The sequence below is a fragment of the Lactococcus sp. S-13 genome, from assembly GCF_004210295.1.
Lineage (GTDB): Bacteria > Bacillota > Bacilli > Lactobacillales > Streptococcaceae > Lactococcus.
The window spans coordinates 2,069,861-2,116,533 of the sequence record NZ_SDAK01000001.1 but is presented as its reverse complement, the minus strand read 5'-3'; the positions used below and the strand labels follow the sequence as shown (position 1 = coordinate 2,116,533).

Annotated in this window: 56 protein-coding genes and 3 tRNA genes; 6 read left to right on the top strand and 53 right to left on the bottom strand. The window is 40.6% G+C overall.

Features of this window, described 5'->3' with window-relative positions; genetic code table 11:
- The 27 genes from EQJ87_RS10630 to EQJ87_RS10510 form a co-directional block, all read right to left on the bottom strand.
- On the bottom strand, positions 1-241 hold a 241-nt coding region (locus tag EQJ87_RS10630; RefSeq protein ID WP_130124535.1), incomplete at its 3' end, for a DUF2829 domain-containing protein.
- A 52-nt stretch (positions 242-293) separates the two neighbouring features.
- Positions 294-1,226, bottom strand: a complete 933-nt coding sequence (locus tag EQJ87_RS10625; protein WP_130123209.1) for a phage minor head protein — start codon at positions 1,224-1,226, stop codon at positions 294-296.
- A gap of 5 nt (positions 1,227-1,231) precedes the next feature.
- Positions 1,232-2,665, bottom strand: a complete 1,434-nt coding sequence (locus EQJ87_RS10620) for a phage portal protein (RefSeq protein ID WP_130123210.1) — start codon at positions 2,663-2,665, stop codon at positions 1,232-1,234.
- Positions 2,665-3,912: a hypothetical protein gene (locus EQJ87_RS10615; protein WP_130123211.1), complete on the bottom strand. Its 1,248-nt coding sequence runs from the start codon at positions 3,910-3,912 to the stop codon at positions 2,665-2,667. The genes EQJ87_RS10620 and EQJ87_RS10615 overlap by 1 nt, the downstream gene beginning before the upstream one ends.
- Complete coding sequence (locus EQJ87_RS10610) at positions 3,905-4,312, bottom strand: hypothetical protein (RefSeq protein WP_130123212.1); 408 nt, start codon at positions 4,310-4,312, stop codon at positions 3,905-3,907. Before EQJ87_RS10610 ends, EQJ87_RS10615 begins: the two co-directional genes overlap by 8 nt.
- 78 nt (positions 4,313-4,390) lie before the next feature.
- Positions 4,391-4,672, bottom strand: coding sequence for a hypothetical protein (locus tag EQJ87_RS11595; RefSeq protein ID WP_190289024.1), 282 nt, complete (start codon positions 4,670-4,672; stop codon positions 4,391-4,393).
- A 255-nt stretch (positions 4,673-4,927) separates the two neighbouring features.
- A tRNA-Lys gene (locus EQJ87_RS10605) sits at positions 4,928-5,002 on the bottom strand.
- A gap of 127 nt (positions 5,003-5,129) precedes the next feature.
- Entirely contained in the window at positions 5,130-5,531 is a 402-nt protein-coding gene (locus EQJ87_RS10600; RefSeq protein WP_130124537.1) for a DUF722 domain-containing protein, read from the bottom strand.
- Positions 5,532-5,605: 74 nt separating this feature from the next.
- Positions 5,606-5,914: a hypothetical protein gene (locus tag EQJ87_RS10595; RefSeq protein WP_130122781.1), complete on the bottom strand. Its 309-nt coding sequence runs from the start codon at positions 5,912-5,914 to the stop codon at positions 5,606-5,608.
- 140 nt (positions 5,915-6,054) lie between these two features.
- The gene (locus EQJ87_RS11825; protein ID WP_223804531.1) at positions 6,055-6,177 is read right to left on the bottom strand and encodes a DUF1660 domain-containing protein; all 123 of its coding nucleotides are present in this window, start codon (positions 6,175-6,177) and stop codon (positions 6,055-6,057) included.
- Between the two features lie 5 nt (positions 6,178-6,182).
- Positions 6,183-6,425, bottom strand: coding sequence for a hypothetical protein (locus tag EQJ87_RS10585; RefSeq protein WP_130122779.1), 243 nt, complete (start codon positions 6,423-6,425; stop codon positions 6,183-6,185).
- The gene (locus EQJ87_RS10580; protein WP_130122778.1) at positions 6,403-6,768 is read right to left on the bottom strand and encodes a helix-turn-helix domain-containing protein; all 366 of its coding nucleotides are present in this window, start codon (positions 6,766-6,768) and stop codon (positions 6,403-6,405) included. Before EQJ87_RS10580 ends, EQJ87_RS10585 begins: the two co-directional genes overlap by 23 nt.
- 62 nt (positions 6,769-6,830) lie before the next feature.
- Positions 6,831-7,517 (bottom strand): hypothetical protein, encoded by a 687-nt coding sequence (locus EQJ87_RS10575; protein ID WP_130122777.1) that lies wholly within the window; start codon positions 7,515-7,517, stop codon positions 6,831-6,833.
- Between the two features lie 103 nt (positions 7,518-7,620).
- On the bottom strand, positions 7,621-8,532 hold the full coding sequence (locus tag EQJ87_RS10570) for an LPXTG cell wall anchor domain-containing protein (protein WP_130122776.1): 912 nt from the start codon (positions 8,530-8,532) through the stop codon (positions 7,621-7,623).
- Positions 8,533-8,727: 195 nt separating this feature from the next.
- Positions 8,728-8,982: a DUF1031 family protein gene (locus EQJ87_RS10565; protein WP_130122775.1), complete on the bottom strand. Its 255-nt coding sequence runs from the start codon at positions 8,980-8,982 to the stop codon at positions 8,728-8,730.
- Positions 8,983-9,006: 24 nt separating this feature from the next.
- Entirely contained in the window at positions 9,007-9,237 is a 231-nt protein-coding gene (locus tag EQJ87_RS10560) for a hypothetical protein (protein WP_130122774.1), read from the bottom strand.
- On the bottom strand, positions 9,221-9,436 hold the full coding sequence (locus EQJ87_RS10555; protein ID WP_190289005.1) for a DUF1125 domain-containing protein: 216 nt from the start codon (positions 9,434-9,436) through the stop codon (positions 9,221-9,223). The genes EQJ87_RS10560 and EQJ87_RS10555 overlap by 17 nt, the downstream gene beginning before the upstream one ends.
- Positions 9,433-9,639: a hypothetical protein gene (locus EQJ87_RS11590; RefSeq protein ID WP_190289004.1), complete on the bottom strand. Its 207-nt coding sequence runs from the start codon at positions 9,637-9,639 to the stop codon at positions 9,433-9,435. The genes EQJ87_RS10555 and EQJ87_RS11590 overlap by 4 nt, the downstream gene beginning before the upstream one ends.
- 132 nt (positions 9,640-9,771) lie before the next feature.
- On the bottom strand, positions 9,772-10,197 hold the full coding sequence (locus EQJ87_RS10550; protein ID WP_190289003.1) for a RusA family crossover junction endodeoxyribonuclease: 426 nt from the start codon (positions 10,195-10,197) through the stop codon (positions 9,772-9,774).
- A complete protein-coding gene (locus EQJ87_RS10545; RefSeq protein WP_130122771.1) occupies positions 10,187-10,408 on the bottom strand; it encodes a hypothetical protein in 222 nt (73 codons plus the stop codon). Before EQJ87_RS10545 ends, EQJ87_RS10550 begins: the two co-directional genes overlap by 11 nt.
- Positions 10,389-11,216, bottom strand: a complete 828-nt coding sequence (locus EQJ87_RS10540) for a conserved phage C-terminal domain-containing protein (protein WP_130122770.1) — start codon at positions 11,214-11,216, stop codon at positions 10,389-10,391. The genes EQJ87_RS10545 and EQJ87_RS10540 overlap by 20 nt, the downstream gene beginning before the upstream one ends.
- A gap of 132 nt (positions 11,217-11,348) precedes the next feature.
- Positions 11,349-11,852: a single-stranded DNA-binding protein gene (locus EQJ87_RS10535; protein WP_130122769.1), complete on the bottom strand. Its 504-nt coding sequence runs from the start codon at positions 11,850-11,852 to the stop codon at positions 11,349-11,351.
- On the bottom strand, positions 11,852-12,571 hold the full coding sequence (locus EQJ87_RS10530; protein ID WP_130122768.1) for an AAA family ATPase: 720 nt from the start codon (positions 12,569-12,571) through the stop codon (positions 11,852-11,854). The genes EQJ87_RS10535 and EQJ87_RS10530 overlap by 1 nt, the downstream gene beginning before the upstream one ends.
- An 8-nt stretch (positions 12,572-12,579) precedes the next feature.
- Positions 12,580-13,098 (bottom strand): host-nuclease inhibitor Gam family protein, encoded by a 519-nt coding sequence (locus EQJ87_RS10525; protein ID WP_130122767.1) that lies wholly within the window; start codon positions 13,096-13,098, stop codon positions 12,580-12,582.
- On the bottom strand, positions 13,091-13,828 hold the full coding sequence (locus EQJ87_RS10520; protein ID WP_130124534.1) for a polymer-forming cytoskeletal protein: 738 nt from the start codon (positions 13,826-13,828) through the stop codon (positions 13,091-13,093). The genes EQJ87_RS10525 and EQJ87_RS10520 overlap by 8 nt, the downstream gene beginning before the upstream one ends.
- Before the next feature lie 56 nt (positions 13,829-13,884).
- On the bottom strand, positions 13,885-14,148 hold the full coding sequence (locus tag EQJ87_RS10515) for a hypothetical protein (protein ID WP_130122765.1): 264 nt from the start codon (positions 14,146-14,148) through the stop codon (positions 13,885-13,887).
- A 1-nt stretch (position 14,149) separates the two neighbouring features.
- The gene (locus EQJ87_RS10510; RefSeq protein ID WP_130122764.1) at positions 14,150-14,350 is read right to left on the bottom strand and encodes a helix-turn-helix domain-containing protein; all 201 of its coding nucleotides are present in this window, start codon (positions 14,348-14,350) and stop codon (positions 14,150-14,152) included.
- A 166-nt stretch (positions 14,351-14,516) separates the two neighbouring features.
- Between EQJ87_RS10510 and EQJ87_RS10505 the strand changes: the two genes are divergently transcribed.
- On the top strand, positions 14,517-14,744 hold the full coding sequence (locus EQJ87_RS10505; protein ID WP_130122763.1) for a DUF2188 domain-containing protein: 228 nt from the start codon (positions 14,517-14,519) through the stop codon (positions 14,742-14,744).
- Here EQJ87_RS10505 and EQJ87_RS11585 read toward each other — a convergent pair.
- From EQJ87_RS11585 to EQJ87_RS10490, 4 genes are all read right to left on the bottom strand, one after another.
- Positions 14,741-14,884 (bottom strand): hypothetical protein, encoded by a 144-nt coding sequence (locus tag EQJ87_RS11585; RefSeq protein ID WP_190289001.1) that lies wholly within the window; start codon positions 14,882-14,884, stop codon positions 14,741-14,743. The two genes, EQJ87_RS10505 and EQJ87_RS11585, sit on opposite strands and share 4 nt — an antisense overlap.
- 131 nt (positions 14,885-15,015) lie before the next feature.
- On the bottom strand, positions 15,016-15,348 hold the full coding sequence (locus EQJ87_RS10500; protein WP_130124533.1) for a DUF771 domain-containing protein: 333 nt from the start codon (positions 15,346-15,348) through the stop codon (positions 15,016-15,018).
- 12 nt (positions 15,349-15,360) lie between these two features.
- Entirely contained in the window at positions 15,361-16,155 is a 795-nt protein-coding gene (locus tag EQJ87_RS10495; protein WP_130124532.1) for a phage antirepressor KilAC domain-containing protein, read from the bottom strand.
- Positions 16,156-16,166: 11 nt separating this feature from the next.
- On the bottom strand, positions 16,167-16,409 hold the full coding sequence (locus tag EQJ87_RS10490; RefSeq protein WP_015966780.1) for a helix-turn-helix domain-containing protein: 243 nt from the start codon (positions 16,407-16,409) through the stop codon (positions 16,167-16,169).
- A gap of 229 nt (positions 16,410-16,638) precedes the next feature.
- Here EQJ87_RS10490 and EQJ87_RS10485 point away from each other — a divergent pair, with 229 nt between their 5' ends.
- From EQJ87_RS10485 to EQJ87_RS10470, 4 genes are all read left to right on the top strand, one after another.
- A complete protein-coding gene (locus EQJ87_RS10485) occupies positions 16,639-17,130 on the top strand; it encodes a helix-turn-helix domain-containing protein (protein WP_130124531.1) in 492 nt (163 codons plus the stop codon).
- Positions 17,127-17,564: an ImmA/IrrE family metallo-endopeptidase gene (locus EQJ87_RS10480; RefSeq protein ID WP_130122760.1), complete on the top strand. Its 438-nt coding sequence runs from the start codon at positions 17,127-17,129 to the stop codon at positions 17,562-17,564. Before EQJ87_RS10485 ends, EQJ87_RS10480 begins: the two co-directional genes overlap by 4 nt.
- A 60-nt stretch (positions 17,565-17,624) precedes the next feature.
- Positions 17,625-18,116, top strand: a complete 492-nt coding sequence (locus EQJ87_RS10475) for a hypothetical protein (protein ID WP_130122759.1) — start codon at positions 17,625-17,627, stop codon at positions 18,114-18,116.
- 124 nt (positions 18,117-18,240) lie between these two features.
- Positions 18,241-19,374 carry a site-specific integrase gene (locus EQJ87_RS10470; RefSeq protein WP_130122758.1) on the top strand — a complete coding sequence of 378 codons (1,134 nt, stop codon included), beginning with the start codon at positions 18,241-18,243 and terminating at the stop codon, positions 19,372-19,374.
- Positions 19,375-19,454: 80 nt separating this feature from the next.
- Here EQJ87_RS10470 and EQJ87_RS10465 read toward each other — a convergent pair.
- From EQJ87_RS10465 to EQJ87_RS10430, 8 genes are all read right to left on the bottom strand, one after another.
- Positions 19,455-19,528: transfer RNA gene (locus EQJ87_RS10465), tRNA-Arg, on the bottom strand.
- Between the two features lie 75 nt (positions 19,529-19,603).
- Positions 19,604-20,995: an LCP family protein gene (locus EQJ87_RS10460; RefSeq protein WP_130124530.1), complete on the bottom strand. Its 1,392-nt coding sequence runs from the start codon at positions 20,993-20,995 to the stop codon at positions 19,604-19,606.
- Positions 20,996-21,127: 132 nt separating this feature from the next.
- Positions 21,128-21,580, bottom strand: a complete 453-nt coding sequence (gene tsaE, locus EQJ87_RS10455; protein WP_190289078.1) for a tRNA (adenosine(37)-N6)-threonylcarbamoyltransferase complex ATPase subunit type 1 TsaE — start codon at positions 21,578-21,580, stop codon at positions 21,128-21,130.
- 110 nt (positions 21,581-21,690) lie between these two features.
- Positions 21,691-22,476 carry an ATPase gene (locus EQJ87_RS10450; protein ID WP_130124529.1) on the bottom strand — a complete coding sequence of 262 codons (786 nt, stop codon included), beginning with the start codon at positions 22,474-22,476 and terminating at the stop codon, positions 21,691-21,693.
- Positions 22,477-22,660: 184 nt separating this feature from the next.
- A complete protein-coding gene (gene pgmB / locus EQJ87_RS10445; RefSeq protein WP_130124528.1) occupies positions 22,661-23,326 on the bottom strand; it encodes a beta-phosphoglucomutase in 666 nt (221 codons plus the stop codon).
- Positions 23,327-23,427: 101 nt separating this feature from the next.
- A complete protein-coding gene (locus EQJ87_RS10440) occupies positions 23,428-25,737 on the bottom strand; it encodes a glycoside hydrolase family 65 protein (protein ID WP_130124527.1) in 2,310 nt (769 codons plus the stop codon).
- Positions 25,738-25,808: 71 nt separating this feature from the next.
- On the bottom strand, positions 25,809-27,359 hold the full coding sequence (locus EQJ87_RS10435) for a PTS transporter subunit EIIC (RefSeq protein ID WP_190289077.1): 1,551 nt from the start codon (positions 27,357-27,359) through the stop codon (positions 25,809-25,811).
- A 77-nt stretch (positions 27,360-27,436) separates the two neighbouring features.
- The gene (locus tag EQJ87_RS10430) at positions 27,437-27,922 is read right to left on the bottom strand and encodes a PTS sugar transporter subunit IIA (RefSeq protein ID WP_130124525.1); all 486 of its coding nucleotides are present in this window, start codon (positions 27,920-27,922) and stop codon (positions 27,437-27,439) included.
- Positions 27,923-28,032: 110 nt separating this feature from the next.
- Here EQJ87_RS10430 and treR point away from each other — a divergent pair, with 110 nt between their 5' ends.
- Positions 28,033-28,749: a trehalose operon repressor gene (treR, locus tag EQJ87_RS10425; RefSeq protein WP_130124524.1), complete on the top strand. Its 717-nt coding sequence runs from the start codon at positions 28,033-28,035 to the stop codon at positions 28,747-28,749.
- A gap of 137 nt (positions 28,750-28,886) precedes the next feature.
- Here the strand turns inward: treR and glmM are convergent, their stop codons facing one another.
- The 14 genes from glmM to EQJ87_RS10355 form a co-directional block, all read right to left on the bottom strand.
- Positions 28,887-30,245 carry a phosphoglucosamine mutase gene (gene glmM, locus EQJ87_RS10420; protein ID WP_130124523.1) on the bottom strand — a complete coding sequence of 453 codons (1,359 nt, stop codon included), beginning with the start codon at positions 30,243-30,245 and terminating at the stop codon, positions 28,887-28,889.
- 209 nt (positions 30,246-30,454) lie between these two features.
- Positions 30,455-31,411 carry a CdaR family protein gene (locus EQJ87_RS10415; protein ID WP_130124522.1) on the bottom strand — a complete coding sequence of 319 codons (957 nt, stop codon included), beginning with the start codon at positions 31,409-31,411 and terminating at the stop codon, positions 30,455-30,457.
- Positions 31,401-32,279 carry a diadenylate cyclase CdaA gene (cdaA, locus tag EQJ87_RS10410; RefSeq protein WP_130124521.1) on the bottom strand — a complete coding sequence of 293 codons (879 nt, stop codon included), beginning with the start codon at positions 32,277-32,279 and terminating at the stop codon, positions 31,401-31,403. Before cdaA ends, EQJ87_RS10415 begins: the two co-directional genes overlap by 11 nt.
- Positions 32,280-32,452: 173 nt before the next feature.
- Positions 32,453-36,127: a pyruvate:ferredoxin (flavodoxin) oxidoreductase gene (nifJ, locus tag EQJ87_RS10405; RefSeq protein ID WP_130124520.1), complete on the bottom strand. Its 3,675-nt coding sequence runs from the start codon at positions 36,125-36,127 to the stop codon at positions 32,453-32,455.
- Between the two features lie 326 nt (positions 36,128-36,453).
- A complete protein-coding gene (locus EQJ87_RS10400; RefSeq protein ID WP_130124519.1) occupies positions 36,454-37,590 on the bottom strand; it encodes an ABC transporter ATP-binding protein in 1,137 nt (378 codons plus the stop codon).
- Positions 37,591-37,739: 149 nt separating this feature from the next.
- Positions 37,740-38,777, bottom strand: a complete 1,038-nt coding sequence (locus EQJ87_RS10395) for a diacylglycerol kinase (RefSeq protein WP_130124518.1) — start codon at positions 38,775-38,777, stop codon at positions 37,740-37,742.
- Positions 38,778-38,908: 131 nt separating this feature from the next.
- Positions 38,909-40,873, bottom strand: coding sequence for an NAD-dependent DNA ligase LigA (gene ligA / locus EQJ87_RS10390; RefSeq protein WP_130124517.1), 1,965 nt, complete (start codon positions 40,871-40,873; stop codon positions 38,909-38,911).
- Positions 40,874-40,997: 124 nt separating this feature from the next.
- Positions 40,998-41,068, bottom strand: a tRNA-Cys gene (locus EQJ87_RS10385).
- A gap of 105 nt (positions 41,069-41,173) precedes the next feature.
- A complete protein-coding gene (locus EQJ87_RS10380) occupies positions 41,174-41,506 on the bottom strand; it encodes a hypothetical protein (protein ID WP_223804530.1) in 333 nt (110 codons plus the stop codon).
- Positions 41,507-41,838: 332 nt separating this feature from the next.
- Positions 41,839-43,350 carry a 6-phospho-beta-glucosidase gene (locus EQJ87_RS10375; protein WP_130124516.1) on the bottom strand — a complete coding sequence of 504 codons (1,512 nt, stop codon included), beginning with the start codon at positions 43,348-43,350 and terminating at the stop codon, positions 41,839-41,841.
- A gap of 86 nt (positions 43,351-43,436) precedes the next feature.
- Positions 43,437-44,774: a PTS sugar transporter subunit IIC gene (locus EQJ87_RS10370; protein WP_130124515.1), complete on the bottom strand. Its 1,338-nt coding sequence runs from the start codon at positions 44,772-44,774 to the stop codon at positions 43,437-43,439.
- 322 nt (positions 44,775-45,096) lie between these two features.
- Complete coding sequence (locus tag EQJ87_RS10365) at positions 45,097-45,825, bottom strand: MurR/RpiR family transcriptional regulator (protein WP_130124514.1); 729 nt, start codon at positions 45,823-45,825, stop codon at positions 45,097-45,099.
- Between the two features lie 71 nt (positions 45,826-45,896).
- Complete coding sequence (locus EQJ87_RS10360; RefSeq protein ID WP_130124513.1) at positions 45,897-46,247, bottom strand: PTS lactose/cellobiose transporter subunit IIA; 351 nt, start codon at positions 46,245-46,247, stop codon at positions 45,897-45,899.
- Positions 46,248-46,346: 99 nt separating this feature from the next.
- Positions 46,347-46,673, bottom strand: a complete 327-nt coding sequence (locus EQJ87_RS10355) for a PTS sugar transporter subunit IIB (protein WP_130124512.1) — start codon at positions 46,671-46,673, stop codon at positions 46,347-46,349.

Genomic DNA, 46,673 nt, shown 5'->3' with positions numbered 1-46,673 from the left:
TATCTCCAATGCTTGGCACCCACATTGCGTGTGTTCCGTCAGAGTTTTTAATTTGTAAATATGGATGAACGATAAATAAATCACCTTCATTCAAATCCCATGCATCAGCAGTTTGTTTATTGCAGTTGATGCCTTGAGGATACCCCTTTTGCCTTACAACAAACATCCCACGGCCATTCCAGCCAGTGCGCAAGGCTTTTTTACCTTCTTTGATTAGCGGTAATACTTCTTCGAATTTCATTATTTTGCCCTCCCTTGAGCATAAGAAAAGCGCCTGTCTTGTGACAAACGCTCTAGTTTTTATTTTTTATTTTCACCCATTCATCATAACTCTGCCATTTTCCGACTTTCCCAGTGATATTATTTCTCCGAACCGTTGGCATAATACCGTGGACAATAGGGCGAGTGGTACATCGGCAGTTAATATCTTCACTTGGTACACCCACTTGATGTGGGCCTAATGCATCATATCCGCCAACTTGAAACATCTTATCAACTTCTCGAATCTGTCCATCAACGTGCTGATGATCCTCACGAGTGCGGCCATCCAAAGTCGCTAGCCACATCTTCTTTAGGTCAATTCCTTTATCTGTGGCTTCTTTGTAACCTTTTTGAGTAGAAATACTGCTCACTCGTCCGCTTTCGGTTCTGGCAATTCTAACAGCTCGCTTATAACTCGCTTGCGTTTCGGTTGAAATGTCTCTGGCAATATCCGCATAGTTTTTACCCATCATAAAACCACGAGAAATGGCATTATTTGAAGCTTTGGCCAACTGATTAACGCTATCTCCCAAACGTTTTGAAAGTCGCTTACCTGCGACCGGTTGCTCCATAATTGTTTCTAAATAATGAGGGTCTAAAACATCAAAGTCAAGAAGAATATTATTGCTTTGTTCCAGCTCATACCACACGCTATTATATGCATCAGTCCCTTGCTTTAAGATATGGCCTTTAATGGATTGTTGAATATTTATCCCGGGCTCTCCAACCAGTTCATTGATGACGTTAGCGACGTTTAATAATCGCTCAACTTGTAATTGGTCCGAAAAACTCATCTGGTCATAAAGCTCAAGCCAAGTTTTGAGTTGTGCTTTTAAATCCTTAAGGTATTTCCGGTAAAGATTTGACAGCTCATTACTGAGTTTTGCTAAATCTTTTTCAGAATCAGGCATTCCAGCTTTGAGCGCTTTTTTGAAGTTTTCTAATGCTTGCTTTTTTTCATCCATAGGTTTTATTCCTCTGGCGGTTCTGTACCTTGAGTCACATCTTTATAATCAGAAGTAGAAAGTTTTCCTTTCACTTCTTCCCAATCTAACTCAAACTCTTCGCAGATAAGCTGCAAGGTGTCATCATCGCCGATAACGGGAGCGGCCGCAAGTATCGCATTAACATTTGATACTTTAGTATCTGCTTTAGTCTTCTCGTTGGTTGCAAGGTCATTTTCATTCACCATCATTTCACGGGTGATTACAAACTCAACCTGATTGCTCGTGAAGGAAGTCCCGTTTTTTCGGTTGATGTCCGCAATAACTAAATCAAGCGACCACTTTAAGAAAGCTCTCAACCGAACCTCTGTCTTATTGGCTTTCATGTCTAGCCGTGTGTATCGTGACTTGATGACAACGTTCGTCACATTGCCATCACCGACTTGTGAGCTATCAAAACCGAATCCAAAACGATAAATGTTTTCACTGTCAATTTCCATCTTGGTCTTTCGACCTTCAACTGGAATATTGACAACTTTTACATCAACTCCACCATCATCTCCAACACCTACAACTTTTTTATTCCGAAGATTAACCTGAAGCTTATCTAAAGAGTCTCCGTCAAATCCTCTAACCACATAAATGGCATCAGAGAAAGACTGTAAATTATTTGATAGGTAAGAGTTCATCAAGTCGTAGTCATCAATAAGCGCTTTGATTGGTTCTAAATCTGTTCGTTCCTGTTGGTTGTTCTGATAGCGATAGAGTGGGATTGTGTTGTAAGAGCGACCGCCAATCTCCTCTCCATTCGTTCCAAGAATATGAGGCTGCGAACCGATGAATTTATAATCATCTTTTTCGGAAGCTTCGAAAGTCATGACTTGTTTATCATCATAAAGTTCGGCAGTCTTGATAGTAACCACCTTGCCGTCTTTGAGAATGTCATTAGAATAATATCTTAAAACACGCTGAACAACGTTCATATCATCGTAAATCGGAATGATTTTCAAACCATCCAGGACTTGAAACACAATAACATCTTGTGGAGTCGTCCGAGGATAGACGTATTCAAAGCCTTTTTGACTTCCATTGGTTAGTAAATCATTTAAGAAAAGTTGGAAATCCTCGTCGTAATAATCCTTTAGATATTTAACCAATTGCTCGTCATCACATTCAATCTCAACCGGATTCGATAAAAGATATTGAACTTTCTGGTCAATCAATTCATTCAAAAAAGCATTGGGAATTTTGATATTTGTAGCGTACTTGTCTTCTTTTAAATTGTTATTATCGTCAATGTAAAAGATTCGATTGTCTAAAATGTCATGCTTATAATTATAATAATCAACGCCTTCTTTGGCACGCTTCTTTTTATCATCCTTCAAATCATTAGCAATCGCTCGCTTAATTCCACTTGCGATAGTAGAAGGGTCATTGCTTAGTAAAATGTTCGTAGCCATTAAATCAACCAACCTCCTTTTTTAGTAGTTTGTCTAATTAAACTTGCTGCGCTATCGGGCGCGTCGTCGTGTTCAGCATTCTCAGTGTAGTCCAATACCTGAGCCATATAATCTGGATCAGTAGTATCTAACCATTGAATTTTTGACCACTCAGCACGCAAATAGGTAGCAATTTTAATGAATTTATTTTGTGACTCGTGATATTCTTTGACTGGGATACCACGTTTTTTAATTTCTTTAGCAAGATAACCTTTATCCCCATTGTTTTCCACATGGATTGTCCCAAGCTTCAGTTCTTTGTGGATAAGTTCAATCTCATTCAAGCAATCGTCAACGTGCTTGTCCCATTTTTTGCCAAACATCACATTATCTTTCTTGGCAGTATACACCGTCGAGTCACTCCCGCCGTAAGCCGCATCAATGTGTGCTGTTCCATTGGCTATTTTGCCAACGTCATCAATATAGGTTGGAGCGCTAAACATGGCATCTTTATCTGCAATATGTTTCAGTTCATAGTTAGCAGCAAATAAACTAGGAATCATGGCTTGCCTCAAATGCTCTAACTGTTCTTTACTAATCAATCCTGTTTCATAGCAATCATAGCGTTTGACGTTTGGCATCTTAGAGATTGCATCTTCCTTGTGCCAGGGAGTTCCTGTGTTAATGAAACGGCCACCACGATTTTTAACATTCTGCAGTTCCTGGTACTGGGTTTTTGTCCGCTCACGTTCTGCCCGGCTTACTCGGTCTTTCAGATTGACAATGTCATCGGTGATAACAATGTCCGCGTGCTTACCAGTTATGCTGGCACCAATCCCCAAAGCAAGGAGTTGAGAAGTCCCCTTGCTTGTTTTCTTGAGGTTTGTATCAATTTCTGTATTGGTAGCTTTTGTAAATTCAATACCAGATTCTACATCCCATAAGGCAATGGCAAAATCTTGGAAGATATTTGACTGCAATAACTTCTGAACCTGCACCACAATTTCCGTAACATCCGTGTCGGTCTTTCTCATGAAGATAATCGCCTGATCAGGAAACATAACCAACAGAATCGCAATTGCAATCGAAAGACAAGTAGTTTTATATGACCCGCGATGAGCCAAGAGCGTTTCATCTTCCTCAGAAAACAAAAAAGACCTGATCCATTCATTGTGGATTTCTTCCAGGTCTTCAAAACCACACTCTATGCCGAATTGAATAGGATTATCTACCACTAAATCCATATAGAAGTCGAAGTTATTATCCATTTTTCAACCTCTCTTTAATCCGTTCTTGTATCTCCTGACTCCTTTGACTAATATTTATAGTACTAGTAACTTCTTGCTTTTCGACAATTGTCACACCCCCTAAGCCCAAAATCATTTTCCAAGCATCAAGCCTGACCCTTTCATTTTCTCCATGTCGTGCTAAATCAAGAATACCTGCAGCAGCTTCTCCCATATTGTCCGCAAGATATTTTTGGACTATTTCAGCGAAACTTTCTGTTAAACTATAATCATTTATGATTTTGGTTACTGTGGTTTGAGAAAGTGAAGCAAGCTTCGCAATTTCACGAACTGTTTTTCTTTCTACATTCCGCATGATCAATACGCTTGATATAATCTTTGGGTCCGTATAATATTTACTGTTCGCTCCATTTTGCTCCATATTTCTTAACCTCCAATCATCGCAAAAAGCCGCCATTTCTGACGACTTTTTTATTTTATTCTTTAAACAACTAATATTTTATCTTTTAAGAACCGTACTTTTTCCATCTTTTGTTGTAATTTTTAGTTTATTATTCTTATAACTAATCTTTTGGATATTTCGTGTAGGTATTGAAATTCTACCCTCCATTCCTCTGGCAGAAGGGGATGAGAATACAGTCTCAGCTTTTAGATGTCCGCCACCTTCAGTTCTTGTCACAGCATGTTTTACAATTTTAAATCCATCTTTTCTAGCAGGACTTATCCCATTGCTACTAGTACTACTACTCGCTCCTTTCTCCAACAATAAAAGGCTGCCCATTGGGCAACCTGTAATAAAATAATAATAGCAAGTCAGGGAATCGAACCCTGAGCGCCTACGTTCCCGTACCGTGCTTGCTACTAGCATTAAGTATAAACTCGCCACTTGTTATTTATACGTTAGTGATAAATAACTCCAAGCCTGCTATGTTTTAAATAACCCCGTTGTGAATGTAACGACAATCACTGTACAGTCGCAAGTTACCAAGCTGTTTTTATGGATTCAAACCATGGGAATATTATTATCAACCCATTATGTGACTGAGTGAGATTCGAACTCACGCCTCTGCATTAAAAGTGCAGTGTCTTAACCCCTTGACCATGCAGCCACAACAACGAAGTATGTCCAACCGAATAAATTGTAATTTTGCGCTTTCGTTGATAACTTCATGCTACCATTATCGCACTTAAATTCGGATATAAACGGGCAAAAAACGGGTTAAAAACGGAAAGTAAAATCAGCCCAAAGTACTTCTCCATAATCCATCTCTCAGTGTTTTTTTAAATGATGCATATTGTTTTCTTGCAGCATCTTCATCTAAGAATATCCTTTGTCCAACTTTTGACCACGACAAACGATATTTAAAACGAGCGATTATAATTTCTTTTACTTTTGTTCCGTGTATCACTTCCATCAACTCATCGAGTGTTTGCTTCTGATCATTAAGTCTGCCAAGTTCCTTATCAGCCTCCTTAATCAAATAGTTGCGCTCTTGTGGTGCGGTGTTTGAACTACTCCCACCGCTTCCGATTCTTTCCTCATGTTTTTCACGAGTGATCCAGCGTTCTCTCGAATTGATTTTAACTTGAAGCATACCTGTCATGTAATCACTTAATAACATATCTAATCTATCCGCCAATTCAAAAGCCTCCTGTGGTATAATAAGATTAGATGCAATCTTGCCGAAGCCCGTTCCCAGCGGGCTTTTTTTGTTTACCATAAAATTTGAATGAATGATTTATAAGTCTTAATTCCTAAAAAATTCTCTCCATGGATTTCTCTAAATGCTATGGCAAAACCATCACCGAGCTTTTCTTTTAAAAGAGAAGTTGTTTCTTTATTCCCTAGTCTCAACCTTAAATAACTATCACACTGATCACTTACTTGAATTCTAAAACCTGTATATCCTTTTTCGGCTGAAATCCTGATATTATTTTCTAAATTTGCTTTTTTGTACCATCTCTCAAACCATTTTTCATGCGATTCTTTTTGAGATGATTTAATTTCATCAATTAATGTCATTTTATTCTCCTAATATCCAAACCACAACATTTTTAGTAATAACAGTAATGCTGAAAATAAAAGCAGACAGACCAGAATAATTAATATCCAGGCGATGATATAACCAATTGCACTACTTATCTTCTTCATTTTTCTCCACCTCAATCCATGTGTTTATCAAGCCAAATATCAAGCCATCTTACTTGCAGCCCACATCTCCTGCAATATGGGTGAATATTATACAGACAATTGAATCTTAAATCATGCCCGAACAGCTTACACATTAGTTTCATTGGTTGTCCTCCTCAAATACTGATTGCAAATATTCATCAGAATATGGACAATAATTTTCATCATCAGTCATCCGTTTTTTCAGTTGTTGCCAGTTTGAAAACTGACCAATAATTAAATCATTGTCTCCACAAATATCACAAGTATCTTCGGCTTCTTCTAATTCTTCTCCTGGAGTATCTTCTGGCATCAGATAGATTCCTCCGTCCAAATGATTTTCAATTACCCAATATTGTTTCATTCAATCCCTCCAAGTTAAGTCTATCGCCAACTAATTTAATAGCACTTTTTATAAATTCTTTCTCTGATTCATTTGCTTGAATATAAGTTTTAATAATCCAATCTAAGTCAAAATCTTGAGCGCCCTCGTATCGAACTGGCATATCAGTATAGCCAAGTAGATATTTTACATCTACATCGAAAAAATCTGCAAGAATTTGAGCTTTTTCTGCATTAGGATTAATTCCTCTTGTTTCATAGCTTGATATGGTAGATTTTTTTATTCCTATTTTTTCTGCAAGTTCTACAAGGGTTATCCCCCTTTTTTTCCGTAGTTCTTTAATTCTATTCGAAGTTGTTGCCATTGCAGTACCTCCTTTCATCATCCCCACCAGTCATTGACCAGCGATATTAGTTTGTCGGTCATTCAAGCCTCGTCAAATAAACTCATCTGTCCTTTCTTTTCTTCTATGAGTGGAATCCAGTCAGGAAATTTACTTTCAATATGTTCAATTGCCTGTTCCGTCCATTCATGAATCCCTAAAAATTCCATTGCATCTTTGCTGTGAGGGATAACATTTATCTCTGAGAAACCAATCGGATTATTAGCACTGTTTTGAATGAAATAAACTTGCTTCACGGCCATTTCCAATGCATCACCATGAATGATTACACCATTCATTCCTCGAATTGCAAAAGCATGAATCAAGAATGAAATAGCTTCATCTGATAATTCTAATGCCTGGTACCAATAGTTACTCGGCAAATAGTTAAAAAAGTCAGTATTCATTCGGTCATCTTGCCATTTTTGAATGATTAGAGTTCCTGTTCCAGCTCCAGTTAAATCAGCACCTCCAGAACCACCTACAAGCAACGCTGTGAGCTTACCAAGTGCATCTGGTGTATAATGCTGTCCTTTTGCCGAAACAGCTGAGTGAGTCATAAAATAATCTCTGAAAAAATCAACACTCATGTCATGGTGGATATTTAAGATTTTAGAGTAAAATTCTTCACGTCCTTTTTTATCAAAAACAAGCTCTTGAATTTGATTTGTGAAATTCATATGTTCATCAACATTGAGCATGTCATAGAATTGCTGCTCAGTAATTGTCATCTATCCCCTCCAGTATTTTTAGTAATTTATGGAACCTTATAATATTATTCTTGAAAGAAGTCATTGGAGCTTTGTTTCTATAGCGTACTTATCCAATTTCATATTATTTAAACTCCTTTGTGTGTTTGTTTTCTTTTCGTGCGATGAAAGCCCCAACGCTTGCAAGGAGCATGATAACCACTCCTACAATAGTTGCGATGTTTGATAAGCTATCATCTGTACCAGTTGTTGGTAGTATTGCTGTGGCTAATCGTGGGGTCTGTGTTAGCGTTTGAGTTGGCTTTGGTGTGATAGGTTGGCTCGTTGTTTTAATGCTATCAGCTTGCTTTTGTGGGGTTTGCGGGGCAATACTAACAATTGTTTCAATTTGTTCGACTGGTTTTGCGTCCTTTGTTGGCTCGCTTACCGTTTTAATTGGTGCTGTTTCGGTTGGAACTTTAATTGGTTCAACTTTTTCAGTGTCTTTAATTGTTGTGGTTGGGAAAGTTTCAGGTTTTTGAGTTGTTTCAGTTGCTCCTTGCGTAATGTTAGACTTGTTCGGACGGTCTTCAATAACAGTAACCGGGAAAGTTTCGGCTGTTTGAGTTGGTAGAGGTGTATTATCCTGTGGATAAGTTTTAACTGGCACGTTTTCTACCTGTTGTAAAGGTTGGTTAGGTGTTTTAGTTGGCTCTTGTGGTGTTTCAGGCACTTGTGGCGTTTGATAAATTGGTTGCGGTGTTTCCTGTTTCGGTGTCGGCACTCCTTGAACTGGCGCTTGTGGTGTCGATTGTCGCTGTGGCGCTTGCTGACTTGGCACGGCTGGAGGTACAATGTCAGGCGCAAGAATAACCTCGCCTATGCCGTCCATATATACGTGATTGCCGTCAATGCGTGCGATTGAGCCGTCAGCAAGCGTAATCGTGTGACCGTCATTGCTTGTGACTTGCACGCCATTGATCGTGTCCGCTCCTGCGCTTGTTCCGCTTGCGGCTGCGATCGCTGCCACTGTTAAGAGTGTGATTGTTTTTTTCATTTTCTATCTTTCTTTTTGCTGATTTTTAAAGTCATAACTTAATGCTGCGCCGTCGTATCGTAAGCGTATATAAATTTCCTCGATCTCAACGTTTTCGTCTAAGTTGTTGCTGATTGCTGCTAAAGCTATGGGAACAATATGCCCGTAATCTTTGCGCTGTTCGGTTGGTGGTGGCGTCGCTCATTCTCCGTCCTCTCAATCCAAAACGATAATCGTTTCTTTCAATTTCCGCTCCAGTAATTTAAAAAGATGTGGGTAACTCATGGGCCTGCCCTGATTGTAAAGCGAACAAATATCTCGGTAAATTTGTACCTGCTGCTGCTTCGAGTTCCTAACGCCTTTTGTATCGCCTGGAACGTCAATCCAGACAGAGTTTCTCCGACCTGATAAATAACCCTGCTTTACATTCTCATAAAGCGCCAGAAGCGTTAGCGTGTCAAATGCTGCCATATTCAACCTCGTTTCAATCAATTTTTATTTTTTTGCGGTTTCCTTATATCTCCAACTAACTAGAAATCTGTGAACAGTATAGCCGTTAACTTGAATTGGTGCTGAGGCTCCAAGTACGTCATAATTAAGCACTGGTCCTTTTATCAAAGCTTTTGGTGCTCGGCCGATGTAGTTTTGATAATGGTCAGTTGATTGCACTGTGATAGCTAGCCAGTCCGTGTCTGGAATATGCCTGATCTCAGTTTTCAGTTTCATTTTTTACATCCTCTAAAATAGCTTCAAATTCGTTGTTCCTTTTAGCGGTTAGAGTAATTATTTTTCTCCATAAGAACCCAGCGTTGAAAATATCAGTACTATTTCCATGCTCGAAAATAATAAGCTCATTATTTTCTTTATCCACAAAAGTAATTACTGCTGGGTCTTCAATCGTTTTTAGTAAATCTTGTACTGTCATCTGTCCCAATCCCCCTTTGTAATTTCGGTTGCTAAAATACAGATATCTCCATCTTCGATCCATGGGTCTTTTATCCACTCTGCTTTAGCTTCTTCTAGTGAATCGAAACTGTCTTGTGTATAAACTGAAATTCGTTTAGGTTCTGAAAACACTAGGCAGCCTTGTTGAGTAACCCAGTGATACCCTTTAAATTTATATTTCATTCTATTTCTCCAAAAATAATAGGGCTGTCGGTGCTATCCCTCATATTTTAGCTTCTAAGCGCCTTTAGCTTGTTCGTGATAAATTATCCATGAAACAGTTTAAGCGCTCAATGTAACCGTAATTTTCATGAATTAAAGCCACTCTACTTCTTCAACTTCAATTTCAATCCGTGGTCGCAAGCTGTAACGCTTCTTTGCGTAAATATCACTGATTTGGTTGTCGTCTGGCCATGCGTGCTTGTTTAGCGCATCAAGTACAGATTTCTGCAAATTATCAATGTCCGGCTTTTTAACTACTGGAATTCTTTCTGCTTCAAGCGCTGCTTGATTCTTTTTTACTTTTACTAGCGCTATCGGTGGCTCAAGATAAAATCCCAATTTAACAAATAGTGGCCTTCCTGAAACTTCCTGTTTCAATTTCAGTAATTTCCACTTGAATAAGAGCTGAGCTTTCCAAGCCATGTATTCCTTGGGCATATAAGCTTTTGTAAATCCGCCTCTACTACTAAATCTAGGCCTTGGGCTTGCCATCGGATTCATTGCTATTTCAAATTTCACTCGCTTCTCCATAAATCATTATTTCGGTTGCTGCCTCGTTATCGATTTTCTTAACCGATGCGATAAAAGTTACCGGGTTCATCACAATTTCTTTTTCGTGAGCCCACTTGACATATCTGACAAACTGCTGATAAGTGACCCCTGGAACGAAACTCATGTAATGCTTCGAAAGTTCTTTATCAAAAGCGCTCTCAGGTATTTTCCAAGCCATTAAGCAATGCCTCCACTTCCTCATCTGTCATATACTTTCGATCCTTGAGCGTTTTGGCTTCTGACCACTCTGGAGCAGCTTTGACAGTTTTATTATTTCCGCTTTTGATCTGCGTCTGATTAAGATAGCTGTCAAACTTATTAGAGAATAGCGTTTTTGGCTGCAAATAATTTTCAGCAGGGACTCCATTAAAGTTCTTACCAGACCAATTGATCACCATATTGTCAATTACCGCTTTGAAGTCATTCAACTTATAGCCTTCATTCCATCTTGTTCTGATAAGCTTTTTATTTGCCTCAACATTCCTAAAGCTACGACTTGTTTTTTTATTTAGATAATCTAAAATTTCAGAATAAGGAATAACATCGTCAGATTTATCTGACATAGTATTATTACTCTTACCTAACCTATCCTTACCTAACCTATCCTTACCTGTGGATACCGTTGGTATGACGTCTGGTATACCAACTTTTGAATAAGTTCCGTTTTCTGCTATCACAAGCTGCTTTTTTTCCTCTAAATACTGCGTTTCGTTATATCTATCATTTCTGATGTAATTATGAATCTTCCAATCTTTGATTACGACAACTCCACTCTCAAATGGAATGATAAACTGCTTGACAATAAGTATTTTTAAGTCATCATCAGTAGCTCCGCTAATCAATTTAATTGTTTTAGGATTACCAACGAAACCATCATCATCAGCACTCATATTTAGGTAAAAATAGAGTAATTTTGCTGTTGGTGACATTTCCATAAAGAAATCTGTTTCAACTATTTTTTTACTAAACATTCTTCTTTGTGCCACAATCACTCCTTTCTATAAAATTTATTTTCAAGTTTTTAATTTCAAAATTTAAAGCTGGCTATGAGTGGTTATGCTATTGCATCTACTCATTGACTTTACGGCTCGTTCCGCCACCCTCCAGCAATAACTTAGTTAGAATGGTAGTTGGTCGTCTGAAATTTCCATTGGTGACCCACCAAATTGGTCATTCGCTTTTTGCTGTGTTTGTTGACCTCCACCGAAAGAAGCAAATTCTGGTCGTGACAAGAAAGTTTTAATCTCAGTACCTGTCGCAGCTTTCTCATCTCCGTTTTTATCAATATATGTTCCAGTTCGTTCTTTTACTAAAATAAATACACGTTTATTTTTCAAGAAGTTAAGTGTTTGTTCGTTGTGTCCATAATCAATCGGCGCAATGGTTTGGTTGTTATCTTCAATACTTACAAGGATTCTTTGCAAGTTACCGTCTGACCAAGGTTTACCAAACAAAAACCAATTATTTGCAGTTTCTCCATTATTACCTTCAATATCAAACTTGAACATTGGATCGCCATTTTTAGATTTTTGATTTTTAACATCAGTAATTGTTGCAAGATGCGCTCCTACTGTGAATTGTTGTCCTGAAAGTGCACTCATTTCGTTTCTGTTAAATTTCATTATTTTTGTTCTCCGTTTTCTGTGTTTTCTTGTTTTGATTGTTGACCAAACTTAAACAAGTCTTCGATTTTACATGCTATACGATCATCTAAGCGATTCTTTGCATAGACACCGTCACTTCCTTCAAGTATTGCCCCTCTTCCGTGTGTTGCTGGGTTAACTTGGATTCTTCCTACAACATCAGTAAGCCCAAGCAATTGATTTAAAACTTGATTGCGGACATCAGGGATATATTCTGTCAGCTTGGTTCCGTCCTCTAAATCAACATCTCTTTTAGATTCCCATGCTGTAGCATAAATATTGATTGGCAGAGAATATATTTTTGAAATAAGTCTTAAGAAATAGTTTGTATAATCTCCATAGTCTTGAATTTCATTTCGAATTCCATTCTTACTATTCAGCCCTCGAGCAACAAACCAATCTTTCTCAAATGCCGTGAGATTATCAATTACTAGGGTATTGTAGCCATTAATCAAGTTCTTTGACTCGTTGAGGAATTCCTTCATTGATTGAATCGGCTCTTCTCTATTAAATGAAATGACATCTACATTTTTTAAGCCTGCAAGGACACGACTTGAGCCGTCTAAATCAAGAACCAAAGTTTTTCCAGATAACCCTTTAATTGCACTTGTCTTTCCAAGTCCTGGCTTCCCGTATAATAGTACTTTCCAATTTTCAGTTCGATTAATATCAGTTGCTTTAGTTATTTTTATAGTCATAAATCACCTCAAACTTTCACTGTAAATTCTTCTGTTTTATCAAACTTGAAACCCTCTACGATTTCGCCATCTTCCGACATAAGCTGACCGCCATCTTTTACAAAAGCTTTGAGTGCCTTTTTATCGACACTCTCAATCGTTTTAGTCTTAACAGAGATGAATCTGTTGAGCCCTTTTTCTTTAAGCTCTGAGAGCAAATTGTCGTCATATGAAACATTTTCCTTTTTTGAAAATCGAACACTACCATTGATTGTTTTCTTGGGATTCTTTGTCTCAAGAGTTAAATAATACTGCTCAGCCAATCCTTTGAAATAGTCCATTTCCTTCTGTTCTTCAGCTTGAAGTTTCAATCGACGTTGCTCAATGCCATACAATTCCGAGTTATATTTTTCTTCAAGGATTTTTCTTGATTCCTCGGCTTGGATATCGTACTCATCAAATTGAATCTTATGCTCTTTGTATTTGCCAAGCGCCCAATTCAGTTGGCTGTCATTGGTAACTTCAAAGCGTTCGTTTTTTTCAGTCATGTTTTTCACTCAATCCTTTCAACGTTTCAACGAAATTAACATAAGCCTCATAATGCTTACCGCTGCTTTCGCTGTCTTTGTAGGCTTTTTCGATTAGCTCTCTTCCTGTCCCATAGAAGCAATCGACTACCCACATATCATTTGATTTTGTCCAAGTGAAGTAACGCCCAGACGACCAGTTATTTTTAAAAACAATGTAATCAGCATCACAATAGACCCAAGCATCACCATAGACCTGAGCATTACCATAGACCCAAGCATCACCATAGACCCGAGCATCACCATAGACCTGAGCATCACCAGAGACCCAAGCATCACCATAGACCCAAGCATCACCATAGACCTGAGCATCACCATAGACCCGAGCATCACCATAGACCTGAGCATCACAATAGACCCAAGCATCACCATAGACCTGAGCATTACCATAGACCCAAGCATCACCATAGACCCGAGCATCACCATAGACCTGAGCATCACCAGAGACCCAAGCATCACCATAGACCCGAGCATCACCATAGACCTGAGCATTACCATAGACCCAAGCATCACCATAGACCCAAGCATCACCATAGACCGACAAGTTCTTGATATCCTCGATATATCCGCCAACATCTCCTTTTTCTACACTTCCAAAACTCTTGAGCGCTTTAACTCGACGCATCGTGACACCAAATCGTGTGATTGTATCATCGGTTAATTCATATTTGTTGTTTAATGTATTTTCCATTTATGTTATAATTTCCTTATCTACTAGATTTAGTCCGCATTCCAGTGCGGGCTTTTTTATTTTGTATTTGTAATAAACTCAAAGCGGTCAAGCTTATGGTCTTGTTCCCACGCTTCACGATAAGTTTCGTTCTCCATTGCACGTTGGTACCAATAGCGCACCTGGGCACAAGCTTCAGCGTGTTCTTGCGAAAATCGAGCGCCTTGTGCTACTGCTTGTTCGTAAAGTGATTTATAATCAACCTCTACCTCTTGGAGTTTATGACCAAATGGTGTGGGGATCAACCGGACTTCTCGCCCGTTTCTGATTATTGTTTGCATTTTATTTTCCTTTCTCTCTAAATTCATCTAAGCTGATGTCTAGCGCATCGGCTATTTTTATCATCGTTAACCAGCGTGGATTTTCAGAGTTTCTTTTTTTAAGTTGATGAATTTGTTGTGGACCGAGCCCTGTTATTTTTCCAAGTTGATACTCAGTCATGTTTTTTTCATCAAGTTTATTTTTTATCTTAGACCACAACATTTAGTACCCCTTTCTTATTTTTTATATAATTAAACGCTATATATAGTGTTTTAAGTTAACTAAAATAATTTGTAGCAGTATAATATAGTTAATGAAATTCAGGACAAACCCGTTAATACCAACTAACATCCTCCTGGCTTTCAAAATATTAATGAAAGGAGACTATATGCCAGGTAAAAATCAACATGTTGTCCCAGATAGTAACGGTGGTTGGAATGTTAAAGGAGCAGGAAACTCTAAAGCTACTGCAAACTTCAGAACTCAAGCCGAAGCTATTAACAAAGCAATTCAGATTTCTCAAAATCAAAACTCTGAAATGTTTATCCACGGCCGTAACGGACGAATCCGTGAACGTAACAGCTATGGCAATGATCCATTTCCGCCTAAAGGCTAATTTTTAATTTTAGGCTTAATTCTAACTCTATAACCTTGCTCTGGTTTCACTGTATCTGCAGTGATTGTCGCAATGGTTATGGAGTTTTTTTCATCTGTTTCTACAACAATTGATTCTATTTCTTCAAAATTTATGCTCATCTTTTCTATTTTCTAGCGGACAACCGCGTTAAGTCGTTTGGCTTTGATTTTAAAATTTCTTATATCGTCTTTTAATACAAGAAATTTTTTATCAAGAATTTCTCCAGTATCTGGATTTACAATAAGAAACGTCATGAAGCACTCCCTCCATTAAATTTCTGATAAAATTCATTGTTAATAAATTCCATCATCCCTTTGTATCGGAATGACCATTTGCCTGCTTCTGGCGGATAAAACACCCAACCGCCGTTTTCGATGGATAACATTTTTATCATCTCCGGTCGATTTAGCAGATTCTTTATAGTCGTCCTTGAACGATTGGATTTTTCTACAAAAACATCTAATCCTACCCAACCGTCAAAGTCTTTTTCTTTAAGCTCTTGATATTCAACTTTATCTACAAGAATCTTATCTTCTGGAATTAAAACTGAAATAGTCGCTTGTACTTCAAGTGTTTGTTCCATGTGTTTTCCTTTCTAGCTGGCTAAGTCATCTTGTTCTACAAGAGGTAAATAACCATGTTTTTTGAGTGTTTCATATAGGAACTTGCGCCCTTTTTGCTTCCATGTAGTAGTAATTGAAGTTCTCTCTTGACCTTTACTATCTACATAGTTTTGAGTTCGACTGCCAATGTAACCTTTACCCATATATCTTGAGTACAGTACCCATTGCTTATTAACTTTTCGTTGAATACGCAACTCGTTTAAAATTCGATTGAATTTCACAGCACTAAATCCATAATCTTGTGCAATCTGAGTAATTAGAATATCATCAGGGCTTTCAAGGATTAAATCAAGGTAAGTTGTTTTTTCAGTAGCTGCAGCAAGTTCTAGATTCAACTGGCTATTTTCTTTCTCAAGTCCAAGTCGTGCTTGTCGTTCCTCTTTTAGCTGTGTAGCAAGGTTAATGAGTGTATCTGGATTAAGCAGTACTTCTTCAAGCTTTGCATCCGTCATATACGCTCCGTGCTTGCGGATTGTCGGGAGTACTTCAACAGCCAGCCAATCTGTGAATTTTTCAGATACAGCATTGTTTGCTTTGAATGCAAGTTTGTAAACCATAGGTTCACTGATAAACGACCCTTTCCCCACTTCTGGGGAATTTGGCAGATAACTATTTACTCGTTCCCACTTAACATATTCTTTTCCATTTTTTACTTGAGTAATACCCATAGCCTTTGCGGCTTGTTCTGCACTAAATAAAATATTCTCTCCATCAACTTTAACGTCAAGGTTGAAAATTCCATTAGTGAAATTTTGTAATTTATTCATATTTCGCCTTTCTAACTAGCCAATTTGTCAAGTTTTTGATTAAAATTTTTCAGCACGAAAATAACATCGGTTAAATCTACTCCAATAACCTCTGCAATGTTCGCTGCTGAAACAGCATCTATTCTAGATGGGTTGATACGCCACTTATAAAATGTTGTATAGGGAACGTTAATTTTTTTTGCGATAACTTTATACTTCATTCCTGAAGAGTCTAATAACTCATCTAGTGGCTCATAAGTTTTTTTCTCTGCCATACTGGCTCCTTTCCGCCCCTATGGGGCTTTTTATTTGCCAAACTTGCTACTTACGTCGCGGTGGATACGTCGTGTACCGTCATTTAAGCCTGTTCCGTCTGCCGTACTGAATGCTCCATGTTTGTTCGCTTGTTTGACTTTATGAGTTAATTATAACCTTAACTGTCCAATTTGTCAAGTTAAAACTTTCCAAATTGACAAGTTTTGTTGTTTGTACTATAATTAGTGTATGAAAAAAATACGACTACCTGAAATGATAGATTATTTCAGAAAAGAGAATAGTTGGACGATGAAAGAGTTTGGCGAAAAGCTAGGAAAATCTGAGTCAGCTATTTCGAAATGGATAAAAGGGGTTAGAAGTCCCATGGTTGAAGATTTTGATAAAATGGTCAATCTATTCAATACTGATCCTGAGACATTAATGTATGGTGCTTCTGACCTTTCTACAACTCTATCCGAAATAAATAAAATTAGTTCACAACTTGAAGAACCAAGACAAAAAGTAGTCTTAGATACTGCAAAAATTCAATTAAAAGAACAAGATGAGCAAAATAAAGTTAAACAAATAGAAGATTATCGTCTAAGCGATGAATATCTTGAAGAACAAATAAGTAAAGCCAGCGCCTATGGCGGCGGTCAGCTTAACGACAATGATAAAGAATTCTTCAAACGTTTGTTGAAAAATACTCTTAAAGAGAAAATTGATAAAGGCGATTTATGAGTAAACTTAGAGAGCTTTCTCGAGAGCTTGGTGCTGAAATTATATATTTTATTCCATCAGAAAATGAAGTTGTATTAATTGATGATATTAAGGGATTGTATCTTCCTGAATATAATATTATCTATATCAGAGATGATTTGACGATAATAGAACAAGAAAACGTTATTCTTCATGAATTAGGCCACTGTTATTGTGGACACACTCATTATAATTGCCATTCTAAAATGTTTGGGAGTAAGCAAGAGGCGCAAGCAGACAGATTCATGGTAGTTCACAGATTCAATGAATGGCTTTCTAAATGGGATTTTGCACCAGAACCAAATGAAATTAATATCAGTCAGTTCATGGATGCGTATGAACTCAATAATAAACTTAAGTGGATATGCGAATCAGTTATTGAAGAGTATACTGCTGAATATCATGAAGTTATTTAAATAAAAAATACGAGCAACATCTTGAACCTCGTTAAAAGCTAGGTTAGGAAATATAAACTTATGAAAAATGGAAAAACTCCTAAAGCTAAAAAACCAATTTATAAAAGAATTTGGTTCTGGATTGTTGTAGTAATCGTAGTAGCTGTTATAGGTAGCGCAATTGGAGGAGGCGGAAAAGACAAAGATAAAGATTCATCAGATTCTAAGTCTACTGCAACATCTAAATCTTCTAGCCAAGCCAAAACTTCTTCTAGTTCTTCTGAAAAACCAAAATCAGGATGGACACAAGAAATTTATGATTCTGTGGTATCTGCAAAAACTAACTTTAACGATGATGGAACCATAGCTTATTCTGGCGGTACTCCTTTTGCTGAAATTGAAGCAAAAGTTGGTAAACCAGATACTACTTCAGAATCAAGTGTTGGAGATCAAACAACTGTACTAGCAAATTGGACTTCTATCTCATGGACTAAAGGTGAGACTCAAAGTATCACTATCCAATATGATAAAGCTACAGGACAAATAACAAGCAAATCTAAATTTAATTCATAATAAATAAAAAGCCGCCCAAGTTTGGCGACGAGGGGCGACTTTAAACTAGATATATAATAAAACATTCCAATCAGGAAGGTTTTTATTATACCATTTTAACAGAAATGAGGTATAAAAATCAACAATGGCAAGATATATTAAACGAGGTAAAGTCTGGCAATACGAAATATCTTACAAAGATACTGACGGCAAATATAAAAAACTTAGAAAGAGCGGTTTTCCCAAAAAGGCCGATGCGATTTCAGAAGCTGGTGAAATTGAAGCAAATCTAGCCAAGGGGTTTTACACTGTCAGTCAAGATATTTTACTCACTGACCATTTCAAGCAATGGATAGAAATATTTAAAAAAGGGAAAGTATCGGACGGAACATACCGAAAATATCTTTACACATTATCTGTTCTAAAAAAGCACTTCTCAACAGCAACTATTAAAACAATGAATCGTGTGAAATATCAAGAGATGTTAAATGAATTTGCTAAGGTACATTCCGATTCATCTGTAAAACAAATCAATGTTCATGTAAGAGCAAGTTTAGAAAATTTACTTGATGATTTTATTATAAAAAATGATTTTACAAAAGGAGCTATTTCTAAAGGAGGAAAAGGTTCAAAAAGCGCTGAATTAAAATATTTAGATTTTAAAGATTTCACAAAATTGATTGCGTTAGCTAAACAAAAAATAGATCCTATTTACTCTTCGCCGTTTTTGATATATATTGCTGCCATGACGGGCATGAGATTCAGTGAGCTTTTAGGCTTGACATGGGATAATGTTGATTTTGAAAAAGGTCAGATAAATGTGAAAAGAACTTGGGATGTTTACAAGAATAACTTTGCTCCAACTAAGAACGACCAGTCAGTGCGATTTTTAGCCGTTGACAGCTCTACTTTGCAAATCATGGCAAATTATAAGGAGCAACAAGAAAAACTCTTGAGACAGCTCGAAATCGAGCGAGAACACCCCTTTGTATTTTATAATGCAAAGAATGGCTTAATCACAAATAACGCTGCCAACAAACAACTAAAACAACTATGTGAAAAATTGGGATTTGAAAAAACAATTACTTGCCATGGTTTAAGGCATACACACGCTTCTACAATGCTTTATAAAGGGATAAATATTCTATATGTTTCTAAAAGGCTAGGACATAGCAGCTTGAACGTGACAATGTCCGTATATTCTCATATCTTAAAAGAACTCGAGGAAAAAGATAACGAAAATATAAAGAAAATATTTAATGAAATAAACAAAAAGTGATTTGGCACAAATTTGGCACAAGTCGATAAAAAAGCAACAAAAAAACCTTGCTACGAAGGCAAGGTTAGGTTTGGCACCTATGATCCGAGGGGGATTCGAACCCTCGACCGTTCGCTTAGAAGGCGAATGCTCTATCCAGCTGAGCTATCGGACCATGTGTTTCTGTCAGGACTAAACTTTTTAAGTACCTAACAGAAACCAGTTTATCATATTCTTATTCTTTTTTCAATCATTGGCCTGTGTAGCCATAGGTATTACTGTCTGTGCTTGGTGCATTGTAGGTTGAATTACTGTCTGAATAAGTACTGTCCGTACCTCCGTAACTGCTCTCATTCGAATTACTATAAGTAGAGGTCGCATCAGAACTATCAGAGGCTGTTGAATTGCTTGAGTCCTGCGTGGTGTCAGCTGCTGAATCAGCATCAGAAACCGAGCCTCCACTTGTTGAAACGTACTTGTTAGAATTAGTCGAATCAAGCGTAACAAGAGTGCCTGAGGTGTCAATACCATAAACGGTTGATTTACCTTTAGTCGTTACTGTGGCTGAAGGCATATAGTAAAATGGTGTCGAATACGATCCAAACTGTGTTTCGTAGGTGATTAAACTCTCTGGCAATGTGGTGATAGTGTCTTCGCCAAGTGATTTACGCATTGCATTTTGCATGGCCAAATAAAGTTTTTCAGGCATAAATTGGTAAGAAACGCCATTCACCATATCTCCAACACCTTGATATTGAATGGAAACAACCTTATCAAAACAATCTTTGTAACCTAGAAAAGAGGTAATCGTTGAGGTACTAATGGGAATATTTGTACGGAAATCTTTGGACGCTTCAGTCAAAAATTTGTTATAGCGTGTGATATTGTCTAGCGCTAGAATTTTTTTCATCAAAGCAGCAATGACTTCACGCTGGTGTGCGGCCCGTCCATAGTCACCATTTGGCAAATGGTGGCGGTCACGCGTGTAAACCAAGGCTTGATCCCCATTGATGTGCTGTTTTCCTGGTGGCACTTTCGCTGTATAAGAAGGTTCTGTGTCAGAAATATAAAGGGTTTGACCTGTGGTATTGTTAATGTCAATCCCGCCAACATTGTTGACCATATTGACCAAACCGTCAAAATTGACGGTGACAAAGCTGTCAATCTTAATCCCTGTCTGGCCTTCAATTGTTTTCATGGCATAACTCACGGCATTTTCTAAACCGTCTGCGGATTTACCTGAATTGTAGCCTAAAGGATAAGCGGCGTTCATTTTTTCTGTGGAAACGACATTTCCATCACTGTCCAAAATGTTCGTCATTGTGTCACGTTCGAGTGAAACCATGGTTGTCGTTTTTGTTTCAGGGTTGAGTGTCATCAGAATTTGTGAATCAGAATTTCCGTTCCACGAATCAGCTGTTCCGCGATCTGCGCCGCCAGTATCAACACCCATAAGCAAAATCGTCAAAGGTTTTGTTTGCTGAATAACTTGTTTTGTCTCTTTATTTCCGGCGTTAGTAAAAGTCGTTTTTAGAGCCGATGTGGTGCTGTTTAAAACGGTCATGGTATAACCGCCCACGGCAATCACCGATACTAAAATAATGCTTCCTAACATAAGGATTATTTTTTTCCAAAGCTTCATATTAGCATTATATCAAAATTCTGACTTTTCACAACATAAAAAGCCAATTTGAACACTTTTTAGTGTGACTTTTTTGCTGACGTAAATTTTTTTACTTTTCGTCAGTATTTTCTCTGAGTTTTTACTGACGGATTAGGCCAAGGATTGGATGAGTTGTTCATATCTTTGCCCGTGAGCTTTCAAGATGATTTCACGTTCATTGTCATCTACTAAATCTGGTGAATATTTGTCAAAAATCACTTCCAAATAGTGTTCTGGCAAGTCAGCACCGAGCATTTCGCCCCACTCAATGACGGAGACACCCTCACCAAAAAGGTAATCGTCGAGGTCAAAACTGTCGGGATCGTCGCCAATGCGGTAAACATCCATGTGATAAAGAGGCAGACGCCCATTTTCTAAGCTCCGAACAATCGTGTAAGTCGGGCTTTTGACCATCTGATGAATGTCTAAACCGAGCGCCAAACCTTTGGTAAATGTTGTTTTTCCAGCACCCAGCTCACCCGTCAGCACAATGACGTCTTGAGCTTCAAGCTGACGCCCCAATTTTTCGGCAAATTTTAGCATTTCTTCTTCGTTAAATTTCATAAAACTATTATAGCATATCCCACTTCTTAAGTTTCTCTGATGGTGCTGTAAAGGCATAAAAAAACCACTTATTAAGTGGCTTTTTTATGATGTGGCAATTTCTGGTTTATTTATCTTCTACGTCGCCGAAAATCAGTTTGCTTTTTGTAGTGTTTCAAGAGTTCGTCTGCCTCTTTGTTCAACTGCTGTGTTTCGCTCAATTGTTCGGAGGGATTTGCATCAATCTCTTCAGGAGTTGGTTGAGAAAATGGCGCAGTTTCTAAAGTTTGTGAAACTATGACGTCTTGTGAATTACTTTGTGAAGCTGCCGCCGGCTGCTGAGTCTCAGAATGCCCTGAGGATTTTTTTGCGGAGCGCTTTGATTTTTTTGGTGCTTTTTTAACACTTTTGCTTTTTTTACGGAAATGACGGATAAGTGCCGTCAATCCTCCAGTAATGGTTACCAAAGCGGAGAGGCTACTGAGAACAACCAACAAGGTGTTGGTGTTTTTTCCGTTGTTATTGACGGTTTCGTTAATAATCGTGGTCGAGTTGCTAGTCGCTTTGTCACTGGAAGGAGCCTGATTTTGACTGTTATTCGAATTTGCCGCAGGTGCTTGTGCAGGCTGGCTTTGCGTGGTTGAAGAGGTTGAATCATTTTCAGCTTGTGCCGTCGTGCTGCTTGGTGTCTGGCTAGCTGACGAACTGTTCGCTGTCGTTTGTGAATCTTGTGAATGACTTGTGTTGGTTGAGCTGTTTGGCGTGGAACTTTCTGCTGGTGTATTTGAAGCAGCCGTTGACTGACCGCTTTGGGCAGATGCTGCAGTTGCAGAACTTCCTGATGTGCTTTCAGCGTAAACTGGCGCAGCCATACTTAAAAGTAACAGGCTGGTCAGGACATAAAACTTTTTCTTCATACACTAGATTTTATAATATTTTCCTTAAAATAGCATGAAGTTACTGTCCCAAAAGTCGAATTTCTCCACATCAGGCTTTGCTCCAAGGCTGAGCACCAAGGCATCGGCGGCTTTAGTAAATTTTAACGGATATAAGTTTTTCACTCCTTGTCTCACGTAAAAAAAAACTCCGTTTGGAGCTTTTTTATCTTTGTGAATCTTGCCAGACTTGGTTCAAAAAATCAAAGGTGTAATGAGAGGTATCAGGCACAACAACGATGTCCTTGCCCAAATCTTCAGGACGTCCAACACCAATTGGCAAAGCTCCCGAGTCCTTAATGGCTTGAATCCCTGCTTGGGAATCCTCTAACCCGATGGCTTGCGAAGGATCAACATCAACCGCATGAGCAGCCGCAATAAAAATATCTGGTGCGGGTTTAGAGGCGGCGACTTCTGCTGGGTCAGCGATGGCATCAAAATATGACGTTAATTGCATTCTTTCCAACAAAAATGGGCCATTTTTAGAAGCAGACGCCAAGGCAATTTTCACATCATTTGCTCGCAAATCTTCGAGCAGTTGCAAAATACCCGGGTAAACATCAGCAGGTGAAACGTCCTGAATCATCTTGACGTAATTGTCATTTTTACGTTTGGCAAGCTCGGCAAATTCACTGTCTGATACTTTTTTATGGCCGAGCGCCAAGATTTTTTTCAATGAATCTTCACGCGAAACGCCTTTGAGTTGCTCATTAAATTCTCGATCAAGGCCAACGATGTCCAACTCTTTGGCAAGTGCTTGCCATGCTCGAAAATGGTACTCTGCTGTGTCTGTGATAACTCCGTCAAGATCAAATAACACTGCTTTAAACATTCTTTTTTCTCTCCTTTTTGCACTGACATTTACGTCAGCATTTTCTCTACGCTGATTCTCGAAAATAATTTACGTCAGCATTTTCTCTAGCTGCCTACTCCTTATTCCAGAGCAAAGTCGGCAGTTTTTCCAGCTGATAATTGTACACTTTTGCCGTATACTGTCACAGGCAAGTCTGCTGACGCCTTCAAGGTTAATTTCCCAGCAGCAAGCCTGATGTTGACTTTCACGCCTTTAAAAATTTGTGTAAAAGCAAGTTCCGTCCAAGCTTCAGGCAGCTTTGGGGCAATGACAAATTCACCTGTGCGCAAGCTCAAACCAGCAAATTCATTTTGAATAACTTCCAAAGTTTCACCCATAACGCCGAGATGAATCCCTTCAGCCGTTGTCCCACCTTGAATATCATAGTAATCACTGCCAATTGCAGTCGTCAAAAATTCCACCGCCTCATCAAGTGCTCCTAGCGTAACATCAATCCCCGCAAAAACTGGACGTGATGTCGTAGAACCATGCACTGTGCGGGCCAAATAATAGTCTCGATTTGCTTTCAGCCATTGCTTAGGCAAGCTATAACCTAGCTGTGCCACCAAATCTTGTGTCTTTTGCACCCCTAGATTGTAGATGATCATCAGTAAATCCGCCTGCTTAGCCACTTGATACTCATCTGGCGAAATTCCCTCAGCCTTCATCAAACGGTCAATTCGGTGAATGTCGCCATATTTAGCTTTATAAGCCGAGAAATCAACTTCTTTAAGGTCAAAATAGCCCGCATACTGAGCAATTACGCCTTTTTCATCAATCTCTAAATATAATTTTGTACGCACTTTTTTGGCTTGAGTCAGTAAATCTTCTGGCACTGCAAAACCAGCTTGTGCAAGCTCTAGCAACCAATTTAACTGCCAACACACCATCAGATTGGTATAGGCATTATCGGCAATGCCTCCCTCTTTCCCAGGATAGGCTTCATGATATTCATCAGGTCCCATGACACCAGCGATGTGATACCGTTCGTCACTGCCCAACTTTGCCTTATTCAGCCAAAATCTGGTCGTTTCTAAAAGCAAATCCAAACCGCCCTCAGAAAGAATACTCACATCATCTGTCACTTGAAGATAAATCCAGAGATTATAAGTAATCGCTAAGCTAACATGACGTTGTCGCCGACTATGGTCGGGTTCCCATTCATTATTGACCGTGTTCAGATGGACAAATTGTGCCTGCTCATCACCCGTTAAACCAGATTGCCACGGAAACATCGCGCCCACTTCATTGTCCACTTTGGCATTTTCTTTAGCAGCAGCCAAGCGTTTAATCCGATAACGCAATAAATCTCGTGCTGTTGCTGCTTCATTCGCCGCATAGTAGGGTAAAACAAAGAGTTCATCCCAAAAAATATGCCCTCGATAACCTTCGCCCGTCAAAGCCCGTGAACCAACAGAAGCGTCCAAAAATTGGTTGGCTCCATGTTGCGCTGCCTGCCGAATATGGAAAATATTCATCCTTATCATGCGCTGCAAATCCGCATCAGGAGATTTGAGAATGATATCCCCATCCGCCCACACGTTTTGCCAATACAAAGCATTATTTTCTTGGATTGTATCAAGCGAGCACTTCGCAAGCTCTTTTTCCACAAATTGCGCCGGATTTTCCTGCTCATAAGATGTCGCCACGACAATTTTTTTATCAAACTGCAGTTCGTGGTTTTTATGGAGGTCAATCTCAGCAACTTCAAGCAAAAGTTCAGGATTTCCAGCTGGTTGATAAGTAAAATCAAGACCATTGATTCTTGTCTTGACGGCAACAGCAATGTCAATAGCCGTCGTTCGTGTCCTTGCGCTCAAGCGCCCTTGTGAAATCTCAGTGACATTAAACTCTTTACTATCAAAAGCACGATAACGTTCCACATTTTGATTGAGCAGACTGCCATCAACTAGACTTTCAATCCGTAATTTTGCTGAAAAATCAGCAACAAGCTCACCAATAATCCCCAAGCAATGGAAGTTATGAGGGTCTACAAACTTAGTCGTGACAAGCGTCAAGCTGCCTTTAGCAAGTGCCACAGTGTACTGGTCAATTTGCAAACCATTTTTAAAATCAATCTGACTTTGGCGCGTTTGTGCCAGCGTGAAGTCAACCCACTCATCATCCACATAAAATTTGAAGAGCTGAGGATTAGGCAGATTAACCATATCCTCATTTTCAACCGCGTGTCCCGCTACTTGCGTTGTGGTTTTATTGAATACACCCGCAACATAAAGTCCTGGATAATGATCTTCTGAAAAGGTTGCCCACACTGGCGCACCACGCCAGCCCAGATAACCATTACCCAGTGTCATCAAAGTTTCTTGAGCATATGAACGTTTCCCTTTTTCAAGCTTGTCGTATCGGATCGACCAGTCTTTTTCTGTCATGACTTCCCCTTTCTCTTATCATAAAGGAGCCAGAATCTCTCAACTCTGACTCCCAAATAGAGTTTTAGTGTTTAATTTACAGCGTCTTTAAAGACATTTTTCTTTTCTAGACCTGCACCTATTTCATCTGTATCTTTGTAACCAAAGAACCAGACGAGAAGGAAGGTCGCAACTGCACAGACTACTGTTGCAATCCAAAAGAGCATTAGATTGCCTGCTGGAGCTTGGTGCGTCAAGGGGTTAGAGATAAAGTTTGGAAAGCCAATCAATGAACCTGAGAAACCAAACATTTCTAAACCACCAAATCCAGCGACACCTGCCCCAATGGCTGCCCCGATTGAACTCATGATAAAGACCCGCATATATTTCAAGTTAATGCCGTACATTGCTGGCTCTGTAACGCCACAAAATGCGGAAATTGCTGCTGGAGCGGCGAGTCCTTTGAGGTCTGCTTTTTTAGATTTGAAGAAGACGGTCAAAGCCCCAACACCTTGAGCAAGCATTGTGAAAGATACAATCATGTTGAGTGAGCTGGCACCTGTTGCCGCAAGTTCTTGAGAGATGAGGGGCACAACCAACCAGTGCAAACCAAAGATTACCAAGCATTGGTAAAGTCCACCGACGATGATACTTGCAATTCCCAGATTGAGCGAGAGGATATGGTCAATCAAGAAGGACAAACCAGATGAGAGTGTTGAAATAACTGGGCCGACGAGGAGCAAAACGATAGATGCGGTGATAAAGAAAGTAATCATCGGTTGGAAGATTGGGCGCAAAGCAAGTGGCAACACTTTTTTCAACCATGCATTGAGTGGTTTGGCAATCGCCACGGCCACAATAATTGGGAAAATCGTGTAGGCATAATTTGGTAGCGCCACAGGAATGCCAAAGTAGCTGGTGTTAAAGGTTACGCCAAGAGCATGGGCAACAGCATCAGGCGCTGGGATGACTTTTGTTCCTGAAATAGTTGGGTTGACCAACTTGGTAAGTCCTGGGTTAATCATAAAGCCACCCACTGCTGCGGCGATAAATTGGAGGGAATTATCTTTAGGCGCTAATTGCTTAGCGGCTGAGAATCCGACCAGCACAGGAAGAAAATAGAAAGGAGTCATGGCCAAGGTTGAGATGATGACATAAGTTGAACTTGCGGGGTCAATCACTTCAATCAATTGGTTTCCTTTAACAAAGATGTTTAAAAGTCCATTAAGCATCCCACCCGCTGCCAAAAGTCCGATGATTGGAATCATCGAGCCTGTAATCGTACCAATAATCACTTGAAAGGCACGAATGATTGAATTTTTTGAACCAGTTTTTTGCCCCCCTGTTTCAGCTAGGGCATTTGCGGTGGCCTCAGAATCAGTCACACCGTCGCCTAATTGGGCAACGACTTCATCGTAGACGTCTTCGACAGCTTGTCCAATGATGACTTGGTATTGGTTCAGATTGGCATTATATACGGCGCCAGCGACACCTGGGAGGGCTTCGATTGCCGCAGTATCAGCTTTATCTTTGTCCTTCAGGGTAAAACGTAAGCGCGTGATACAGTGAATGACTTTGGTGATATTTTCGCTACCGCCGACATTTGCGATAATCTCTGTTGCAAGTTGGGAATAATTTGCCATAAGTTCTCCTTGTTTCATTTTTTTGAAAATGAAGCGTTTTATCGTTAGATGGGGGATATTATGTAGAATAGGGCTGATTAGTCAATCGTAGCGACGCCAATTTTTTCGGTAGCTTGTGCTGAACCGTAATTGACTGAAAAATCAAGGCCTTTTTCTGCACCATTGGTAAAGATAATCATGGTTGTTTTTTCGAGGCCAGCGGCTTTGATTTGGGCAAAATCAACGGTAGCAATTTCATCTCCGCCGTTGACGATGTCGCCAACTTTGGCTTTGAGTTTGAAGGGAGCACCATTGAGTGATACCGTGTCAATGCCGATGTGAAGCAGAACTTCCAGCCCGTCTGCACGGGTGAAACCAAACGCATGGCCTTGAGCAATTGTTATTTTGCTCGCAACAGGAGCAAAAATTTTAGAGCCTGTTGGTTCAATGGCAAAGCCATCGCCCATCATTTTCTTAGAAAACACGGGATCTTTGACTTCCGAAATTGCTATGACTTCGCCAAGAACTGGGTTGTACAGCGCCTTGTCGTCCTGAAGTTCTTTTTTCTTTCCTCGTCCAAACATTAGATTCTCCTTACATTTTTAAGTTGTACGTACAAGTTAACAAGACCATTGTAACACATGAACGCGTTTTCAGCAAGCGTTAACACTTTTTTTTGTGATAAAATAGGAATATGAAAAAATACGAGATAATTTTACAGGATTTAGAACGCAAAATTTTTGATGATAGCTATCCGGTCAATGAGATGTTGCCGAGTGAAAATGAACTGGCTGAGCAGTATGAGGCGAGTCGTTCTACGGTGCGTCAGGCCCTTAAAATTTTGGAGGAAAATGGCTTGATTCAACGCAGGCATGGCTTGGGCAGCATTGTCATTTCTCATGAAAAATTACTTTTTCCGATTTCGGGCTTGACTTCATATAAGGAATTGCAGGCGTCAATGGGATTCACGAGTGAAACGGAAGTGATTATTTTTGGAGAGCTTGAGGTGACGGCTGAGCTGGCAAAAATTACGGGATTTCCTGAAAATGAGCTGGCGCTTCATATCTTGCGCCGGCGCAAGGTGGACGGTAAATTTTCGATTTTGGATCGCGATTTTTTCTTGAAAAGAGAAGCGGGAATGCTTGATATCAATCATGCGAAGGCATCTACTTATGAATATCTGGAAGGAGTGCTGGGACTTGATATTGCTTATGCTAAAAAAGAGATTACGATTGATTTTGCCAGTGAGGAAGATTTTGATTTGCTGGATTTGAATCCTAGTGATCGCCATGTTGTGTCTGTCAAATCTCATGTTTATTTGGCTGATAACACGCTTTTCCAATACACTGAGTCGCGTCACCAAGTGGATCGTTTTCGTTTTACGGAATTTGCGAGACGGCAAAAACGCTGAAATACTGGTGTGTGACAGAGATTTTGCTGACGGAATTCATTTCGGCGCAGAAGCGCTAGAGATTTTGCTGACGCAATGAGTTGGAACATAGAAAAAATGCTGACGGAATTTCGTCAGCATTTTTTTGCTTGATTTTCTTATTTAACACCGATTTCTTGTTCAACGACAGCGACGATGCTGTCAACGACATGGTCAACTTCTTCGTGAGTTGGTGCTTCAGCCATGACGCGCAAGAGTGGCTCTGTGCCTGAAGGACGGACGAGGATACGCCCTTTACCGTTCATCGCAGTTTCCATTTGGGCGATGATCTCTTGGATGGCTGGCACGTCCATTGCTGATTTTTTCGCAGCATTGTCTTTAACCCGTACGTTCACCAATTTTTGGGGATAAATGGTCACTTCACTGGCCAATTCTGAGAGTGTTTTGCCAGTTTCACGCATGACTTTCAACAGTTGAATGGCTGAAAGTTGCCCGTCACCTGTTGTATTGTAATCTAAGAAAATCATATGTCCAGATTGTTCACCACCAAAATTGTAGTTATTCTTCTTCATTTCTTCGACAACATAACGGTCACCAACGGCTGTAATCACTGAATTGATTCCCGCTTCTTCGAGTGCCAAGTGGAAGCCTAAGTTGGACATAACGGTTGTGACGAGGGTATCTTGCGCCAATTTTCCTTGATTGAGCAGATACTTGCCGACGATGAACATGATTTTGTCCCCGTCAACGATTTGACCCTTTTCATCTACTGCAATCAGACGGTCAGCGTCACCATCAAAGGCAAGTCCCAGATCACTTTGCGTTTCCAGCACTTTTTGCGCCATTTGCTCAGGGTGAGTTGAGCCGACATTCACATTGATATTGAGACCATCTGGATTTTCACCGATGACGGTAATTTCAGCGTCCAAATCAGCAAAAACAGCACGCGCAGAGGTATGAGCAGCACCATTTGCCGTGTCTAAAACGACTTTGTAGCCTGAGAAATCGCCTTCGGCAGTCGTTTTGAGGAAGGCTTGATATTTACGAACACCTTCAGTGTAATCGTGCAACATTCCTAAACCAACAGCGGATGGGCGTGGCAATTTGTCCTCCGTTGCATCAATCAAAGCTTCGATTTCCAACTCTTTTTCATCTTCAAGTTTGTAGCCGTCACCACCGAAGAACTTGATGCCATTATCCAAAGCAGGGTTGTGGCTAGCTGAAATCATAACTCCAGCTGATGCTCCATCTTTCTTGACCAAATAAGCAACACCAGGCGTTGCAATAACACCCAGATTATAAACTTCGATACCCACGGATAAAAGTCCCGCAATCAAGCTTGATGCCAGCATCTGACCTGAAATGCGCGTGTCGCGTGCGACATAAACTTTCGGTGTTTTTGTTTCATGTTGGCTCAGCACGTAGCCACCAAAACGTCCCAATTTGAAGGCCATTTCTGGCGTTAACTCCACATTTGCTTCACCACGAACACCGTCTGTTCCAAAATATTTACCCATTTTTTTATCTCCATTTTTCTTGTTGCTTATTTTTTTGACCGCGCTGGGTCTTTTGGTGTGAGAAAATTACGTCAGCGTTTTTTCTACCGCTTTTTGATTTGCGTCAGTAATTTCTCTGTCACTGACGCCAAAATTGCAGTTGCGTCAGTAATTTCTCTGTCACTGACGCCAAAATTGCAGTTGCGTCAGTAAATTTTCTCGTTCTCTTATTATTTTTTGACCGGAATCAAAGTGACTTCAATCTCTTTGGGGTCAAGGGTCACGCCGCTTGCACTCAAAGGAACTTTGACTTTGGTTTCCTTGGTCACACCTGTGACACTAATGTTTGCCGGAATTTTTGTAATGGCATCCAAACTGCTTTCTTCGCCAGAAATAGTGACCGTATCCGCTGAAAGTTTCGTTTTCATTTCTGAAAGGGACTTGTCCAAAGTTCCCGTCGTTTTCAACTCAATCGGCACTTTTTTGGTCAATTTGTTGACTAACACTTTGAGATGCGTCGTTGCTGGTGAGATTTGTGCCGGCAAAATTTTACCCGTGCTATCTACCGCGTGCAAGGTCACTGTCCCTGCGTAGTTATCAGTCAGCGTCACATCACTCGGCAACGCGGCTACAATCGCCGCTATTTGCGTGATGCTCTCCTTACCTGCTGTCACTTTAACCGTCTGATCATTGACCGATTGTGTGGCAATGGTGAAGCCTGTCGGCAGCTGCGTCGGATCAACTTTTGGTGTAACCTCGAACTCTTCAGAGGCCTTTTTCTCAATGGTCACGTTCATTGTTTTCGGCGAAATCGTTGCCGTCACAGCACTTGGCAGGGATTCAATCCGGACAGGAACATCAACTTTACCCACCTTATATTTACTCAAATCCATACTCAAATAAAATTTACGTGTGTCCACATTTTCTTCATTTGTAATCGATAAACGGTTATAACCTGATAAATGAACCGTTGCTGTACTCGTATAACCACTCACAAAATAATTGGTCGTGTCATATTTCAGCTCAATCGGAACGTTGTTAATGGTCGCTGTATAGACCTCGCCCGCCGAATTATTTCCCGTCTCATTGCGAATTGAAGTGGCATTCGCATTGAAAAAGAGGATAATTGCAAAGAAAACTGAAGCTAAAACATAGAAAAGTCGTGAGTTGAAAAACTTATTTCCCATTTTCGTCCTCCGTCTCTCTTTTTCGTCTTAAAAATCCTGCTGATCTGCCTGCTTTGGTGATTTTTGGCAATAAAATCTCTGACAAAATATCGTGGAATCTTTCTTTAGAAATATCAGCGAAAAATTCACCATTGTGGGCAATTGAAATGCCACCCGTCTCCTCAGAAACCACTAAAATCAGCGCATCCGAAACTTCTGAAAGTCCAATTGCTGCCCGGTGGCGCGTTCCAAATTGCTTTGAAATTCCCGACTTTTCGGTCAGCGGCAAATATGCACTTGTCACCGCAATTTTATTTCCCTGCACAATCACAGCCCCGTCATGCAAAGGCGTGTTCGGGATAAAAATATTGATAATTAACTCGCTCGTGATATCGGCATCCAAGCGAATGCCGCTGCTGACAAATTCATTGAGGTTTTGTCCCTGCTCAATTGCGATTAAAGCACCAATTTTTCGCTCAGACATATAAGCAAATGATTTTTCATAAGCCGAAATATGCCCATCCAAACTGCCCTTTTTCGTCGGTGTAAACAAGGTTGTTGTCCGCCCCAAGCCTTCCAGCGCACGTCTGATTTCGGGCTGGAAAATGATGACTCCCGCGATCACCCCGTAAGTAATGACCTGATTGAGTAGCCATTCCACCGTCGTCAGACCAATCAAACCCGCAATGATTCGGATGAAAACAAAGATAATGACTCCGCGAACCAATGTCATCAGTTTAGTTCCTTGAACAAAGCGAATGGCTTGATAGAGGAAAAAGCTAACAATTGCCAAATCCAAAGCCGCAACTGCAAGTCGCAAGGGAGATTGATTCAGTTCAAAAATTTTTTGCCAAAATTCAGGGTTAAAAAATTGATTAAAATCCGTCAATATTCTCCCTCCTTTTCGTAATTATTAGTTTAATTATATCAAAATTTTAAGAGAACTGCTGATTTACTGCCAAAATGCTGACGAAAGTCTTTTGAGCCGACCAATTTACTGACGGAAATTTACGTCAGCATTTTCTCTGGCAAAAATCTCGCCAACTGACGAGATTTTTTGTTTTATTTTACTTTTTTTGCTTCACGTTCGGCGCGGCGAGCAGCGCGTCTGGCTTCACGTTCAGGGTCAACCGTTCGTACTTTTTTCTCCCGAACGACTGCTTCTTTTGGAGCTTCTAGATTTTCCCCAGCCTTTTTAGCCAGTGCTTTGGCTTCTTTAGCCATAAATTTATCTAAATCTCCCGACAAGCGTGCGTAGCGCACAAAACGTTTACGTGCATCCGCAGCCGCCTTAGCATACAGCCTTTCAGCTTGTTCAGCATTGATTTTCAAAAGATTACCAAAACGGGCTTGCTTGAGCAAGAATGGACGCACTTGAGTAAAATCAGGCTTTTTAAAATCAAGTACCATCGGGTTTTTACCCACTTCTTCAAGAGCAGGATTGTAGCGGTAGAGTTGCCAATAACCAGAATTTACGGCTTCTTTAGCCTCATCCAGTGACGCTTGCATCCCTTCATAAAGCCCGTGTGAAATACATGGCGTGTAAGCAATGATTACAGACGGCCCTTGGTGTTTTTCCGCTTCGTCAAAGGCTTTGATGGTTTGCATCATGTTGGCACCAGAGGCAATCTGCGCCACATAGACGTTGTCATAAGTCATGAGCATAGCGCCCAAATCCTTCTTGGCCCCCCCTTTTCCGCCTGCTGCAAATTGGGCAATGGCAGAAGCCGGAGTCGCCTTGGAAACTTGACCTCCCGTGTTAGCGTAGACTTCATTATCCATAATCAAAATATTGACATCAGCCCCAGAAGCCACCACATGATCCAGCCCACCAAAACCAATATCATAAGCCCAACCGTCTCCACCAAAAATCCATTGGGTTGGTTTGACCAACTGGTCTTTTTGGTGATAAATAGCCTGTAATTTAGGTGAATGGTGTTGTTCAGTCGCAAGAAGCGCCTTTAATTTCTCAGCACGCGCTCGCGTTCCTTGAGAATCGTCCAGATGGGCAACCCAATCTTGAGCCAAGGCTTGCAAGTCTGGAGACATCTCAGGCATAGCCGCCAAAACTTGGCTGGCTAATGTTTGTCGACGGGTTTGTGAAGCCAGCCACATTCCGTAACCGTACTCTGCATTATCTTCAAAAAGTGAATTTGACCAAGCAGGCCCTTCGCCCGCTTCATTTGTCGCATAAGGTGTCGCTTGGGTTCCGCCATAGATGGCCGAGCAGCCAGTGGCGTTAGAAATCATCATGCGCTCTCCAAACATCTGCGTCAAAAGCTTGATATATGGCGTTTCTCCACATCCTGAACAAGCCCCCGAAAACTCAAAGAGCGGCTTTTCAAATTGTGTACCAACAATCGTTCCTTGACGGGCGGGATTTGCTTTTGTTTTCAGCGTTTGAGCAAATGCCCAGTTGACCGCTTGTTCTTGTTGTCCTTCGTAAGGAACCATTTTGAGTGCATCGCCTTTTTTCGGACAAGCTTCGACACAAAGTCCACAGCCTGTACAATCTTCCACCGAGACTTGAATCCGATATTTTAAGCCGTCAGAAGCTTTGTAATCCATGACATGGAAGCCTTCTGGAGCTGTGTTCCACTCATCTTCATCAGCAAGAAATGGTCGAATGGCTGCATGAGGGCAGACAAAGGCACATTCGTTACATTGGATACAAGCCGCTGCGTTCCATTCGGGAACTTCCAGCGCAATGCCGCGTTTTTCGACTGCTGCCGTCCCTAGTGGCGCTTCACCAAACGTCATTCCATTAGCGACTAAATCTTGCACCGAAAGTTCATCCCCCTCAAATGCGTTGGTTTTATTGACAATCTCAAAAACATATTTTTTGCGTGCTGATGTCGCCTCGAGAGGCTTCAGGGAGGCTTCTTTCGTTTGTGCCCAATCTTCAGGAACTTTCACTTCGTGAAGTCCACTCAGAGCTTCTTCCATTGCTGCCAAATTTTGCTTGACAATTGTTGGTGATTTTTTCGCATATTTTTGCGCGTCTTTTTTCAAGATTTCGTATGCTTCATCAAAAGGCATGACATTTGCCAATTTGAAGAAAGCGACTTGCATAATCGTATTGATTCGACGGTCTAATCCTGTCTTTCTGGCAATTTTCACCGCGTCAATCGTATAAAATCTGATCTTATTCTCACCAATATAGCGTTTAAGTGCAGCAGGAAGATTTTTGGCCAAACGCTCATCATCCCACGAGGTATTGAGCAAAAGGGTTCCACCAGCTTTCAAACGCTTGGTCAAATCATACTTGCGCACATAAGTCGTATTATGACAAGCCACAAAGTCCAATGTTGCTGTCATATATTCCGATTTGATTGGCGAGTCGCCAAAACGCAAATGCGAAATGGTCAAACCACCAGATTTTTTAGAATCGTATTCAAAAGCGGCTTGAACGTATTTGTCCGTATGGTCACCAATGATTTTAATGGCGGCTTTGTTGGCACCAACCGTTCCATCTGAACCAAAGCCCCAGAATTTTGCCTGGAAAGTGTCCGCAGGGGTCAAATCTAAGACTTCTGGTGCATTCAATGACAAATTAGTCACGTCATCATCAATCCCAATGGTGAAAATTCGTTTTGATTTTGCTTTTAAAAGCTCATCAAAAACCGCCACAATATGCTCAGGACGTGTATCTTTGCCACCGATACCATAGCGACCTCCGATAACTTTCACGCTGTGGTCAAAGAGGGCTGATTGGACATCTAAGAAAAGAGGTTCGCCGTTAGAGCCAGATTCTTTGGTTCGGTCTAAAACGGCCACCGATTGGACGGTATTTGGCAATTTTTCTAGGAAATTTTCCAGCGGAAATGGACGATAGAGACGAATGTTCAAAAAGCCGACTTTGCGCCCTTGCCCATTCAAATAATCCACGGTTTGCTCAATCGTTCCAGCTACTGAGCCCATAGAAACAATGATTTCTGTAGCATCAGCTGCCCCATAATAATTGACCAAATCATAAGCAGTACCACGCAACGCATTGATTTTACCCATGTATTTTTGGACAATGGCTGGGAGTGCATCATAATAGCGATTGACCGTTTCACGTTGTTGAAAATAAAGATCGGAATTTTGATTGGTTCCAGAAACCGTCGGATGCTCAGGGTTCATAGCACGCGCCCGAAATTCGGCTAATTTTTCTTGATTGACCATCGGCGCCAAGTCCTGATAATCGATCACATCGATTTTTTGAATTTCATGGGACGTCCGAAAACCATCGAAGAAATTTAAAAAGGGAACAGAGGCTTCTAAGGTCGCTAAATGCGCAACAGCTGACAAATCCATGACCTCTTGCACACTAGACTCCGCCAGCATGGCAAAACCTGTCGAGCGCGCCGACATGACGTCAGATTGGTCGCCAAAAATATTGAGCGCACCAGCCGCCACAGCGCGCGCTGCCACGTGAATAACAGAGGGTAAAAGCTCGCCCGCCATTTTATACATATTGGGCAACATTAAAAGGAGGCCCTGTGAAGCAGTGTAGGTCGTTGCGAGGCCACCTGTTTTGAGAACACCGTGCATGGCACCTGCTGCACCGGCTTCTGATTGCATTTCTGTGATTTTTAACGTTTGTCCCCAAATATTCTTGCGTCCAGCGACTGACCAAGCATCGGTGTAGTCGGCCATAGGTGAACTTGGCGTAATTGGGTAAATCACAGCAATTTCTGAAAAGGCGTAAGCAATATGTGCTGCCGCCATGTTTCCGTCCATTGTTTTTTTCATTTTTTTCAAACCTTTTTAAGAAAGCAATTATTTGATAAATTTTAACGTCACAAACGGTGTCATTGCTTGCACGCGGCAAATTTTGCCCGATTTCCAAGAGCTTTCATTTTAAAATTTTGACTAAACCCATTTTAGCATTTTAAACTTAAAATGTTGAGCAGGTAGAGTGTCAACTATCTTTTACATCGGCTTATCAGCAGAGATTTTGCTGACGAAATTTATTTCGGCACAGAAACACCAGAGATTTTGCTGACGAAATTTTGGTAAGCAAAAAAGTTTCCGCCAACCATGTGACGGAAACTTTCAGAGGAAAAGCATGAATCATTTTAATCTGTGATGCGTTTTTCAGTTGTTGCATCAAAGAAATGGGCTTTGCTTAGATTTAAAGCCAACACAATTTTTTCGCCTGGTTCGCGGAAATCACGCGCTTCAACACGAGAGACAAATTCAGTAGAGCCTGTTTTCAAGTATAGCATTGTTTCGGCACCGAGTAATTCAGAAACGACAACCTCAGCTTCAACCGTTTGATTAGGGTAAGCTTGTTGAGCCAAATTGCTCGCTTGAATATCTTCTGGACGGATTCCAAGAATCAGTTCTTTGCCTTCGTAGCCTTGCTCTTTAAGTAATTTTGCCTTGCCTTCAGGAAGATCCATGTCAAAGCCTTCATTATTGGTCAATTTGCCATTGGTCACTTTGACATTAAAGAAATTCATCGCCGGACTTCCGATAAAGCCTGCAACAAATTTATTAGCAGGTTCATTGTAAAGTTCTTGTGGGCTACCGATTTGTTCAACGCGTCCAACAGTCCCTGTCTTATCCGCATTTGGTGAAGAAGACATGATAACAATCCGGTCAGCCAAAGTCATGGCTTCGGTTTGGTCGTGGGTAACGTAGATGGTTGTCGCACCGATACGACGGTGGATTTTGGCAATTTCAGTACGCATAGACACACGCAACTTGGCGTCCAAGTTTGATAAAGGTTCATCCATCAGAAAGACCTTGGCATCACGGACAATCGCACGTCCCATCGCCACACGTTGACGTTGACCACCAGACAGGTCAGCTGGTTTACGATCAAGAAGATCAGACAAGCCCAAAATTGCAGCAGCTTCTTCAACACGGCGTTTGATTTCATCTTTTTTGAATTTACGCAACTTCAGCCCAAAAGCCATGTTATCAAAAACAGTCATGTGCGGATAGAGGGCATAGTTTTGGAAAACCATGGCGATATCGCGGTCTTTTGGCGCTACGTCATTCATGACTTTGCCATCAATCTTAAATTCGCCTTCAGTAATATCTTCAAGCCCCGCAACCATGCGCAAAGTCGTTGATTTCCCACAACCAGAAGGGCCAACGAAGACGATAAATTCCTTATCTTTGATGTCAATGTTGAAATCTTCAACTGCATATTGTGTCGCATTGGGATATTTTTTATAAATTTTTTCCAAGCTAAGTGTTGTCATTTTTTCTCCTCAGTTCATTTTTATGATAAATCCATTCTACCGCAAGCGCTTTCGTCCTTCAAGAACAAAGCTGCCCAAAAAAAATGAACATCTTGCACAAATTTTCAACCTTTCACAAAAAAATGACCAGCCAAAAGGCTGGTAATTTCTTATTCTTCTGTGGAAATTCGCCCCGCTTCTTGCGCAAATTTGTGCGCCATTGCTTCCAAAGCAAGCGAATCTTCTTCACCAATATAATTTGCCCCGTTGATTTCATCAAGATTGACAAACATTTGAATATGATTTTTCAGATTATCAAATTTTACAGGAGCCTTGCCCCCGAACTCCCCGTCAAGATTGATGAGGGTTTCGTTCTTATTGGCCACAGGTTCAATCTCGATTGAGCTGGATTTGATATATTCAACATTAGGATCCGTGATGTGCTTTCCAGAGCCATTAGCAACCATAGCCAAAAGCGCGATAAGTTCAAAAAGTTTATCTGTCTTCACCAAAATCAAAGTAAACAAACCATCATCAAGCTTTGCATCTGGTGCAATTTTTTCAAAACCACCCACCGAGTTGGTCAGGGCAACGAAAAACATCGAAATTTTTCCTTCAAATGTCCCGTGGTCATGATAAATCCGCACATCTTCTTTTTTCACCCGTGGCAGTAATTCAGCACCTTTAGAGAGATAAGCAAGATAACCAAACGTGGTCTTTAAGTTAGAAGGAACGCTATAAGTCAGTTCCGTCAGTGCCCCACCAGCGGCAATGTTGATAAAATATTTACTCTTATCATCACTTGTTGTTGCTTTTCCGACATCAATCTGCAAAGTCTGTTTTTTGCCAATGATTTCGGCAGCAGCCAGCGGATTATTGCGAGGGATTTTGAGCGCTCGAGCAAAATCATTCGTTGTCCCTGCAGGAATAATCGCTAATTTTGGCCGCTTTTTATGAGGCGCAATTCCGTTAACCACTTCATTGATTGTCCCATCGCCTCCGGCAGCCACAATCAAATCAAACTCCTCTTGTGTGGCACGGCTTGCTTCATTTTGCGCTGAATGCTCTTGAGGCGTTGTCTGAAAAGCCGACGCTTCATAACCGAACGCTTCCAAACGATCCAGCACATCAGCCACATTTTTCTTCATCAACTCTTGACCACTGCTTGGATTATAAATCAAACGTGCCCGTTTTCTTTTTTTCACCATTTTGTCACCCTCATCCCCTATTCTTTAGTTCTCAATAGAAATCATCACTTCATTTTATTCCGAGTTAAACTTTTCGTCAGCATTTTCTCTGACCAAAAGTGACGTCAGCAATTTCTCTGTTGCCCAAAAACTTATAAATTAAGCAAATCTTGCTCTGACCAAATTTCGATGCCCAAATCTTGTGCTTTGGTCAATTTGCTTCCTGCTTCCTCGCCGGCAACAACCAAATCTGTTTTTTTAGAAACTGAACCCGAGACGTTGGCGCCCAAACTTTCTAATTTTTCCTTGGCTTGCGCACGAGTTAAGGTGGTCAATTTCCCTGTCAAAACAACCGTTTTGCCTGCTAATAAACCATGCGAATTCACCACACCCAGATAAGCAAAATTGACGCCTGCTTCTTCCAACTCATCAAGCAAAATCTTTGCGCCATCCGTTTCAAAATAAGTCACCAGAGCCGTTGCAATCACCCCACCAAGTGACGGGATTTCTGCAATTTCTTCTTCTTTTGCCTGTGCCAGCTGACGCAAATCACCAAAACGTTCCAACAGCAACTTCGCTGCCTTACTTCCTACATGACGAATTCCCAAGCCAAAAAGTAATTTTTCTGCCGAATTTTCTCGACTCTTGGCAATGGCAGCCACCATTTTTTGCGCTGACGTTTCTTTGACTTTATCTAGCGTCAGCAATTTATCCACCGTCAACTGATATAAATCAGCCACATCAGCCACTAACCGCTTATCAAAAAGTTGCGCAATCACCGCTGGCCCCAAGCCAACAATATTCATCGCTCCACGACTAGCAAAATGAATCAATTTTTCCCGCATCTGAGCAGGACACAAGGGATTCACACAACGCAAAGCCACCTCATCTTCAAAATGCACCAAATCCGAACCACATTCTGGACAAAGCGTCGGAATTTCCAGCGGTGGCAACTCTTTCGTTCGCTTATCCACCAAGACTCGACCAACTTTGGGAATAATATCTCCCGCCTTGTAAATCAAGACCTGATCGCCCAAACGAATATCTTTTTCCTTGATGTAGTCCACATTATGCAAAGTCGCACGCGACACTTTTGTTTGTGCCAAAAGAACAGGAACCATATTTGCTGTGGGGGTCACAACACCCGTACGTCCCACCGTCCAATCGACCGACAAAAGCTCTGTTTGAGCCTCCTCCGCAGGAAATTTATAAGCAATTGCCCACCGAGGCGCCTTAACCGTAAAGCCCAACTCTTCTTGTTCTGAGAGATTATTAACCTTGATAACAACCCCATCGATGTCATAGGGCAATTCATCACGCAAAGCCGTTGCTTCTTCGATAAAAGCCCAGATTTCGTCCATATTACGCGCAAATTTTCGCACAGAATTGACCTGAAAGCCCAAATCCTCAAGATATTCTAATACTTCTTCTTGCGTATCATTTGTTGCTGGACTAGCCTCTTGATATAAGAAAGTCGCTAAGCCACGTTTGGCCACCACCTTCGTATCCAACTGACGTAAAGTCCCTGCCGCCGCATTACGTGGGTTAGCAAAAGCCGCAACCCCCTCAAGCTCTCGCTCAGCATTTAACTTAGCAAAATTTTTCCGTGGCAAATAAGCCTCTCCACGAACCACGATATCTATCGCATCACGGAGTTTCAAAGGCACATCCTTGATGCGTTTCACATTTTCCGTGATATTCTCACCAATGGAGCCATTACCCCGCGTTGCCGCTGTCATTAGCACACCATTCTCATAATAAAGTGATAAAGACAAACCATCAATTTTTAATTCACAAATATACTCAGGATTCTTCAATTCTTTACGAATTTTTTCCTCCCAAATCACTAATTCTTCACGCGAAAAAACATCCCCCAAACTGTACAAGTTATAAGGATGTTGAAATTTCACAAAACCGTCCAAGACGACATTCCCAGTTCGGTGGGTTGGTGAATCTGCTCTGATCAACTGGGGATTTTCTTGTTCCAGCTTGACCAATTCATGATAAAGACGATCATACTCACTATCCTCAACAGATGGTGTGTCCAACGTATAATATTCATAAGCATATTGATTAAGTAATTCCGTTAATGCTTTGATTTTTGACTCGATATTCATAGTCCTATTTTAACACAAAAAAGTGCGACACATCACACCACAAAGTCCAAAGTTCGCAAAATTTTCATTTTTCAAAAAAAGAAAAAAACTACCCTCTCAAGTAGTTTTAAATATCGAAAGTATAAGGCGACGGTCGGATTTGAACCGACGATTAAGCTTTTGCAGAGCCATGTGTTACCACTTCACTACGCCGCCATAACATTAACCATTATAGCGAAAAATCAATTTTATAGCAAGCATAAACTCACACTTCTCATAAAGCTTTTTTGACATCCAAACAAAATCAATTCTTTCAAGCCTTCACCCTTCCTTGTAACTTTCATCAGATTTCCATTGCTCATTTGTATTCCATGTCTTCAAATGAATTTTGGGGACTTCCGATGTAATGAATTCCAAATCCCGTTGAATATTTTCCTTAGAAACCACGTAAAATTTTCCAGCTTCTTTCTGGACTAAAAAATCTCCCACCAACGCCAAATCGTCCGAACCTGCTTCAAAATTCAAGACGTTCTTATTCCACTCGTTCCAAGAAATATGGGACTTATCAAAAGCCTCTTGAACCCATTTTTCATGAATCGGTTGATGACAAATTTTCCAAACTTCAACGAGTTGCCCTTTAAATTTTGCTTGCATCTATTTTCCTTTCCGACGATTAACGTTCTTTTTGATAATCTAATTTTAGCAAAATGACCCAAGATGTCAAAAAGAGCTACTAAGCACAAGCTTGATTTTTTTCAGCTTCACAACTTTTTTTACAGCAAAATAGCATTTAAGACAACATTTTCAGCTAAAAAATCGTTCATTTTATGCCATAAATCCATAGAATACACATCTGTATTCTATGGAAAACTTTGTATTTAGTATTGATTTTTATATTACACCTTAACAAAAACAAAAAGACACTTTCGTGTCTTAGTTAATGGACAAAATCTCTAATTTGTTTGAAAATTATCCTTTAAGGCTAATCAAAGATCTGCCCCATTTGAAGCAATGACTTTTTGATACCAAGCAAATGAATCTTTCTTCGAGCGAGCCAGTGTTCCATTGCCCTCATTATCTTTATCCACATAGATAAAGCCATAACGTTTCTTCATTTCGCCCGTGCCAGCAGAGACAAGGTCAATAAAGCCCCAAGGTGTATAGCCCAAGAGATTAACGCCGTCATAAGTTACAGCATCTTCCATTGCTTGGATATGAGCCTTGAGATAATCAATCCGATATTGATCGTGAATCGAGCCATCTTCTTCTACTTCATCAACAGCTCCAAAACCATTTTCTACAATCATCAGCGGAATGTTATCATAGCGCTCACTAAACCAATTGAGGGAATAACGTAAGCCCAGAGGGTCGATTTGCCAACCCCACTCTGATGCTGGAACAAACTCATTTCTGACCAAATCTCGATCTTCAATATAGTCAAAAGTTGGTGCGCCAAGTTCTTCATCCTTGTAAGTAGGCAAGTTTGTGCCATGTCCTGACGCTGGCCCTTCTTCTTTTGCTCTAATTTTTTGATCTTTGATGGCAAAACTCATATAGTAGCTAAAGCCGATATAATCAACACATCCTTCAGCCAAATCAGCTAAATCTTGTGCTGTACGATCGAGATTAAAAGCTTTACGCTCAAAGTAACTTTCCAAATAGGCAGGGTAATGACCACGCGTATGCACATCACTAAACCAATAACGTCGTTGCATGGCCACTTGAGCCGCCATAATATCTGTTGGACGTGAACTTTGAGGGTAAATTGGGCACATGGCAATCATTGAACCAATTTGAAAATCTGGATTGATTTGGTGACCGATTTTGACCGCTTGGGCACTGGCAACAAGCTCATAATGAGCCGCTTGATACATCAATTTTTCACGGTCATAAGCCGTTGCATCAGCTGGGAATTTCAAGCCTGAGTTAGTAAAAGGAGCAAAATCACGTAAGAAATTCGCTTGGTTGTTGATTTCATTAAAAGTCATCCAGTATTTGACTTTATTTTTATAGCGTTTAAAAACCGTTTCGGCAAACTTCACAAAAAAGCCAATGAGTTTACGGTTCGCAAAACCGCCATACTCTGTGACCAGATGATAGGGTAGCTCGAAGTGTGAAAGTGTAATCACAGGCTCGATACCATTTTTAAGGCATTCGTCAAAGAGGTCATCATAAAACTGCAAACCTTCTTCATTTGGCTCTTCTTCGTCCCCATTTGGGAAAATACGTGTCCAAGCAATGGAGGTACGGAAACAATTGAGACCTAATTCGGCAAATAATGCCACATCTTCTTTGTAGCGGTGATAAAAATCAATAGCTTCATGATTAGGATAATTTTCACCTGGCAAAATGCCATCGGTGATGCGCCGCTCTACACCGTTACTCCCAGCCGTCATTACATCTGCGACTGATGGCCCTTTACCACCAGCATTCCAGCCTCCTTCAAGTTGGTGTGCAGCGACTGCTCCTCCCCAGAGGAAATCTTTTCTTAATGCCATATTTTCTCCTTGTAATTTTTAGAATTTTCTATTTTCTATTTTTAAGTAAGATAAGCTCAAGAAGACTTGAGCTTATCAAAATTAACTTATTTTGTTGCTTCAATTTCGGCTTCTGTTTCAGCTTCTTCTTTAAGCAAGATTTTGTCGTAGGCACGAGCGAATGGCCAGTAGAGAACGACCGTCATTAACAACATGAGGATTTGCCAAACCATACCTTGCCAGCCGCCGACCAAGAGACCGGATAGAATTGCTGGCGTTGTCCACGGAATAACCGCACCGTTAAACGGTGGAATGATACCGAGCCAAATGACTAAGTAAGTCAAGATACCAGAAATCAATGGTGCGAGAATGAATGGAATACCAAGCACTGGGTTCAATACAATAGGTAAACCAAAGAGGATAGGTTCATTGATGTTAAAGATTGCAGGACCAATTTCCATACGACCCAAAGTTTTACCTTGAACGGATTTAGCACCGATCAAGAGGAAGATTACTAAACCAATAGTCAAACCAGAACCAGTAACTGTCAAGTATTGGTCCATGAAGGATTGAGTAACGATGTGAGCTCCATGAGCCAGGTCAAGATGTCCAGCTTTATTAAGTGCGGCATTGTCAGCAGCATTGGCTTGAAGCAAAGGTCCCATGATACCACCGATGATAGTAGCTCCGTGAACACCAAACCACCAGATGAATACGGGCATAAAGGCAATAACGAAGACACCGACAGGGCCGTCTGTAACGTGTTGCAACGGGGTTTGAATCCATTTATAAACGAGTTCGACGAAAGTGGTGTTGAAACCAATGGTTGTAATCCCGTGTACCACACCGGCTAATGTGATGATTGCACCTGCAGGAACAAGGGCTGTGAATGATGCGGCAACGTTTGCTGGCACTTGCTCTGGCATCTTGATAGTGATGTTACGACGCATAAAGCCTGTGTAAATCCAGCCGACTAAAAGGCCAACGATGATGGAAAGAACCATCCCTTTACCACCAAGCCAAGCGCGGTCAATGACCCCACCGACTTGATAAGCTGTTGAAGTTTTTGCTGGGTCAGTAACACTTGTTACTTGGTGAACTGTGTCAGGTTGTAACAAAATGTGGACAATAATACCAGTCAAACCTGCAGGAACCCCTTCGTACCCCGCATCACGTACCCAAGCATAAGCAATACCGAATACGGCAAGCAAAGCCATGATCCCAAATGACGCGTTGTTAATTTGTAAGAAGAGTGGCCCTAATTTGATTTTGTTCATGAAGTCTTGCCCTGCTTGGAATGGCAGCTGACCAAGAATCAAGAACACTGAACCAACAATAATAAATGGAATAGGGTAAATCATACCATTTTTGATTGCCGTGACTGCACGGGTATTCAAAAATTTCATCATTGGAGGCATGATTTTGTCTTGAATAAAATTGTTCATTTGAACAGTCTCCTTTTTATTTATGAGGCCGGTAGTTTTGGTACCGCTCTCACCTTTTTTCTACATTTTTATTATAACAGAAAATACACGTCTAAGAAACCGTTTTCTTTGGAAACTAAACATTTTCTTAAATTAGGTTTCTTACCAGAAGTGGTACGTTTTGTGCCAGTTCTGTCATTTATGTTTGCCTTTATTCTAGGGTTTTTATCACTGGTTGTCATCTTTGTTGCTTTTGTGTTATGATTTTTACTTTTACAAATGAAAGTTTTTGGTACTTTTGGTACAGCTTTTTGAGCAAAAAAAGAAAGCCAAATGGCTTTCTTTAATCGGCTGATTCGTAGACCAAATCGGTCAGTCGTTCTGCGAGATAAACGCTTGGAAGCTGACTGGTCAGATCGTAGTGGGTGTTAATTCGGCGCTCGGTGATTCGGTAGCTCAGTACTACATCACTGAGTTGAGCAATTGTGGAGCTGCGCTTGGGGGTAATGCTGGCAATATAAATATCTTTATTTGGGCGCAGATTATTTAAAACTTCAATAATTTCATTGGTTTCGCCCGAAATGGAGAGGGCAATCACGAGGGTATTCGTGGTATTGCGTAATTTCGCGGCTAAAGGATAGGTCACGTCACTGAAAGAGAAAGTGTTAATTCCCACACCAGCGAGACGTCTTGCTGCATAGTCACAAATCAAACCGCTTGAGCCAATTCCGGTGAAAATGACATTATCACTCTCTAAAATCTTTCCTGTTAATGCGGCCAGTTGTTGCTCGATTTCTTTGGAAAAAATGTCAGGCGAAATGAGTGAACTGCTGGCTGGTTTAACTTCTTCAAGGGCTGTTTTTTCTTTGACATAGGCCTTGAAATCCGTGTAGGAGTCATAGCCCATCTTATGAACGAGCCGCATGACTGAAGAGGTTCCAACATGGGCTTCGAGGGCGATTGCTCTGATGTGCAAATGTGGAATTTTCTCTACATTATCTCGCAAATAGTTGTAGATTACTCTTTCTGTATAGGTTAATTTTTGAAAATCAACGTTTCCAAAAAAGCTCATCTTCTCCTCCTTGTAAGAAATTGATTGGGGTGTGAAAAAAGCTGCGTTGTCGCAACTTTTTCTTGGTCGGTTTATTTATTTTCCAAAGTTTGGAGACGTTTTTCTTGATCAACAAGTTCAACGGCTAAATCTTTGAAGGTAATTGCATTCATTAAGTGGTCTTGAGCGTGTACCATATAGAGATTCCAACCAATTTTTTCGCCTTGCGCAAGACGTGTCAAGAGGTCTGTTTGGACATCGTGGGCTTCGCGGAGTTGTTCACCAGCTTCAGTCAATGAAGCTTGTGCAGCTTCAAAATCACCTGATTTTGCTTGTTGAATGGCTTGGAAGGCCAAACCTTTTGCGTTTCCGCCGCTCATGATAATGCCCATTACAACGCTCATGTAGTCATCACTTGTTGGATTTTCGTATTTATCGCTCATTTTTCCCCTTTTGTTCCTTTGTTTGAAACATATTCCTTTATTTGTTATATAGTAAAAGAGCTTACGCTCTTTCACAATTTTGTGCAGTTATTTCTAAAATTAGTTCATCAAGAGTTCAGCTGCTGCGAGCACTTTGTCTCCACGCATCATGCCGTAGTCTTGCATTTTGATCACATCCATCGGAACGCCAGCTGCTTCAGCTTTTTTAGCAACTTCGCCTTTCATGAAGGCAACTTGTGGGCCTAAAAGCAAAACGTCTGGTTTTGGTGATCCTGTACCAGCAAGCATATTGTCAATGTCTGCTGTTGATTTTGCAAAGATTTCGTAATCTTTTCCATTATCTGCTGCTGCTTTTTGCATTTTTGATACCAAGAGTGATGTTGACATTCCTGCTGCACAGGCAAGTGCAATAACTTTTTCTGCCAT

Coding starts and splice junctions, on each gene's coding strand:
- EQJ87_RS10460 (WP_130124530.1), bottom strand. CDS start 20,995: ATGAAGCTTTGGAAAAAAATAATCCTTATGTTAGGAAGCATTATTTTA.
- EQJ87_RS10520 (WP_130124534.1), bottom strand. CDS start 13,828: ATGGAAAATACATTAAACAACAAATATGAATTAACCGATGATACAATC.
- EQJ87_RS10535 (WP_130122769.1), bottom strand. CDS start 11,852: ATGAAATTTAACAGAAACGAAATGAGTGCACTTTCAGGACAACAATTC.
- treR (WP_130124524.1), top strand. CDS start 28,033: ATGAAAAAATACGAGATAATTTTACAGGATTTAGAACGCAAAATTTTT.
- EQJ87_RS10500 (WP_130124533.1), bottom strand. CDS start 15,348: ATGGAACAAACACTTGAAGTACAAGCGACTATTTCAGTTTTAATTCCA.
- EQJ87_RS10380 (WP_223804530.1), bottom strand. CDS start 41,506: ATGCAAGCAAAATTTAAAGGGCAACTCGTTGAAGTTTGGAAAATTTGT.
- pgmB (WP_130124528.1), bottom strand. CDS start 23,326: ATGTTTAAAGCAGTGTTATTTGATCTTGACGGAGTTATCACAGACACA.
- EQJ87_RS10610 (WP_130123212.1), bottom strand. CDS start 4,312: ATGGAGCAAAATGGAGCGAACAGTAAATATTATACGGACCCAAAGATT.
- EQJ87_RS10440 (WP_130124527.1), bottom strand. CDS start 25,737: ATGACAGAAAAAGACTGGTCGATCCGATACGACAAGCTTGAAAAAGGG.
- EQJ87_RS10615 (WP_130123211.1), bottom strand. CDS start 3,912: ATGGATAATAACTTCGACTTCTATATGGATTTAGTGGTAGATAATCCT.
- EQJ87_RS10570 (WP_130122776.1), bottom strand. CDS start 8,532: ATGAAAAAAACAATCACACTCTTAACAGTGGCAGCGATCGCAGCCGCA.
- EQJ87_RS10395 (WP_130124518.1), bottom strand. CDS start 38,777: ATGGTGAAAAAAAGAAAACGGGCACGTTTGATTTATAATCCAAGCAGT.
- ligA (WP_130124517.1), bottom strand. CDS start 40,873: ATGAATATCGAGTCAAAAATCAAAGCATTAACGGAATTACTTAATCAA.
- EQJ87_RS10625 (WP_130123209.1), bottom strand. CDS start 1,226: ATGGATGAAAAAAAGCAAGCATTAGAAAACTTCAAAAAAGCGCTCAAA.
- EQJ87_RS10365 (WP_130124514.1), bottom strand. CDS start 45,825: ATGAGCTTTTTTGGAAACGTTGATTTTCAAAAATTAACCTATACAGAA.
- EQJ87_RS10490 (WP_015966780.1), bottom strand. CDS start 16,409: ATGGCAGAGAAAAAAACTTATGAGCCACTAGATGAGTTATTAGACTCT.
- EQJ87_RS10450 (WP_130124529.1), bottom strand. CDS start 22,476: ATGAAGAAAAAGTTTTATGTCCTGACCAGCCTGTTACTTTTAAGTATG.
- tsaE (WP_190289078.1), bottom strand. CDS start 21,580: ATGAAATTTAACGAAGAAGAAATGCTAAAATTTGCCGAAAAATTGGGG.
- EQJ87_RS10505 (WP_130122763.1), top strand. CDS start 14,517: ATGCCAGGTAAAAATCAACATGTTGTCCCAGATAGTAACGGTGGTTGG.
- EQJ87_RS11595 (WP_190289024.1), bottom strand. CDS start 4,672: ATGGGCAGCCTTTTATTGTTGGAGAAAGGAGCGAGTAGTAGTACTAGT.
- EQJ87_RS10360 (WP_130124513.1), bottom strand. CDS start 46,247: ATGAGCGATAAATACGAAAATCCAACAAGTGATGACTACATGAGCGTT.
- EQJ87_RS10510 (WP_130122764.1), bottom strand. CDS start 14,350: ATGTTGTGGTCTAAGATAAAAAATAAACTTGATGAAAAAAACATGACT.
- EQJ87_RS10485 (WP_130124531.1), top strand. CDS start 16,639: ATGAAAAAAATACGACTACCTGAAATGATAGATTATTTCAGAAAAGAG.
- EQJ87_RS10480 (WP_130122760.1), top strand. CDS start 17,127: ATGAGTAAACTTAGAGAGCTTTCTCGAGAGCTTGGTGCTGAAATTATA.
- EQJ87_RS10515 (WP_130122765.1), bottom strand. CDS start 14,148: ATGCAAACAATAATCAGAAACGGGCGAGAAGTCCGGTTGATCCCCACA.
- EQJ87_RS10355 (WP_130124512.1), bottom strand. CDS start 46,673: ATGGCAGAAAAAGTTATTGCACTTGCCTGTGCAGCAGGAATGTCAACA.
- EQJ87_RS10545 (WP_130122771.1), bottom strand. CDS start 10,408: ATGGCTTGGAAAATACCTGAGAGCGCTTTTGATAAAGAACTTTCGAAG.
- EQJ87_RS10530 (WP_130122768.1), bottom strand. CDS start 12,571: ATGACTATAAAAATAACTAAAGCAACTGATATTAATCGAACTGAAAAT.
- EQJ87_RS10415 (WP_130124522.1), bottom strand. CDS start 31,411: ATGGGAAATAAGTTTTTCAACTCACGACTTTTCTATGTTTTAGCTTCA.
- EQJ87_RS10565 (WP_130122775.1), bottom strand. CDS start 8,982: ATGGCAGCATTTGACACGCTAACGCTTCTGGCGCTTTATGAGAATGTA.
- EQJ87_RS10595 (WP_130122781.1), bottom strand. CDS start 5,914: ATGACATTAATTGATGAAATTAAATCATCTCAAAAAGAATCGCATGAA.
- EQJ87_RS10400 (WP_130124519.1), bottom strand. CDS start 37,590: ATGACAACACTTAGCTTGGAAAAAATTTATAAAAAATATCCCAATGCG.
- EQJ87_RS10560 (WP_130122774.1), bottom strand. CDS start 9,237: ATGAAACTGAAAACTGAGATCAGGCATATTCCAGACACGGACTGGCTA.
- EQJ87_RS10375 (WP_130124516.1), bottom strand. CDS start 43,350: ATGGCATTAAGAAAAGATTTCCTCTGGGGAGGAGCAGTCGCTGCACAC.
- EQJ87_RS10580 (WP_130122778.1), bottom strand. CDS start 6,768: ATGGCAACAACTTCGAATAGAATTAAAGAACTACGGAAAAAAAGGGGG.
- EQJ87_RS10555 (WP_190289005.1), bottom strand. CDS start 9,436: ATGACAGTACAAGATTTACTAAAAACGATTGAAGACCCAGCAGTAATT.
- EQJ87_RS10575 (WP_130122777.1), bottom strand. CDS start 7,517: ATGACAATTACTGAGCAGCAATTCTATGACATGCTCAATGTTGATGAA.
- EQJ87_RS11825 (WP_223804531.1), bottom strand. CDS start 6,177: ATGTGTAAGCTGTTCGGGCATGATTTAAGATTCAATTGTCTGTATAAT.
- glmM (WP_130124523.1), bottom strand. CDS start 30,245: ATGGGTAAATATTTTGGAACAGACGGTGTTCGTGGTGAAGCAAATGTG.
- EQJ87_RS10585 (WP_130122779.1), bottom strand. CDS start 6,425: ATGAAACAATATTGGGTAATTGAAAATCATTTGGACGGAGGAATCTAT.
- EQJ87_RS10495 (WP_130124532.1), bottom strand. CDS start 16,155: ATGAATAAATTACAAAATTTCACTAATGGAATTTTCAACCTTGACGTT.
- EQJ87_RS11590 (WP_190289004.1), bottom strand. CDS start 9,639: ATGAAATATAAATTTAAAGGGTATCACTGGGTTACTCAACAAGGCTGC.
- EQJ87_RS10435 (WP_190289077.1), bottom strand. CDS start 27,359: ATGGCAAATTATTCCCAACTTGCAACAGAGATTATCGCAAATGTCGGC.
- EQJ87_RS10470 (WP_130122758.1), top strand. CDS start 18,241: ATGGCAAGATATATTAAACGAGGTAAAGTCTGGCAATACGAAATATCT.
- EQJ87_RS10370 (WP_130124515.1), bottom strand. CDS start 44,774: ATGAACAATTTTATTCAAGACAAAATCATGCCTCCAATGATGAAATTT.
- EQJ87_RS10475 (WP_130122759.1), top strand. CDS start 17,625: ATGAAAAATGGAAAAACTCCTAAAGCTAAAAAACCAATTTATAAAAGA.
- EQJ87_RS11585 (WP_190289001.1), bottom strand. CDS start 14,884: ATGAGCATAAATTTTGAAGAAATAGAATCAATTGTTGTAGAAACAGAT.
- EQJ87_RS10525 (WP_130122767.1), bottom strand. CDS start 13,098: ATGACTGAAAAAAACGAACGCTTTGAAGTTACCAATGACAGCCAACTG.
- EQJ87_RS10620 (WP_130123210.1), bottom strand. CDS start 2,665: ATGGCTACGAACATTTTACTAAGCAATGACCCTTCTACTATCGCAAGT.
- EQJ87_RS10430 (WP_130124525.1), bottom strand. CDS start 27,922: ATGTTTGGACGAGGAAAGAAAAAAGAACTTCAGGACGACAAGGCGCTG.
- nifJ (WP_130124520.1), bottom strand. CDS start 36,127: ATGAAAAAAACAATGGACGGAAACATGGCGGCAGCACATATTGCTTAC.